This is a genomic window from Pseudomonas sp. H3_E07 (genome assembly GCF_054668895.1).
Genome location: NZ_CP162795.1, coordinates 4,366,309 through 4,423,835, shown reverse-complemented (window position 1 = coordinate 4,423,835; position 57,527 = coordinate 4,366,309). Strand labels below are relative to the sequence as shown.

The 57,527-nt window shown below is 57.3% G+C and carries 50 protein-coding genes (2 of these 50 only partly in view); 24 read left to right on the top strand and 26 right to left on the bottom strand.

Going from position 1 to position 57,527, the window contains the following annotated elements:
- From copC to AB4O08_RS20320, 4 genes are all read right to left on the bottom strand, one after another.
- Positions 1–309 carry the 5' portion of a copper homeostasis periplasmic binding protein CopC gene (copC, locus tag AB4O08_RS20335; protein ID WP_010208629.1) on the bottom strand. Its footprint begins 78 nt before the window's first position, so only the first 309 of its 387 coding nucleotides appear in the window; it begins with the start codon at positions 307–309; the stop codon falls past the left edge of the window.
- A gap of 50 nt (positions 310–359) precedes the next feature.
- The gene (locus AB4O08_RS20330) at positions 360–1,175 is read right to left on the bottom strand and encodes a copper resistance protein B (protein WP_010208628.1); all 816 of its coding nucleotides are present in this window, start codon (positions 1,173–1,175) and stop codon (positions 360–362) included.
- A gap of 10 nt (positions 1,176–1,185) precedes the next feature.
- Complete coding sequence (locus AB4O08_RS20325; protein ID WP_021490883.1) at positions 1,186–2,892, bottom strand: copper resistance system multicopper oxidase; 1,707 nt, start codon at positions 2,890–2,892, stop codon at positions 1,186–1,188.
- Positions 2,893–3,019: 127 nt separating this feature from the next.
- Complete coding sequence (locus tag AB4O08_RS20320; RefSeq protein ID WP_010208626.1) at positions 3,020–3,409, bottom strand: hypothetical protein; 390 nt, start codon at positions 3,407–3,409, stop codon at positions 3,020–3,022.
- Between the two features lie 153 nt (positions 3,410–3,562).
- Here AB4O08_RS20320 and AB4O08_RS20315 point away from each other — a divergent pair, with 153 nt between their 5' ends.
- On the top strand, positions 3,563–3,838 hold the full coding sequence (locus AB4O08_RS20315; protein WP_010208625.1) for a hypothetical protein: 276 nt from the start codon (positions 3,563–3,565) through the stop codon (positions 3,836–3,838).
- 50 nt (positions 3,839–3,888) lie between these two features.
- Here AB4O08_RS20315 and AB4O08_RS20310 read toward each other — a convergent pair whose 3' ends face one another.
- Positions 3,889–5,235: a DEAD/DEAH box helicase gene (locus AB4O08_RS20310; RefSeq protein ID WP_106120373.1), complete on the bottom strand. Its 1,347-nt coding sequence runs from the start codon at positions 5,233–5,235 to the stop codon at positions 3,889–3,891.
- Positions 5,236–5,428: 193 nt separating this feature from the next.
- Between AB4O08_RS20310 and AB4O08_RS20305 the strand changes: the two genes are divergently transcribed.
- Positions 5,429–6,727: a mechanosensitive ion channel family protein gene (locus AB4O08_RS20305; RefSeq protein WP_021490884.1), complete on the top strand. Its 1,299-nt coding sequence runs from the start codon at positions 5,429–5,431 to the stop codon at positions 6,725–6,727.
- A gap of 31 nt (positions 6,728–6,758) precedes the next feature.
- Here the strand turns inward: AB4O08_RS20305 and AB4O08_RS20300 are convergent, their stop codons facing one another.
- The 3 genes from AB4O08_RS20300 to AB4O08_RS20290 all read right to left on the bottom strand — a co-directional run bounded on the left by AB4O08_RS20300 (position 6,759) and on the right by AB4O08_RS20290 (position 8,881).
- A complete protein-coding gene (locus AB4O08_RS20300) occupies positions 6,759–7,625 on the bottom strand; it encodes a carboxylate/amino acid/amine transporter (protein ID WP_460114309.1) in 867 nt (288 codons plus the stop codon).
- A 202-nt stretch (positions 7,626–7,827) separates the two neighbouring features.
- Positions 7,828–8,427, bottom strand: a complete 600-nt coding sequence (locus AB4O08_RS20295) for an FMN-dependent NADH-azoreductase (protein WP_010208620.1) — start codon at positions 8,425–8,427, stop codon at positions 7,828–7,830.
- Between the two features lie 139 nt (positions 8,428–8,566).
- Entirely contained in the window at positions 8,567–8,881 is a 315-nt protein-coding gene (locus tag AB4O08_RS20290; RefSeq protein WP_029529072.1) for a hypothetical protein, read from the bottom strand.
- Positions 8,882–8,930: 49 nt separating this feature from the next.
- On the opposite strand from AB4O08_RS20290, the gene AB4O08_RS20285 reads away from it, so the two are divergent.
- From AB4O08_RS20285 to aqpZ, 5 genes are all read left to right on the top strand, one after another.
- Complete coding sequence (locus AB4O08_RS20285) at positions 8,931–9,854, top strand: LysR family transcriptional regulator (protein WP_010208617.1); 924 nt, start codon at positions 8,931–8,933, stop codon at positions 9,852–9,854.
- 14 nt (positions 9,855–9,868) lie between these two features.
- Positions 9,869–10,672 carry an alpha/beta fold hydrolase gene (locus AB4O08_RS20280; RefSeq protein WP_460114308.1) on the top strand — a complete coding sequence of 268 codons (804 nt, stop codon included), beginning with the start codon at positions 9,869–9,871 and terminating at the stop codon, positions 10,670–10,672.
- 3 nt (positions 10,673–10,675) lie between these two features.
- Positions 10,676–11,239 (top strand): peptidylprolyl isomerase A, encoded by a 564-nt coding sequence (locus AB4O08_RS20275; RefSeq protein ID WP_010208614.1) that lies wholly within the window; start codon positions 10,676–10,678, stop codon positions 11,237–11,239.
- 79 nt (positions 11,240–11,318) lie between these two features.
- A complete protein-coding gene (locus AB4O08_RS20270; protein ID WP_010208613.1) occupies positions 11,319–13,151 on the top strand; it encodes an ABC transporter ATP-binding protein in 1,833 nt (610 codons plus the stop codon).
- Positions 13,152–13,443: 292 nt separating this feature from the next.
- Positions 13,444–14,145 carry an aquaporin Z gene (gene aqpZ, locus AB4O08_RS20265; protein WP_460114307.1) on the top strand — a complete coding sequence of 234 codons (702 nt, stop codon included), beginning with the start codon at positions 13,444–13,446 and terminating at the stop codon, positions 14,143–14,145.
- Positions 14,146–14,264: 119 nt separating this feature from the next.
- Here aqpZ and AB4O08_RS20260 read toward each other — a convergent pair whose 3' ends face one another.
- The gene (locus AB4O08_RS20260; RefSeq protein ID WP_010208611.1) at positions 14,265–15,389 is read right to left on the bottom strand and encodes a GNAT family N-acetyltransferase; all 1,125 of its coding nucleotides are present in this window, start codon (positions 15,387–15,389) and stop codon (positions 14,265–14,267) included.
- A 283-nt stretch (positions 15,390–15,672) separates the two neighbouring features.
- Here AB4O08_RS20260 and AB4O08_RS20255 point away from each other — a divergent pair, with 283 nt between their 5' ends.
- Positions 15,673–16,995, top strand: coding sequence for a putative porin (locus AB4O08_RS20255; protein WP_256454557.1), 1,323 nt, complete (start codon positions 15,673–15,675; stop codon positions 16,993–16,995).
- A gap of 107 nt (positions 16,996–17,102) precedes the next feature.
- Here AB4O08_RS20255 and AB4O08_RS20250 read toward each other — a convergent pair whose 3' ends face one another.
- From AB4O08_RS20250 to aceK, 5 genes are all read right to left on the bottom strand, one after another.
- On the bottom strand, positions 17,103–17,348 hold the full coding sequence (locus AB4O08_RS20250) for an anti-sigma factor family protein (RefSeq protein ID WP_010208608.1): 246 nt from the start codon (positions 17,346–17,348) through the stop codon (positions 17,103–17,105).
- The gene (locus AB4O08_RS20245; protein ID WP_010208606.1) at positions 17,342–17,956 is read right to left on the bottom strand and encodes an RNA polymerase sigma factor; all 615 of its coding nucleotides are present in this window, start codon (positions 17,954–17,956) and stop codon (positions 17,342–17,344) included. Before AB4O08_RS20245 ends, AB4O08_RS20250 begins: the two co-directional genes overlap by 7 nt.
- Before the next feature lie 17 nt (positions 17,957–17,973).
- The gene (locus tag AB4O08_RS20240; RefSeq protein ID WP_010208605.1) at positions 17,974–19,095 is read right to left on the bottom strand and encodes a beta-ketoacyl-ACP synthase III; all 1,122 of its coding nucleotides are present in this window, start codon (positions 19,093–19,095) and stop codon (positions 17,974–17,976) included.
- A 351-nt stretch (positions 19,096–19,446) separates the two neighbouring features.
- Positions 19,447–23,358: an ATP-dependent RNA helicase HrpA gene (gene hrpA / locus AB4O08_RS20235; RefSeq protein WP_256454556.1), complete on the bottom strand. Its 3,912-nt coding sequence runs from the start codon at positions 23,356–23,358 to the stop codon at positions 19,447–19,449.
- A 70-nt stretch (positions 23,359–23,428) separates the two neighbouring features.
- The gene (aceK, locus tag AB4O08_RS20230; RefSeq protein ID WP_021490891.1) at positions 23,429–25,144 is read right to left on the bottom strand and encodes a bifunctional isocitrate dehydrogenase kinase/phosphatase; all 1,716 of its coding nucleotides are present in this window, start codon (positions 25,142–25,144) and stop codon (positions 23,429–23,431) included.
- A 390-nt stretch (positions 25,145–25,534) separates the two neighbouring features.
- On the opposite strand from aceK, the gene AB4O08_RS20225 reads away from it, so the two are divergent.
- The 3 genes from AB4O08_RS20225 to AB4O08_RS20215 all read left to right on the top strand — a co-directional run bounded on the left by AB4O08_RS20225 (position 25,535) and on the right by AB4O08_RS20215 (position 29,012).
- The gene (locus AB4O08_RS20225) at positions 25,535–27,160 is read left to right on the top strand and encodes a methyl-accepting chemotaxis protein (RefSeq protein ID WP_021490892.1); all 1,626 of its coding nucleotides are present in this window, start codon (positions 25,535–25,537) and stop codon (positions 27,158–27,160) included.
- Between the two features lie 52 nt (positions 27,161–27,212).
- Positions 27,213–28,109: a DMT family transporter gene (locus AB4O08_RS20220; RefSeq protein ID WP_460114306.1), complete on the top strand. Its 897-nt coding sequence runs from the start codon at positions 27,213–27,215 to the stop codon at positions 28,107–28,109.
- A 156-nt stretch (positions 28,110–28,265) separates the two neighbouring features.
- Positions 28,266–29,012 (top strand): class I SAM-dependent methyltransferase, encoded by a 747-nt coding sequence (locus tag AB4O08_RS20215; protein WP_010208599.1) that lies wholly within the window; start codon positions 28,266–28,268, stop codon positions 29,010–29,012.
- A 141-nt stretch (positions 29,013–29,153) separates the two neighbouring features.
- On the opposite strand, the gene AB4O08_RS20210 is transcribed toward AB4O08_RS20215, so the two are convergent.
- Together AB4O08_RS20210 and AB4O08_RS20205 are read right to left on the bottom strand one after the other, a co-directional pair.
- A complete protein-coding gene (locus AB4O08_RS20210; RefSeq protein ID WP_010208598.1) occupies positions 29,154–30,326 on the bottom strand; it encodes an alginate O-acetyltransferase AlgX-related protein in 1,173 nt (390 codons plus the stop codon).
- 9 nt (positions 30,327–30,335) lie between these two features.
- On the bottom strand, positions 30,336–31,826 hold the full coding sequence (locus AB4O08_RS20205) for an MBOAT family O-acyltransferase (RefSeq protein ID WP_152609430.1): 1,491 nt from the start codon (positions 31,824–31,826) through the stop codon (positions 30,336–30,338).
- 382 nt (positions 31,827–32,208) lie between these two features.
- Here AB4O08_RS20205 and AB4O08_RS20200 point away from each other — a divergent pair, with 382 nt between their 5' ends.
- The 4 genes from AB4O08_RS20200 to AB4O08_RS20185 all read left to right on the top strand — a co-directional run bounded on the left by AB4O08_RS20200 (position 32,209) and on the right by AB4O08_RS20185 (position 35,524).
- On the top strand, positions 32,209–32,961 hold the full coding sequence (locus AB4O08_RS20200; protein WP_010208595.1) for a hypothetical protein: 753 nt from the start codon (positions 32,209–32,211) through the stop codon (positions 32,959–32,961).
- A 16-nt stretch (positions 32,962–32,977) separates the two neighbouring features.
- Positions 32,978–33,760 (top strand): PIG-L deacetylase family protein, encoded by a 783-nt coding sequence (locus AB4O08_RS20195; protein WP_080923226.1) that lies wholly within the window; start codon positions 32,978–32,980, stop codon positions 33,758–33,760.
- Positions 33,761–34,190: 430 nt separating this feature from the next.
- Positions 34,191–35,189 carry a glycosyltransferase family 2 protein gene (locus AB4O08_RS20190; RefSeq protein ID WP_010208593.1) on the top strand — a complete coding sequence of 333 codons (999 nt, stop codon included), beginning with the start codon at positions 34,191–34,193 and terminating at the stop codon, positions 35,187–35,189.
- On the top strand, positions 35,186–35,524 hold the full coding sequence (locus AB4O08_RS20185) for an EamA family transporter (protein WP_010208592.1): 339 nt from the start codon (positions 35,186–35,188) through the stop codon (positions 35,522–35,524). Before AB4O08_RS20190 ends, AB4O08_RS20185 begins: the two co-directional genes overlap by 4 nt.
- 16 nt (positions 35,525–35,540) lie before the next feature.
- On the opposite strand, the gene cysC is transcribed toward AB4O08_RS20185, so the two are convergent.
- The 8 genes from cysC to AB4O08_RS20145 all read right to left on the bottom strand — a co-directional run bounded on the left by cysC (position 35,541) and on the right by AB4O08_RS20145 (position 45,945).
- Positions 35,541–36,134 carry an adenylyl-sulfate kinase gene (cysC, locus tag AB4O08_RS20180; RefSeq protein WP_010208590.1) on the bottom strand — a complete coding sequence of 198 codons (594 nt, stop codon included), beginning with the start codon at positions 36,132–36,134 and terminating at the stop codon, positions 35,541–35,543.
- Between the two features lie 35 nt (positions 36,135–36,169).
- Entirely contained in the window at positions 36,170–37,534 is a 1,365-nt protein-coding gene (locus AB4O08_RS20175) for an ABC transporter ATP-binding protein (RefSeq protein ID WP_175439675.1), read from the bottom strand.
- A complete protein-coding gene (locus AB4O08_RS20170) occupies positions 37,524–38,363 on the bottom strand; it encodes an ABC transporter permease (protein WP_038453610.1) in 840 nt (279 codons plus the stop codon). Before AB4O08_RS20170 ends, AB4O08_RS20175 begins: the two co-directional genes overlap by 11 nt.
- Positions 38,364–38,628: 265 nt before the next feature.
- Complete coding sequence (locus AB4O08_RS20165) at positions 38,629–40,080, bottom strand: hypothetical protein (RefSeq protein ID WP_069673227.1); 1,452 nt, start codon at positions 40,078–40,080, stop codon at positions 38,629–38,631.
- A 28-nt stretch (positions 40,081–40,108) separates the two neighbouring features.
- Positions 40,109–41,377 (bottom strand): glycosyl transferase, encoded by a 1,269-nt coding sequence (locus AB4O08_RS20160; protein ID WP_069673228.1) that lies wholly within the window; start codon positions 41,375–41,377, stop codon positions 40,109–40,111.
- Complete coding sequence (locus tag AB4O08_RS20155; RefSeq protein WP_187517046.1) at positions 41,374–43,023, bottom strand: glycosyltransferase; 1,650 nt, start codon at positions 43,021–43,023, stop codon at positions 41,374–41,376. Before AB4O08_RS20155 ends, AB4O08_RS20160 begins: the two co-directional genes overlap by 4 nt.
- A 61-nt stretch (positions 43,024–43,084) precedes the next feature.
- Positions 43,085–44,788, bottom strand: a complete 1,704-nt coding sequence (locus tag AB4O08_RS20150) for a sulfotransferase family protein (protein ID WP_010208578.1) — start codon at positions 44,786–44,788, stop codon at positions 43,085–43,087.
- A gap of 185 nt (positions 44,789–44,973) precedes the next feature.
- The gene (locus AB4O08_RS20145; RefSeq protein ID WP_305436397.1) at positions 44,974–45,945 is read right to left on the bottom strand and encodes a glycosyltransferase family 2 protein; all 972 of its coding nucleotides are present in this window, start codon (positions 45,943–45,945) and stop codon (positions 44,974–44,976) included.
- A 596-nt stretch (positions 45,946–46,541) separates the two neighbouring features.
- Here AB4O08_RS20145 and AB4O08_RS20140 point away from each other — a divergent pair.
- A complete protein-coding gene (locus AB4O08_RS20140) occupies positions 46,542–47,930 on the top strand; it encodes an FAD/NAD(P)-binding protein (RefSeq protein ID WP_198730073.1) in 1,389 nt (462 codons plus the stop codon).
- 53 nt (positions 47,931–47,983) lie between these two features.
- Here the strand turns inward: AB4O08_RS20140 and AB4O08_RS20135 are convergent, their stop codons facing one another.
- On the bottom strand, positions 47,984–48,835 hold the full coding sequence (locus AB4O08_RS20135) for a DMT family transporter (protein ID WP_460114305.1): 852 nt from the start codon (positions 48,833–48,835) through the stop codon (positions 47,984–47,986).
- A 406-nt stretch (positions 48,836–49,241) separates the two neighbouring features.
- Here AB4O08_RS20135 and AB4O08_RS20130 point away from each other — a divergent pair, with 406 nt between their 5' ends.
- Both AB4O08_RS20130 and AB4O08_RS20125 read left to right on the top strand, forming a co-directional pair.
- A complete protein-coding gene (locus AB4O08_RS20130) occupies positions 49,242–50,033 on the top strand; it encodes a CPBP family intramembrane glutamic endopeptidase (protein WP_154974147.1) in 792 nt (263 codons plus the stop codon).
- Between the two features lie 73 nt (positions 50,034–50,106).
- The gene (locus tag AB4O08_RS20125; protein ID WP_010208570.1) at positions 50,107–51,672 is read left to right on the top strand and encodes a methyl-accepting chemotaxis protein; all 1,566 of its coding nucleotides are present in this window, start codon (positions 50,107–50,109) and stop codon (positions 51,670–51,672) included.
- Positions 51,673–51,756: 84 nt separating this feature from the next.
- On the opposite strand, the gene AB4O08_RS20120 is transcribed toward AB4O08_RS20125, so the two are convergent.
- Positions 51,757–52,449 (bottom strand): alpha/beta fold hydrolase, encoded by a 693-nt coding sequence (locus tag AB4O08_RS20120; protein WP_460114304.1) that lies wholly within the window; start codon positions 52,447–52,449, stop codon positions 51,757–51,759.
- A 79-nt stretch (positions 52,450–52,528) separates the two neighbouring features.
- Here AB4O08_RS20120 and ccoN (AB4O08_RS20115) point away from each other — a divergent pair, with 79 nt between their 5' ends.
- The 6 genes from ccoN (AB4O08_RS20115) to ccoO (AB4O08_RS20090) all read left to right on the top strand — a co-directional run.
- Positions 52,529–53,953, top strand: a complete 1,425-nt coding sequence (gene ccoN / locus AB4O08_RS20115; protein WP_021490914.1) for a cytochrome-c oxidase, cbb3-type subunit I — start codon at positions 52,529–52,531, stop codon at positions 53,951–53,953.
- A 10-nt stretch (positions 53,954–53,963) separates the two neighbouring features.
- Entirely contained in the window at positions 53,964–54,572 is a 609-nt protein-coding gene (gene ccoO / locus AB4O08_RS20110; RefSeq protein WP_010208565.1) for a cytochrome-c oxidase, cbb3-type subunit II, read from the top strand.
- A 3-nt stretch (positions 54,573–54,575) separates the two neighbouring features.
- Positions 54,576–54,776, top strand: a complete 201-nt coding sequence (locus AB4O08_RS20105; protein ID WP_010208563.1) for a cbb3-type cytochrome oxidase subunit 3 — start codon at positions 54,576–54,578, stop codon at positions 54,774–54,776.
- Positions 54,773–55,720 (top strand): cytochrome-c oxidase, cbb3-type subunit III, encoded by a 948-nt coding sequence (gene ccoP / locus AB4O08_RS20100; RefSeq protein ID WP_252959271.1) that lies wholly within the window; start codon positions 54,773–54,775, stop codon positions 55,718–55,720. Before AB4O08_RS20105 ends, ccoP begins: the two co-directional genes overlap by 4 nt.
- A gap of 350 nt (positions 55,721–56,070) precedes the next feature.
- A complete protein-coding gene (ccoN, locus tag AB4O08_RS20095) occupies positions 56,071–57,513 on the top strand; it encodes a cytochrome-c oxidase, cbb3-type subunit I (RefSeq protein ID WP_460114303.1) in 1,443 nt (480 codons plus the stop codon).
- A protein-coding gene (ccoO, locus tag AB4O08_RS20090) for a cytochrome-c oxidase, cbb3-type subunit II (RefSeq protein WP_460114302.1) crosses the window boundary here: on the top strand, positions 57,513–57,527 show its start. 594 nt of this gene lie beyond the right edge of the window; 15 of the gene's 609 nt are visible here — the first part of the coding sequence; its start codon is at positions 57,513–57,515; its stop codon lies beyond the right edge, outside the window. Before ccoN (AB4O08_RS20095) ends, ccoO (AB4O08_RS20090) begins: the two co-directional genes overlap by 1 nt.

Genomic DNA, 57,527 nt, shown 5'->3' with positions numbered 1-57,527 from the left:
GGTCCCGGTCGTCAGTGTGGAGGCCGGTTTGATCAACATCACCTTAGGATCGCTACTGGCCGCGACACTGGCCTTTACCGGCATCGGAGAATGGGGCATGCCGGGCATATCGGTCATGATCAGCTTGGCGCCGGAGAACTGCGTCAACAGGTTTTCTGAGAAACGCAATTCAATCACTGCCGGTGCCGCGCCCTGGGCACCGGAGTCTGGCGTGGACGACAACAACTTCGGATGGGCCGAGGCCCCCAGGCTGATGATCACACCGGCCGACAGCACAACGCCCGCCAGGGCGGTTTTAAACATCGACATGCAAGGCTCCAGGCCGCTCATGGCGGCGAGTTATAGGAAAAATAAAAACGTCAGAACCACAAGCGCATACCCACGACCCAGCGCACCTGGTTCGTGTCTTCGCCGTCATCTCGGGCGTATTGCGCGGTTTGGCCGTAGCTGCGATGCCATGTCACGCCCACATACGGCGCAAATTCGCGGCGTACTTCGTAACGCAGTCTCAGGCCTAACTCACTGTCCGACAGGCCCGAACCGACGCCGCGCTGCGGATCATTGCGTCCATAGAAGTTGAGTTCGGCGGTGGGCTGCAGGATCAGCCGATTAGTCAGCAGGAAGTCGTAATCGCCCTCCAACCGCGCAGCGGTACGCCCAGACTCACCGACAAATACCGTGGCTTCGGCTTCAAAGTTGTAAAGAGCCATGCCCTGGGCGCCGAACGCCGCCCAGGTCTGGCCGTCCCCTGGTTTGAAGTCCTGGCGCACGCCGCCGACCACGTCCCACCAGGGACTGATGGCATGCCCCCACAACGCCTGGGCTTCGGCGCTTTCGGTGCGACCGGCACTGCGCTCGCCTTCACTGCGTAGCCATAGGCGATCGATATCACCACCGACCCACCCCTTAATATCCCAGTTCAGCGCGCCGTCGCCCTCGCCGCCCTGCCATTCCAACTGGTTGATCAGCAGCAGCGAGTTGATGCCATGGTCGTGGACACGGTGCCCACCGGGCGCGTTGTAGACCGCAGCACGATCAGCGTCAGTCAACACGGGAATCGGTGTGCGACTTTCGGTGAGCGCCGGTGTCGCTGGGCTCATGCCTTGGAACTCGTCGGCCTGCGCCAGCGGAGCAAACGCCAGCGCAAGCAAAACAGGTGAAATTCGACGGCTCATGCTTGCGTCCTCATTCATGCACGCGCACCTCACGGAACATGCCCATTTCCATGTGGTACAGCAGATGGCAGTGGTAGGCCCAACGCCCCAGCGCGTCGGCAGTCACTCGGTAGCTGCGCCGTGAGCCCGGGGGCATATCGATGGTGTGCTTGCGCACCTGGAACTGGCCGTTTTCATCTTCCAGATCACTCCACAGACCGTGCAAGTGAATGGGGTGACTCATCATCGTGTCGTTAACCAGCACCAGCCTGACCCGCTCTCCATAGGCCAGTTGCAACGGCTCGGCATCGGAGAACTTCACGCCATTGAAGGACCAGGCGAATTTCTCCATATGACCGGTGAGATGCAGTTCAATCGTGCGACTGGGATCGCGCCCGTCAGGGTCCTCAAAGGTGCTGCGCAGGTCGGCATAAGTCAGGACGCGCCGGCCGTTGTTGCGCAGGCCGATGCCGGGGTCGTCGAGCTTGGGCACCGGGCTCATGGCCTGCATATCCACCAGCGGGTTGTCTTGCTCGCTGGCAGGGTGGGCCTGCATCGACATGGCACTGTGATCCATGCCCGCCATATCCGGCATGTCCGCCATGGCACCGTGGTCCATGCCGCCCATGCCCATGTCGTCCATGGTGATCCAGGGTCGCGGATCCAGTGCCGGTACGGGGGCCGTCGCCCCGGTTTGTCTGGCAAGCGTGCCGCGGGCATAACCACTGCGGTCCATTGACTGGGCGAACAGCGTGTAGGCCTCGGCCGTCGGCTCGACTAATACATCGAAGGTCTCCGCCACGGCGATACGGAACTCGTCGACACCCACCGGCTGCACGGGCTGGCCATCGGCGGCTATCACGGTCATCTTCAGCCCCGGAATGCGCACATCGAAGTAGCTCATTGCCGAGCCGTTGATAAAGCGCAAACGGATTGTCTCGCCCGCCTGAAACACACCCGTCCAGTTGCGCTCCGGCGGCTGGCCGTTAAGCAGGTAGGTGTAGGTCTCGCCGCTGACATCGGCCAGGTCCGTGGGGTTCATCTTCATCTGCGCCCACATCAGGCGATCGGCAATCGTGGCCGACCAGCCTTGCTTGCCCACATCCCGCACGAAGTCGCCCATGGTGGGCTTGTGCAGGTTGTAGTAGTCGGACTGTTTCTTAAGGGTTTTCATCAAGGCGACAGGGTCTTCGTCGGTCCAGTCCGACAGCATCACCACGTAGTCGCGCTGGTAGGTGTAGGGCTCGGGCTCTCTCGGGTCGATCACCAGTGGGCCATACACGCCCTGCTGTTCCTGGAACCCGGAATGGCTGTGGTACCAGTAAGTGCCGTGCTGCTTGACCGTGAATTGGTAGACAAACACGCCCCCCGGCTCGATACCCTTGAAGCTCAAGCCCGGTACGCCGTCCATATTCGACGGCAGGAGAATGCCGTGCCAGTGGATCGACGTCGGTTCGGCCAAGCGGTTTTTCACGCGCAAGGTCACGGTGTCACCTTCGCGCCAGCGCAGCAGCGGGCCGGGCAGGCTGCCGTTGATCGTCAGCGCAGTGCGGTGGCGGCCGGTGAGGTTGACGGGGGTTTGGTCGATGAACAGATCAAACTCGGTGCCTGCCAGCACCGTGGGTTCGCCCGGACTGGTCACGGCCCAGACCGGGCTGCGCCAAAGGCCGAGCCCGCCCAGCAAGCCACCGGCAGCCAGGCCTTTGACGAAGGTACGTCGGGTAGTGTTGGAGTGCATGCCGATTCAATTCCATGAGTTGAATGGCAGCAGAGTAGGCAGGGCTGGCTGTCAGCCAGCTTAGCGACAGATTACCGATCTGACAGTTTCGCCCCGACGTTGCGACTGTGCCAGGGCGTGACGTCGATCAGGCGATCTGAGCCTTGGAAGCCACCTCGGCAAAGGTCGCCGGGTCCAGCGCATCGGGCTGCTCATCCAGCACCTGGCGCGGGTGGTCATTGCCCGGGATCGAACTGTCGATCAGCGCCAGCAACTGCGCGCCCAGCGGGGTCAGGATGAAATTCTCGCCATTGCCGCCCTCGTCTTCAGGGCGCGACTCGATAAACCCGCGCTTGAACAGCAGCGCTTCATAATCCGCAGCCGTCTTCTTGAGCGCGTCCAGATTGCCGGTGGACTCGCCCGCCGTGGCCTTCTCGGCCGCTTCCTGCTCGGCGTATTTGCGCGGAGCGAAACTGCCCTCGCCGTTCTGCACTTCGTGCAGCAGACGTTCGATCAGATCCCAGTTGTAAGTCGTCATCCTGATTCCTCCTGCGGGCGGATGGAAGGTAGCCCGTTAAAGGTGTGACCCGCCGCATCACTGGCCGTTCAGCCCAGGAGACGAGCGTCATTCCCGTGAACTTTCCGGGTATCGGCGACCTCCACTGAATATCCCTGCCAAGGAGGTCCACCCATGAAAACCCTGATGAACCTGACGCTCGCGGCCACATTGTTGGCCGCCCTGCCCGCCTGGGCCTGTACGCCGGACGAGGCCACGGCCAAGCGCGAGCAACTGGCCCAGGAAGTGGCCAAGTTGACCGAGCAGAACCCGACCAAGGCCAAGGAAATGAACGATGAACTGCAGAAGATGGACCTGGACACCGAAAGTGCGGAATTCCCCGACAAGTGCCAGTTGATCGACGCTCGTCTGAAGGAACTCAAGGAAGCAGCGGCCAAGGCCAAAAACTGAAGGCATAAAAAAACCGGACAATTGTCCGGTTTTTTCACATCACTCAAGCCTTATTCGGCAGCCGGGGCTTCCGGCTTGCGGCGCTTGAGAGGCGCCATGCCGTCCTTGCTGACGAGCGACAGGTTGTCGGTCTTCGGCCGATTGGCGATCTTGCGCTTGGTCGGCGACTTGACGCCGGTTTTCTTCTTGTCACCCTTGGCGTCGGTCTTTTTCTTCTTCACGCCCACGGCCTTGCCCGACGCCTTGACCTTCTTCGGCCCGGTGTAGGTGCCTTTGACTTCCTTGATGGTGCGGCGCTCGAACGACTGCTTGAGGTAACGCTCGATGCTCGACATCAGGTTCCAGTCGCCGTGGCAGATCAGCGAGATGGCCAGGCCATCGTTGCCGGCACGCCCGGTACGGCCGATACGGTGTACGTATTCGTCGCCGCTGCGGGGCATGTCGAAGTTGATCACCAGGTCCAGGCCGTCGACGTCCAGGCCGCGGGCGGCCACGTCGGTGGCTACCAGGATCTTCACGCCGCCAGCCTTGAGGCGGTCGATGGCCAGTTTGCGGTCCTTCTGGTCTTTCTCGCCGTGCAGCACGAATGCCTTGTATTCCTGGGCCACCAGGCGGCCGTAGATGCGATCGGCGGCGGCGCGGGTGTTGGTGAACACGATGGCTTTCTGATAGGTCTCATTGGCCAGCAGCCAGTTGAGGATCTGCTCTTTGTGCACATTGTGATCGGCGGTGACGATCTGCTGGCGCGTGGTGGCGTTCAGGTCGCTGACGTTGTTGACCTGCAGGTGCTCAGGGTTGTTCAGCACCTTGGCGACCATCTCACGCAGGGTCGAACCGCCGGTGGTGGCGGAGAACAGCATGGTCTGCTGGCGATTGACGCACTCGCTCACCAGACGCTGGACGTCGTCGGCAAAGCCCATGTCGAGCATGCGGTCGGCTTCGTCCAGCACCAGCACTTCGACTTCCTTGAGGTCGAGGTTGCCGGCGTTGAGTTGCTCGATCATGCGGCCTGGGGTGCCGATCAGGATGTCCGGCACCTTGCGCAGCATGGCGGCCTGGACCTTGAAGTCTTCACCGCCGGTAATGATGCCGGACTTGATGAAGGTGAACTGCGAGAAGCGCTCGACTTCCTTCAGGGTCTGCTGAGCCAGCTCGCGGGTCGGCAGCAGGATCAGGGTCTTGATGCTCACGCGAACCTTGGCCGGGCCGATCAGGCGGTTCAGCACAGGCAGGACGAAAGCGGCGGTCTTGCCGCTACCGGTTTGAGCTGTCACCCGCAGGTCACGCCCTTCGAGCGCGAGCGGGATGGCCGCTGCTTGCACAGGCGTAGGCTCGACAAATTTAAGCTCGGCCACGGCTTTGAGCAGGCGTTCGTGCAGGGCGAATTGGGAAAACACGGGTGCTACCTCGAAGAAATACAAAAAATCAGCTGCATAGGTTACCGGTTTCGGGCGTCCAAACCGAGTTTCTTTACGCGAACAGTGCTAATCAGCCGCTTTTTTGTCAGGGCATTTGTCCATGTCATCAACTTTGTTGCACTTAAATGCTCTAATCGCCCCGTGTTGTCTTATAGAAGAATCGGTTTCACCCATGGATATCAAACAGCTCTGGCTCAACGTCCAAGACCTCTGGGGCGCCCTCGACGAACACCCGCTGCTGCATGCCAGCCTCGGCTTGCTGGTGTTGCTGGTAGTGGCCCTGTTGCTCGGACGAGTGGCACGTTACCTCATCCTCCATGCCGTCAAACTGCTCGGCCGGCAACCGGCGCTGCACTGGCTCAACGACCTGCGGCACAACAAGGTCTTCCATCGCCTGGCACAGATGACGCCGTCCTTGGTGATCCAGTTTGGCCTGTACCTGGTGCCCGACCTGAGCAAGACCGCCATCCTGTTCATCGGCAACGTGGCCCTGGCAATCACCATCCTGTTCCTGGTGCTGGCCACCAGCGCCCTGCTCAATGCCCTGCTGGATATCTACGCTCGCACCGAACACGCGCGCACCCGCTCGATCAAGGGCTACGTGCAGTTGGCGAAGATGGTGCTGTTCGTGTTTGGCGCGATCATCATCGTTGCCACCCTGATCGATCGCTCGCCACTGTTGCTGCTCTCGGGCCTTGGCGCCATGTCGGCGGTGATCCTGTTGGTGTACAAGGACACGCTGTTGTCGTTTGTCGCCAGCGTGCAACTGACCAGCAACGACATGCTGCGGGTCGGCGACTGGATCGAAATGCCCCAGGTCGGCGCCGATGGCGACGTGGTAGACATCACCCTGCACACGGTCAAGGTGCAGAACTTCGATAAGACCATCGTCTCCATCCCCACCTGGCGCCTGATGTCCGAGTCGTTCAAGAACTGGCGCGGCATGCAGGCTTCCGGCGGACGACGGATCAAACGCAGCCTGTTCATCGATGCCAGTGGCGTGCGCTTTTTGCGCGACGACGAAGAGCTGCGCATGACCCAGGTGCACCTGCTGACTGACTACATCGGGCGCAAGCAGGCCGAGCTCAAGGCCTGGAACGAAGCCCAGGGCCACAGCGCGCAACTGTCGGCCAACCGCCGGCGCATGACCAACCTCGGCACCTTCCGCGCCTACGCCCTGGCGTACTTGAAGAGCCACCCGGACATCCAGCCGAACATGACCTGCATGGTGCGCCAGATGCAAACCACCGCCCAAGGCGTGCCGCTGGAGATCTACTGCTTTACCCGCACCACGGCGTGGGCGGATTACGAGCGTATCCAGGGGGATATTTTTGACTACCTGCTGGCGGTATTGCCGGAATTTGGCTTGAGCCTGTATCAGCAGCCGAGTGGGAATGATTTGCGTGCGGGGGTGTTGCCGGCGGTGTTGGGGGCCAGTCATTTGCCGGCCATCGAACAGCATTCAAGTTAACAGCGCTTACCGGCTTGCTCCTGCAAGGGCGTCAGCGTGGCGCTGACGCCTTGCGCACACCCAACCGACTCATCCACACCGCCGCCAAAATCACCAACCCGCCCAAGGCCAACCGCCCTAGCGGTTCGTGTTGGTTCCAGATCAGCAAGTTGAGCAGCAAGCCCACCGGTACATGTAAGTTGTTCATAACCGCCAGGGTGCCGCCCTGCACCAGGCAGGCGCCCTTGTTCCACCAGTACATGCCCAGCGCAGTACTGACCAACCCAAGGAACACCAGCACGCCCCATTGCAGCGGCGCATCGGGCAGGAAGTTGGCCTTGCCGAACAGCAGGAACGCCGGCAGTACCACCAACAAAGCACCCAGGTAGAAGTAGCCAAAGCGCCGGTAATGCGGCAGATCGCTCGGATAGCGCGCCACCAAGTGCTTGTACATCACCTGCCCGGCGGCGTAGGTGAAGTTGGCCAACTGCAGCAGCAGGAAGCCGCCGAGAAAGTGCGGGGTGATCTGGTCGAAGCGGATCACCGCTGCGCCCGCCACTGCCACCAACGCGGCGATCAGTGCCCAAGGGTTAAAGCGACGGTTGAGGGCGTCTTCGATCAGGGTCACGTGCAACGGCGTGAGGATGGTGAACAGCAGCACCTCCGGCACCGTGAGCACGCGAAAGCTCAGGTACAGGCACACGTAGGTCACCCCGAACTGCAGCGCGCCAATCACCAGCATGCCACGCATGAAGGCCGGCTCCACCGAGCGCCAGCGGGTCAGCGGGATGAAGATCAACCCAGCCAGCACCACGCGCACCAGCACGGCGAAGTAGCTGTCGACGTGACCGGCGAGGTATTCGCCGATCAAGCTGAAGGAAAATGCCTGAATCAGGGTGACAACCAGTAAGTAGCCCATGCGCGCCTCGTTTCGAATGGGCGGGACATTAAAGGTTTTCGGCGGTTGAAGAAACTCGGGGCAAAAAAACCCGACCTCGCTAAAGCGGCAGTCGGGCAGGAGCACTCAGGAGCAGAAAGTGCAAAGGGAGGTCTGTTACGCGTACTTGAAGGGTTTGCGTGGCACTAGATAACCATCGCGGGATTATCTGACGATTAACGGATCAGGCGACCTGGGCCAGCAGCGCTTTGGCGTGGTTGATGCCCTTCTCCTGGAAGTCACCACTGAGGTTCACCCCTTCGGCGTGGATGAAGGTGACGTCGTGAATCCCGATAAAGGCCATGACCTGGCGCAGGTAAGGTTCCTGGTGATCGGAGCTGGCACCGGTATGGATGCCGCCGCGCGCCGTGAGCACGATGGCACGTTTGCCGGTCAGCAGGCCCTGTGGCCCGGTGGCGGTGTATTTGAAGGTCACACCTGCGCGCAGCACGTGATCCAGCCATGCTTTAAGGGTGCTGGGGATGGCGAAGTTGTACATCGGTGCGGCCATCACCAGAACGTCGGCGGCCAGCAGTTCGCGGGTCAACTCATCGGAGCGGTCCAGGGACGCCTGCTCGCTGTCGTTGCGTTGATCCGCGGGCTTCATCCAGCCGCCGAGCAGGTTGGCGTCCAAGTGTGGGACCGGGTTGAGGGCCACGTCACGCACAGTGATCTGATCAGCCGGATGGGCGGCCTGCCATTGGCTGATGAATTGCTGGGTCAGTTGGCGGGAAATCGAATCCTGCTGGCGGGCGCTGCTTTCGATGATCAGAACATTGGACATGGCGTTGTAGGCTCCATCAGAAGTTGCTGTAAGGCGATGGAGTGAAGATTAAACATAGCCAATTCGATTAAAAAGCGCAAAAAACTGCTATAACCCATCTATAAATTTGTTTATAAGCGGAGCATGCTCCGCTGCTCGGTTACTTCTGCGCACACGACAGGGCGATCCGCATCTTGATGATGGCGCGGTTGAACTTGACCGTGGTGTTGGTGCTTTTGCCTGCCGGCACCGTGACCGTACGGCGACGCGGCGATTCCGGGCCGTTGGTGAAGATTACCGAGCAGACCGCGTCTTGCTTGCCGTAGTTATTGAGTTGAATCGAACTGATATCGCCGTCCACGTCGGAGGCGGTGTAATCGATGCTGACGCCGTCGATCTTTTTGGTCACGTCGATGGGGTAGGCAAATGCGCTCAGCGGCAGCAGTGCTAGCAACACACAACAGAATTTTCTCATTCGGCAGTCTCCAATAAGGACTGTCAGCTTAGGACAAGAGGAACCCATCTTGAAAGCGCCCCGCGTTACCCTCGATCAATGGCGTACGCTGCAAGCCGTGGTCGACCATGGCGGCTTCGCCCAGGCGGCTGAAGCGCTGCACCGTTCGCAGTCTTCGGTGAGCTACACCGTGGCCCGCATGCAAGACCAACTGGGCGTGCCGCTGCTGCGCATCGACGGGCGCAAAGCGGTACTCACCGACGCCGGTGAAGTGCTGTTGCGCCGTTCCCGGCAACTGGTGAAAAACGCCAGCCAGTTGGAAGACCTCGCGCACCATATGGAACAAGGTTGGGAGGCCGAGGTGCGGCTGGTGGTGGATGCGGCCTATCCGAACGCACGCCTGGTGCGTGCGCTCACCGCGTTCATGCCGCAGAGCCGGGGTTGCCGTGTGCGCCTGCGTGAAGAGGTGCTGTCGGGGGTCGAAGAGTTGCTGATGGAAGGCGTAGCCGACCTGGCGATTTCCGGTTTCAGCATCCCGGGTTACCTGGGCACGGAAATGAGCGATGTGGAATTTGTCGCCGTGGCACACCCCGAGCATTCCTTGCACCGTTTGAATCGCGAGCTGAGCTTTCAGGACCTGGAAAGCCAGATGCAAGTGGTGATCCGCGATTCCGGCCGTCAGCAACCCCGGGATGTGGGTTGGCTCGGCGCCGAGCAACGCTGGACCGTCGGCAGCCTGGCCACCGCCGCCGCCTTCGTGGGCAGCGGCCTGGGTTTTGCGTGGCTGCCCCGACACATGATCGAACGCGAACTCGCCGAAGGCGTGCTCAAGCAACTCCCCTTGGAACAGGGCGGCAGCCGTCACCCCACGTTCTTCCTGTACTCAAACAAGGACAAACCCCTGGGGCCCGCCACGCAGATCCTTGTGGAACTGCTGCGCACCTTTGACACCGCCCCGCTGGACGCGCCTTTCGCCGCCCCTCAGCAAGCCTGAAACGGAGTTCATGCATGGCCTGGTTCGACCACGAAGGATGCAGCCTGCACTATGAGGAATACGGCCACGGTACGCCGCTGATCCTGATCCACGGCCTGGGCTCCAGCAGCCAGGATTGGGAGCTGCAGATTCCAGTGTTGGCCAGGCATTACCGCCTGATCGTGGTGGATGTACGGGGTCACGGACGCTCGGACAAACCGCGAGAACGCTACAGCATTCAGGGCTTCACCTTGGATTTGCTGGCGCTGATCGAACACTTGGACCTGCCAGCCGCCCACGTGGTGGGCTTGTCCATGGGCGGCATGATCGCATTCCAACTGGCGGTGGATGAACCCGCACAGGTCAAGAGCCTGTGCATCGTCAACAGCGCACCGGAGGTGAAGGTGCGCAGTGCCGATGACTACTGGCAATGGGCTAAACGTTGGAGCCTGGCACGTGTATTCAGCCTGGCCACCATTGGTAAGGCGCTGGGCGACCGCTTGTTTCCCAAGCCGCAGCAGGCCGACCTGCGCCGCAAGATGGCCGAACGCTGGGCAAAAAACGACAAACGTGCTTATCTCGCCAGCTTCGATGCAATCGTGGACTGGGGCGTGCAGGAACGACTTTCCAGAATCACCTGTCCAACCCTGGTCATCAGCGCCGACCATGACTACACCCCTGTGGCGCAGAAAGAAAACTATGTAAAACTGCTACCCAATGCGCGACTGGTGGTGATCGAGGATTCCCGCCATGCCACGCCCTTGGACCAACCCGAAGTCTTTAACGCAACCTTGCTCGATTTTCTAAAGACAGTCGAAACCACTACCCAGGATCACTGACCCATGCTGAAAAAAATCGCCTTCTTTGCCGGTTCTGTTCTGTTCGCCGCCAACCTGATGGCCGCCGAGCCAGCCAAGGCGCCCCACGTATTGATCACCACCACCAATGGCGACATCGAGATCGAACTGGACCCGGTCAAAGCGCCGATCAGCACCAAGAACTTCCTGGCCTATGTCGACAGCGGCTTCTACACCAACACGATCTTCCACCGCGTAATCCCAGGTTTCATGGTCCAGGGCGGTGGTTTCACCCAGGCAATGACCCAAAAGCCAACCAAGGACCCGATCAAGAACGAAGCCAGCAACGGCCTGCATAACGTACGTGGCACCCTGTCCATGGCGCGCACCAATGACCCGAACTCGGCCACCAGCCAATTCTTCATCAACGTCGCCGACAATGCCTTCCTCGACCCGGGTCGTGATGCCGGTTACGCCGTATTCGCCAAGGTGGTCAAGGGCATGGACGTGGTTGATGTGATCGTCAATTCGCAGACCACTACCAAGCAGGGCATGCAGAACGTGCCAATCGATCCTGTGTACATCAAGTCGGCCAAGCGCATCGACTGAGGTAGCAGGTAGTTCCGCGCGCAGCCCACAAGGCCGCGCGCGCATTTGAAAGGAGAGCCCGCCACGCGGGTCATACCTAATGCTCTATCGTCGTTTTGAACAACTGATCGATATTTTCCGCGACGCCCCCAGCGCCGCCCCGCCCGACAAAGTCCTGCCTTTCTACCTCTACTACCTGCGCCAGGTGTGGCCGCACTTCGCCGCCTTGCTGGTGGTGGGCCTGATCGGTGCACTGATCGAAGTCGCGCTGTTCAGCTACCTGAGTCGCATCATCGACCTGGCCCAGGGCACGCCGCCCGCAGACTTCTTCCAGGTTCACAGCACCGAGCTGATCTGGATGGCCGTGGTCGCCTTGCTGCTGCGCCCGATCTTCGGCGCCCTGCATGACCTGCTGGTGCACCAGACCATCAGCCCCGGCATGACCAGCCTGATCCGCTGGCAGAACCACAGTTACGTGCTCAAGCAGAGCCTGAATTTCTTCCAGAACGATTTCGCCGGGCGTATTGCCCAGCGCATCATGCAAACCGGCAACTCCCTGCGCGACTCTGCGGTGGCGGCGGTGGATGCGATCTGGCACGTAGCGATCTACGCCATCAGTTCCCTGGTGCTGTTTGCCGAAGCCGACTGGCGTCTGATGATCCCGCTGGTGACCTGGATCATTTGCTACGGCCTGGCGCTGCGCTACTTCGTGCCACGGGTGAAGGAACGCTCGGTGATTTCTTCCGAAGCGCGCTCCAAATTGATGGGCCGCATCGTCGACGGCTACACCAACATCACCACCTTGAAGTTGTTCGCCCATACCCGTTATGAGCAGGAATACGCCAAGGAAGCGATCATCGAGCAGACCGAAAAAACCCAGCTGGCCAGCCGCGTGGTGACCAGCATGGACATCGTGATCACCACCATGAACGGCCTGCTGATCGTCACTACCACCGGCCTGGCGCTGTGGTTGTGGACGCAGTCGCTGATCTCGGTGGGCGCGATTGCACTGGCCACCGGTTTGGTGATCCGTATCGTCAACATGTCCGGCTGGATCATGTGGGTGGTCAACGGCATTTTCGAAAACATCGGCCAGGTGCAGGACGGCCTGAAGACCATCGCCCAACCACTGGCCGTGATCGACCGCGACAATGCCCCGCGCCTGAGCGTGCCCCATGGCGAAGTGCGCTTCGAGCAGGTGGATTTCCACTATGGCAAGAAGAGCGGGATCATTGGCGGCCTCAACCTTGAGATCAAGGCCGGTGAAAAGATCGGGTTGATCGGCCCGTCCGGTGCGGGCAAGTCGACCCTGGTCAACCTGCTGCTGCGCCTCTACGACCTGCAAGGTGGGCGCATCCTGATCGACGGCCAGAACATCGCCGACGTCGCCCAGGAAAGTTTGCGCGAACAGATCGGCATGATCACCCAGGACACGTCGCTGCTGCACCGCTCGATCCGCGACAACTTGCTGTACGGCAAACCGGACGCCACCGATGAAGAACTCTGGGCCGCCGTGCACAAGGCGCGCGCCGATGAGTTCATCCCGCTGCTGTCGGACTCCGAGGGCCGCACCGGACTGGACGCGCATGTCGGTGAGCGCGGGGTAAAACTCTCCGGCGGCCAACGCCAACGTATCGCCATTGCCCGCGTGCTGCTCAAGGACGCGCCCATCCTGATCATGGACGAAGCCACCTCCGCGCTGGACTCGGAAGTGGAAGCCGCCATTCAGGAGAGTCTGGAAACCCTGATGCAGGGCAAGACGGTGATCGCAATCGCACACCGGTTGTCGACCATTGCGCGAATGGATCGCCTGGTGGTGCTGGAGAAAGGCCAGATTGCCGAGAGCGGCAGCCACGCCGAATTGCTCGCCCATGGCGGGCTGTATGCGCGGTTGTGGCAGCATCAGACGGGTGGGTTTGTCGGTATCGACTGACAATTCCGAGCTTATACACAATCAAAAATGTGGGAGCGGGCTTGCTCGCGAATGCGTTGAATCAGTCAAGACATCCAGTGACTGACACTCCGCATTCGCGAGCAAGCCCGCTCCCACATTCGCTCAGCGCCAGGCTTGCGAACTCATCGGACCCTGGCGCTTTTTCATGCCCTGGATTTGTGCCGCAACCGTGCTGTAATCAGTGCAGTGCCCAGACGGGCGCTGAAGTAAATCTGCAGGGAGCATCACTGATTTACAGATCCGGTAGAGCGATCTATCAAGGACGGGTTGCATGTCTTTGTTCAAGCGTTCACTCACAGAGGGGTTAGGTACGTTTTGGTTGGTGTTGGGCGGTTGCGGGAGTGCGGTGTTGGCCGCAGCGTTTCCTGCAGTCGGGATCGGGTTGTTGGGTGTGTCCCTGGCATTCGGGCTCACGGTGCTGACCATGGCGTTCGCCATCGGGCATATCAGCGGTTGTCACCTCAACCCGGCGGTGTCGGTAGGGCTGATCGTGGGCGGACGGTTTCCGGCCAGGGAACTGCCGGCGTACATCGTGGCGCAGGTGGTCGGCGGTACGATCGCCGCTGCGCTGCTGTATTTCATTGCCAGTGGTAAACCGGGGTTCGAACTGGCGTCGGGCCTGGCGTCCAACGGCTATGGCGAGCACTCGCCCGGCGGTTATTCGATGGTGGCGGGGTTTGTCTGTGAGCTGGTAATGACCGCCATGTTCGTGGTGATCATCCTCGGCGCCACCGACCGCCGTGCCCCGCCGGGCCTTGCGCCCATCGCCATCGGCCTGGCGCTGACACTCATCCACTTGATCTCCATTCCCGTGACCAACACCTCGGTCAACCCGGCCCGCAGTACCGGTCCGGCCCTGATCGTCGGCGGGTGGGCGATCCAGCAATTGTGGATGTTCTGGCTCGCGCCGATCCTGGGCGCGGTAATCGGTGGTGTCACCTACCGCTGGCTGGGCAAGGAGGAACCGACCTAGCCCACTCTGCAGGAGCGAGCGTGCTCACGAAAAACGTCAAGGATAACGCGGGCGGTCTGGTTTTACGTGGGGTCTTGGTTCTTCGCGAGCAAGCACGCTCCTACAGCGGGCCCCGAGCGTTACACCTGCCGATAAGGCAGGGCCGTCCTCGCCTCCTCGGCATACGCCACGATCCCCACCCGCTCGCGCTCGAGGAAATCCTCCACGGCATTCTTCAAACCCGGATGGCGCAGGTAGTGCCATGACCGTGTAATCACCGGCTCAAACCCGCGAATCAACTTGTGCTCACCCTGGGCCCCCGCGTCGAAGCGTTGCAGGCCGTGGGCAATGGCGTAGTCCATACCTTGATAGAAACAGGTTTCGAAATGCAGGCGGTCGAACTCCGCCAGGCAGCCCCAGTAGCGACCGTAGAAACTGTCGCCGCCGATCAGGCTGAAGGCCATGGCCACCGGGCGTGCGCCTTGTTTGGCCAGTACCACGCGGATCGCTTCGGGCATGCGCTCGGCCAGCAGGCTGAAGAACGCGCGAGTCAGGTAGGGCGATTGACGGCGGATAGCGTAGGTGTTGGCGTAGCAGGCGTAGACAAAATCCCACTGCGCCTCGCTCAGTTCGTGGCCGCGCAGCCACTCGAAGTCGATGCCCTGCCCCGCCACTTGTTCGCGCTCTTTGCGCATCTGTTTGCGCTTGCGCGAACTCAGCGCATCGAGAAAGTCCTGGAAGTCGCGGTAACCCCGGTTCTGCCAGTGAAACTGACAGCCCAGGCGCTGCAGCCAGCCCGGATGTTGGGCCAGCGCGGCGTCGGCCAGCTCGTCAGTGAAGTTGATGTGAGCACTGGAGAGGCCTTCAATTTCCAGGTAACCCGGCAGGCTTTTCAGCAGTTCGAAACCCTCGTCTGCACTCGCCGCCAGCAGGCGTGGCCCACTGACCGGACTGAAAGGCACGGCAGTCAGCAACTTAGGGTAGTACTCAATGCCAGCCCGCTCGCAGGCATCCGCCCAACCGTGATCAAACACATATTCGCCGTAGGAATGCCACTTGCGGTAACTGGGCAGCGCCGCCACCAGCCGATCGCCCTCCCAATGCAACAAATGCTCCGGCTGCCAACCCGATTGCGGGCCCAGGCTGGCGCTGTCTTCCAATGCGCTCAGGAACGCGTGCCGCACGAACGGCTGGGCCTGTGGCACCAGTGCATCCCAGGTTTGCGGGGCGATTTCGGACAGGCTGTCCAGGCGTTGCAACGGCATCGGCATCCTCACTGGTTTGGGGCGTGAAAGCCTGGCGAGTATCGCTGATTGCCGGCCTTGGCACACCCCCGTTTCGCGCGACAAGGCACTAAACCAATAGTTCCGAACATGAAAAATTTGTCATCTAGATGACATCACTTCGCCACTGCTCCGTCATAAACGATCGTGATACTGACGCCTGTTTTTAGAGCGCCTGGTTCTACCCGGCGGCTATTTTTCCGTCCGTCATCGGTCGGTTGTGTCCTGGATGGTTAGCCATCCCTCCTCACTTTCGGAGATTGATATGCGTCTTGCTTCCACTAAAACTGCGGCGGTTCTGTGCGGCGGCCTGTTACTGGCCCTGAGCGTTCCAGCCAGCGCTGCAGTCGACGCTAAATTGCTCGACATGCTCAAGGCCAACGGCCAGATCACCGCAGCGCAGTACACCGAACTGCAAAGCGAACTGGCCAAAGACCAGAAAGAACAGCAGATCGCACGGCAAGCTCAACAAGAGACCAACGAACAGATCGCGGCCACCGCGAAGAAAACCAACGAGCTGAGCAGCTTCGACCAGAAGCTGGCCTGGGCGGCCAAGACTCAGTTCAAGGGTGACGTACGTTTCCGCCAGGAAAACGTGAAGATCCAGGGCGAATCCAACAATGGCGGCCGCGACAAGGACCGTCAACGCATCCGTGCCCGCCTGGGCGCCTACACCGAGATCAACTCGCAAGTCGACACGGGCATCCGCATTGCCACCGGCAGCAGCGACGATGCTCGTTCGACCAACCAGGACCAGGACAACTACTTCGACAAGAAGTCGATCTGGCTGGACCTCGGCTACATCGACTATCACCCGGACCAGATCAAGAACCTGCACGTGATCGGCGGCAAAATGCTGCAACCGTGGGTGAGCATGGGCGACGTCATCTGGGATAGCGACATCAACCCTGAAGGCCTGGCCCTGACTTACAAATACCCACTGGGCAGCAGTGCCGAGCTGTTCGGCAGCCTCGGTAACTACAACCTCAAGGACAACGTCGACGGCGACGGCGTGCAATTCCGCCACGACCTGCGCCTGACCTCAGGCCAGTTGGGGACGCGCTTTTCGGTCACCGACAACCTGAAAATGACCCTGGGCGGCAGCGTCTACGCCTACCAGAACGACAAGGACAGCCGTTGCACAACCACCACCACGCCTTGCGCACTGGCGGTCAACGGTAACTCGGCCGACAACCAGTTCCGTTTGTATGAAGGTTTTGCCCAAGCCGACATCGGCGGCCTGGCAGTACCGCTGGCGTTCTACGGCCAGTACGTGAAAAACAACGATGCCGTGACCGACCAGGACACCGCCTGGCTGATCGGCGCCAAGTCCAAGGTGTTCGGTTTCAACCTGGACTACAACTACCGCGACATTCAACGTAATGCCGTGGTGGGTGCCTTCACCGACTCGGACTTCGCCAACGGCACCACCGGTTCGCGCGGGCATAAGATGAAGGTCAGCTACGACATCGACAAGAACTTCGCTCTCGGTGCCACCTACTTCCTGACCAAGGCCGACTACGCCAGCCGCACCCAGCGTGATGCGAACACCAACACCCTGCAGCTCGATGCAGAAGCCAAGTTCTAACGCTCAGTGTTGAAAACCTTGGGCCAGGACGGCCCGAGGTGGCAGAACCCGTCTTGCGTGGGTGGATCGCTCCCCATCATCCGTTCGCTCTACCCACGCGAGCCTGCTTATTCCCCGTCTTTGTGATGCTTGAGCCGCTCGTCAGCCAGACGCTGCGCCAAGGCCTCCACACCCTCTACCGGCTCATCCGGCATGATCTTCAGCGTCGCCTGCATCAGGCGCATCTGGCGGATAAACCGGCGACAGTTCGGGCAGAACATCAAGTGATGACGCACCAGCAGACGCTCGCGAAAGGTCAATTGCCCATCGAGATAGTCACTGGAACGTGCCACTTGTTCTTTACAGGTCAACATTCGCCCGTTTCCTCAAAATGCTCCACCGTGGCGAAGACTTTAAGCCGCGCTCGATGCAACAGCACACGGACATTGGAGAGCGACAGCGTCAGAAGATTACAAATCTCTTCCAACTCCAGCCCCTGGCGCTCACGCAACACCAGCACGCTGCTTTGCAACTCAGACAAGCTCAGCAACGTATGCTCCAGGCATTTGCGCAGTTCATCCTCGGTCAGCAGGGCTTCCGGGGTGTCCTGGTGCCAGGCGTAGGGGGCAACGGCCCAGTGACCATCATCGGGGGAGAAACGGTCATCACCAAGCGTACCGTGGGGCGAAGGCAGGTCGTCGAGCAACACTTCGCGACGATTCTGCTTGTAGCGTCCTTTGGCGGCGTTGGCGGTGATGGTCAGCAGCCAGGTCTTGAGGCTGGAACGCCCTTCGAACTTGGCCAGGTTGCGCACCACCGACAGCCAGGCGTCCTGCACGACTTCGTCGGCGTGACGCTGGCCGACGATGGCGTAGGCCACCGCCCGCATGGCGCTTTGGTAGGTGGTGACCAGTTCCTTGTAGGCCCGCTGCTCACCCTTGAGCAGCCGTTCAAGCAGGTGCGCGTCGTCCGCTGCTGCCATTCAAGACCTCGATTGTCTTAGCGTTTGCGCAGGATCACGCTACCGATTGAATAGCCCGCGCCAAACGAGCTGAGCACCGCCACGGAGCCCTTGGGCAAATCATCCTGATAGGTGTGGAAGGCGATCACCGAGCCCGCCGAACTGGTATTGGCGTAAGTATCGAGGATCACCGGCGCTTCTTCCACCGAGGCTTCGCGGCCCAGCAGTTTCTTCACGATCAGGTGGTTCATGCTCAGGTTGGCCTGGTGCAGCCAGAAGCGCTTCACATCGGCCACGTTCAGCTGGTTTTCTTCCAAATGCACACCGATCAGCTCGGCCACCATCGGGCACACGTCGCGGAACACCTTGCGGCCTTCCTGCACGAACAGCTTGTCCGGCGCGCCGATGCCTTCTTCCGCGGCGCGGTTGAGGAAGCCGAAGTTGTTGCGGATGTTATTGGAGAACTTGGTCAGCAGCTTGGTGCTCACCACGTCGAACTGATGCTCGGAAGTCGCCAGGTCGGCGCGCTCCAGCACCACGGCCGTTGCCGCGTCACCAAAGATGAAGTGGCTGTCGCGGTCGCGGAAATTCAGGTGGCCGGTGCAGACTTCCGGGTTGACCATCAAGATCGCCCGCGCCTGGCCCAGCTGGATGCTGTTGGCCGCGTTCTGGATGCCGAAGGTGGCCGAGGAACACGCCACGTTCATGTCAAAACCAAAACCTTCGATACCCAGGGCCTCCTGGACTTCAATGGCGATGGCCGGGTAGGCACGTTGCAAGTTGGAGCAGGCGACGATCACCCCGTCGATGTCGGCGGCGGTCTTGCCCGCGCGTTGCAGTGCTTGTTCGGCGGCGCCGACGGCCATCTGGCAGAGCACCGACCATTCGTCGTTGCTGCGCTCGGGAAGGCGTGGGGCCATGCGCTGCGGGTCGAGAATGCCGTCCTTGTCCATCACAAAGCGGCTCTTGATGCCCGAGGCTTTTTCGATGAAGGCTGCGCTGGATTCAGTCAGCGGCTGCACGTCACCGCGCTCGATGGCGGCGGCGTTGTCGCTGTTGAACTGATGCACGTAGGCATTGAAAGACTGCACCAGCTCTTCGTTGGAGATGCTGTTGGCCGGGGTGTACAGGCCAGTGCCGCTGATGACGACGTTATGCACGGTCGTTCCTCTAAATCTGTCAGGCAGAAGATATTGGTACCGTCGTACCAAACTATAAGTAGTTCGATCCCGCCCAGCGGACATCAAACTGGCATCGCTTTATTCCATCGCGTCGCAGCCCTTCACGACGATCCCGGCATTTATAACCGCGAAGTTTGCCACAAACCCAGGGTTTTGGCGCCATATCCCCAATAAACACTGCATTCACCGAAGCACCCTAAATCGAGTGTGGGGGCGGGCTTGCTCGCGAAGGCGGTGAGTCAGTCGCTACATGTATGGCTGACACACCGCCTTCGCGAGCAAGCCCGCTCCCACATTGGACCTGCGTCGTCCTTGAGACCGGGAACGATCTCAGGCCTCCACCAAACTCCACTGTTTACTCAGGCGCTTATCGGAAATCGGCACTTTGGTGCCCAATTGCTGAGCAAACAACGACACCCGGTATTCCTCCAACCACCAGCGATAGAGCTCCAGCTGAGGATCGCGCTTGCCTTCCTGGGCATGCTTTTTCAGACGGTTTTCGTAGTGCGTCCACAAGCCGGCCAGTTCGCCGCTCCACACCCGGTCCTTTTGCACCTGGCTCGGCAGTTTCTCCAGGCGCAACTCGATGGCCTTGAGGTAACGCGGCAACTCCTTGAACCAGTGCGCCGGGGTTTCCCGCACGAAACCTGGGTACACCAGGTGGCTCAGTTGCTGCTTGATGTCGTTCAGCGCCACGGCTTGGGCGAGGTCGATCTTGCCTTTGAAGCGTTTTTGCAGGCCGTGCCACAGTTTCAGCACATCCAGGGTCAAGCGCGCCAGGCGCTCGGCGTGTTCGGTCCAACTGCCGCGCTTGCGCTCGGCCAAGGCAGCCAGACCGGCACCATCACGCGGCAGGTTGGTTTCGCCTTCGAGTACGCAGGTGTCGAGGCTGGCCAGCAGGATGTCTTCTACCAACGCATCGATGCGGCCCAGCTCGCGGTACATCAGGCCCAGCTCAGTCAAGCCCGGCAATTTGCCGCGCAGGAATTTTGCCGGTTCTGCCAACTGCTGCATCAGCAGGCGTTGCAAGGCGCGGCGATGTTGGAATTCAGCTTCGGCAGCGGTGGAGAAGCGCCCCTCTTTGACCGTGCCGCCTTCTTCCACCAACGCCGGATACACCGTCATCGACAGCCCGGCGATCTTCTGCTGGGTCTTTTCCGCCACCGCCGCAAACACTTTGGCTTCAACCGGCTGTTGGCTTTTCGCGGTTTGCGGCACCGCCAACGCTGCCTGGCTGGCCTCGGCAAAACGCGCGGTCAGTTCGGCCAGGTCGCGGCCTTCACCCAGGAACGTGCCCTGGCCGTCGACCACTTCCAGGTTCATCTTCAGGTGGCTTTCCACCTGCTGCGCGGCTTCGGCCCAGGCTTCATCGCTGACCCGCGCACCCGTCATGCGCAGCAACTCGCGCCCCAGCGCCTGGGGCAACGAACCCTGGCCGAACTCGATGCGTTGCAGCGCGGCCTTGACGAAGTCCGGCACCGGCACGAAGTTTTTGCGCAGCGCCTTGGGCAGGTTGCGCACCAGGGCAATGCACTTGGCTTCGATCACCCCCGGCACCAGCCACTCCAGACGCTCGGGTGGCAAGGCCGGCAGCAACGGTGCCGGCACGCGCAAGGTCACGCCATCACGCGGGTGGTTGGGCTCGAAGTGGTAACTCAACGCCAGTTCGAGGTCACCCAGGTGCAGGGTGTCCGGATAATGCGCGGCGGTGACTTCACTGGCTTCGCGGGCCAGCACGTCCTCTTCGCGCATGATCAGCAGTTGGGGGTCTTTCTGGCTGTTGATTTTGTACCAGCTGTCGAAGGTCGCAGTCTGGTGGATCTCCGCCGGCAACCGCGCGTCGTAGAAGGCATACAGGGTTTCTTCATCCGCCAGAATGTCACGACGGCGCGCCTTGGCTTCCAACTCGTCGAGCTGTTCCAGCAGTTGCTGGTTGGCCGTGAGGCACTTGGCCCGCGACTGGATCTCGCCACGCACCAGGCCCTCGCGGATAAACAGCTCGCGGGACACCACCGGGTCAATCGGACCGTAATGCACCGGGCGACGCCCGACCACAATCAGCCCGAACAGCGTGATCTGCTCAAAGGCCACGACCTGCCCACGCTTCTTCTCCCAGTGGGGTTCGAAGTGGTTTTTCTTGATCAGGTGACCAGCCAGCGGCTCGATCCAGTCGGCGTCGATCTTGGCGACCATGCGCGCATACAGCTTGGTGGTTTCCACCAGTTCGGCGGTCATCAGCCATTGCGGGCGCTTTTTGCCGATGCCCGACGACGGGTGAATCCAGAAGCGGCGCTGACGCGCGCCGAGGTAATCGCCGTCTTCGGTTTTCTGGCCGATCTGGCTGAGCAGCCCGGACAACACCGCCTTGTGCAGTTTCGGGAAGTCCGCCGGCTCTTTGTTGACCGTCAGCTGCATGTCGCGGCAGATCAGGCTCAACTGACGATGGGAATCGCGCCACTCGCGCAAGCGCAGGTAGTTGAGGAAGTTCTTGCGGCACCAGTTGCGCAGCGGGCTGGCGGTGAGTTCCTGGCGCTGCTCTTCAAAGCCGCGCCATAGATTGACCAGCCCGGCAAAGTCCGAATCCGGATCTTTCCACTGTGCGTGAGCCTGATCCGCGGCTTGCTGGCGTTCCGGCGGACGCTCGCGCGGGTCCTGGATCGACATGGCGCTGGCGACGATCAGTACTTCCTGCAAGCTGCCGAGCTTGGCGGCTTCCAGCAGCATGCGGCCCATGCGCGGGTCCACCGGCAGGCGTGCCAATTGGCGACCCAGTGGCGTGAGCTGGCTGTTGCGGTCCACCGCCGACAGCTCTTGCAGCAGGTTGAAGCCGTCGCTGATGGCCTTGCCGTCCGGCGGTTCGATAAACGGGAAATCGGTGATCTCGCCGAGGCGCAGGTGCAGCATCTGCAGGATCACTGCGGCGAGGTTGGTGCGCAGGATTTCGGGATCGGTAAACTCCGGACGCCCGATAAAATCCTCTTCGCTGTACAAGCGCACACAAATGCCCGGCTCGACCCGGCCGCAACGGCCTTTACGCTGGTTGGCGCTGGCCTGGGAGATCGCCTCGATCGGCAGACGCTGCACCTTGGCGCGGTAGCTGTAACGGCTGATGCGCGCGGTGCCGCTGTCGATCACATAACGAATGCCCGGCACGGTCAGCGAGGTTTCCGCAACGTTGGTCGCCAGCACCACGCGACGCCCCGGGTGGGATTGGAAGATGCGCTGCTGTTCGGCTGGCGACAGGCGCGCATACAACGGCAGGATTTCGGTGTGCTTGAGCTGGGCCTTGCGCAGCATCTCGGCAGCGTCACGAATCTCACGCTCTCCCGGCAGGAACACCAGCACATCGCCGGGGCTGCGCCGTTCGCTGCGCTCATAGGCGGCGATTTCATCCAGGGTGGCGAGGATCGCCTGGTCAACGGTCAAGTCGTCCTCGACGCGGTTGCCTTCTTCATCCTGTTCCAAGGTCAGCGGGCGATACCAGGTGTCTACCGGGAAAGTACGGCCCGACACCTCGACAATCGGCGCATCGTCGAAATGCTTGGAGAAGCGCTCCAGGTCGATGGTCGCCGAGGTGATGATGACCTTCAGGTCCGGGCGACGCGGCAGCAGGGTTTTCAGGTAGCCCAGCAAGAAGTCGATGTTCAGGCTGCGTTCGTGGGCTTCGTCGACAATGATCGTGTCGTAGCGTTCCAGGTAGCGATCGTTCTGGGTTTCCGCCAGCAGGATGCCGTCGGTCATCAGCTTGATCAGGGTATTGGAGTCACTCTGGTCTTCGAAGCGCACCTGATAGCCGACCAGCGCGCCCAAGGGCGTGGCCAGCTCTTCGGCGACGCGGCTGGCCACGCTACGCGCGGCAATCCGGCGTGGCTGGGTGTGACCGATCAGGCCGAACTGGCCACGCCCGATTTCCAGGCAGATCTTCGGTAACTGGGTGGTTTTACCCGAACCGGTCTCGCCAGCAATGATCAGCACCTGGTGCTTGTTCAGCGCCTCTTTGATTTCATCGCGCTTGGCCGCGATCGGCAAGCTGTCGTCATAACGGATCACCGGCAGGCTGGCACGCCGCGCCGTGACCTGGGCGCAGGACGCCTGCATGCGCGCAACCCATTGCGCCAACTTTTCCTCGTCGGGCTTCTTGCGCAACTCAAGCAGCTGCCGCCGCAAGCGGTGGCGGTCGGCGAGCATGGCGTGGTCGAGGTTGTTCAGCAATTGGTCGATAGCGGGCGCTTGATCAGTCATCAGGTACGTATAGGTCGTCTATTTATGCAGGGGGCGGATTGTCGCAGAAAACCGCCAAAGCGCGCGCCCCTCATTCGTTATCGCGGTCTTTGCGCCTGTACGGGAACACGTCGATGACCTTACCGGCACGAATCGCCTCCTGCAGCCCTTTCCAGTAATCGGCGTTGTACAGCTCGCCATGCAGCTCATCAAACAGCTTGCGCTGGCCAGCATCGGCGAACAGGAACGGCGGGAACTCCTCGGGGAATACATCCAGCGGGCCAATGGAATACCAGGGTTCCGAAGCCATTTCATCCTCGGGGGTGCGCGGCGCGGGGATGTGGCGGAAGTTGGCCTCGGTGAGAAAGCAGATTTCGTCGTAGTCGTAGAACACCACACGGCCGTGGCGGGTGACACCGAAGTTCTTCAAAAGCATGTCGCCGGGGAAGATATTCGCCGCCGCCAGTTGCTTGATCGCCAGGCCGTAGTCTTCCAGGGCTTCACGCACCTGGGCGGGGTTGGCGTTGTCGAGATAGAGGTTGAGCGGGGTCATGCGTCGTTCAGTCCAGCAGTGGCGGATCAACACGGTGTCGCCTTCCACTTCGACGGTACCGGCGGCGACTTCCAGCAGTTCGGCCAGGCATTCGGGCTCGAATTTACTCAAGGGGAAACGGAAGTCGGCGAACTCCTGGGTATCGGCCATGCGCCCGACCCGGTCGACGCTTTTAACCAGGCGGTACTTCTCGATCACCGTGGCGCGGTTAACGTTTTTCGACGGCGAAAAGCGGTCCTTGATGATCTTGAACACCGTGTTGAAGCCCGGCAGGGTAAACACGCTCATGACCATGCCACGCACGCCGGGGGCCATGATGAATTGATCATCGGTGGTCGCCAGGTGGTTGATCAGCGCGCGGTAAAACTCCGACTTGCCGTGCTTGTAGAAGCCGATGGAAGTGTACAGCTCGGCGATGTGCTTGCCCGGCAGGATACGCTTGAGAAAGCCGACGAATTCCGCCGGCACCGGTACATCCACCATGAAGTAGGAGCGGGTGAACGAAAAGATGATCGACACCTCAGCTTCGTCGGTGATCAACGCGTCGATCTGGATGCCCTGCCCTTCACGGTGCAACAGGGGAATCACCAGCGGCCATTGTTCGTCGCGGGTATAGATGCGTCCTACAAGGTAGGCGCCCTTGTTGCGGTAGAGCACCGAGGAAAACAGCTCGACCTTGAGGTCCGGGTCCTTGCACACCCAGTCCGGCAGGTTTTCCCGCAGTTGGGTTTCGAGGCGGTGCAGGTCGCTTGCCAGGTCCGCGTAGGGTTCACTAAAACGGTAGTCGGCAAAGATCTGCGCGAGCATTTGCGGGATGTTCCCGGCGGGCGTGTACGTGCGCGTCTGCGCGGCCCGTGCCCGGCGCAGGCTGGGCCGGGTGGTGTGGATGAACATGCAGCCGTCACTGATCAGGTCATGACTGAACAGCCCGCAGAAGATCGAGTTGTACCAGGTCTCGGACAGTTCATCGTCGAAACGCAGGTCGATCAGCCCGATGTAGGCGCTTTTCACCACGGGCCACGTGTCGATATCAAGCAGTGTGCCGTCATCGAAGTGTTCGCGCAGGCGCGCAGTCACTTCACTGACCTTTTCCTCATAGAGGTTGATCCGTGCCGCCGATGCCGCCTGCCCCTGCTGCCACTGAGCCCTCTCAAAACGCTCACGAGCGCCATCGGTGATCTGGCGGAAGTGCTCACGGTAATCGTCGAAGCCATCGAGGATCATCTGGGCGACAGCGAGGGCGGATTGCGACATGCGGGAAACCTCGAACGGGCATCTGGATGCCCTGAGCTTAGCCAGTGTACGAGAACAGGAGAAGAGTCATTTCTTGCACTGTCTTGTACAACTTCGTTCATTTCGTACATTTATTTGCAATTTTCTAAATCCGACCATTCGGTCAATAAACGCACCCCGAAGTCTCTTCGCGTTTTACTCACACCCCTGCAATGGCGGGACCTGGCAGGTTGATGCTGGAAAACCGCGCGCAACGCCGGGCGCGATTACCGCGCAGTGCTGTGGATCCAACTAAGGGAAACCCTGATTACCACGGTGATAGCACTTTGATATATAGCGCGCCCTCTCCCACCCTAACAAGGTCCGAAGACCGATCCGGGAACAGGTTCTAATCGCCCAAGGAGCATTGAGATGTCATTGAGGAACATGAGGATCGGTCTGCGTGCCAGTCTGAGTTTTGGGGTTTTGGCCAGCTTGCTGGTGATTGTAGGAATGTTTGGCCTTGGTCAGATGGCCAAGTTGCGGCAAAGCGCGCTGGTCATTGAAGCATCGTGGATGCCCAGCATCGAGAACATCCACGACAGCGCGGCCATTGTCGCCAGCATCCGCCTGGAGGCATTGCGCCTGGCGACCACCGACGAATCGCGGATCCGCGACAACAGCAAAGCCCTGATCACCCGCCAGCACACCGAGCTGCAAACCCTGCTCGACCATCACAAAACCCTGCTCAGCGGCGATGAAGAGCGCGAAATGCTCACGCAGCTCGAAGGTAATGCGAACGCTTACCTGAGCCTTGTCAGACAAATCGTTGCCCTGGTAGACAAGGACCAGCAACAAGACGCCATCGACCTGCTCAACAGCCGCCTCGCGCCACAGGGTGTGATCCTCAACAAAAGCCTGACGGACATGATTACCTTCAACCAGAGCGGTGTGCAAACCGCTGTGGATTCAGCCGCACAGACCTATTCCAGCGCGCAGTGGATCGTCGGCTCAATCATTGTGCTCGCGCTGACCGCCACCTTACTGCTGGCGTGGCTGCTGACCCGCAGCATCACCGCCCCCCTCGACCAGGCGCTGATTGTGGCACGCACCATTGCCAGCGGCGACTTGAGCCAGCCGATCGCCGTCAGTGGCAAGGACGAACCCGCCCAATTGCTCACAGCCTTGGCCACCATGCAGGCGCAGTTGCAAGGCACCCTCCGCGGCATCAGTGAGTCGGCGCAGCAACTGGGTTGCGCTGCCGAAGAGATGAGTTCGGTGATGGAACAAAGCACCCGTGACCTGCAAGCGCAGAACGACGAGATCGAACAGGCTGCCACCGCCGTGACCGAGATGAGCGCAGCGGTGGACGAAGTGGCCGGCAATGCGGTGTCCAGCGCCGAGGCATCCCAGGCCTCCGACGAGGACAGCAAGCACGGCCACTATCAGATCAGCGAAACCATCAGGTCGATCCAGAACCTGGTGGACGAAGTACTCGGCGCTTCGAATAAGGCCGAAAGCCTCGCCGTGCAGGCCCAAGACATCAGCAAAGTGCTGGAAGTGATCCGTGGCATCGCCGGGCAGACCAACCTGCTGGCGCTGAACGCCGCCATCGAAGCCGCCCGCGCCGGCGAGGCCGGGCGTGGCTTTGCGGTGGTGGCCGATGAAGTGCGCTCCCTGGCGCAGCGCACCCAGGACTCCACCGAAGAAATCGAGCAGATGATTACCGGTATCCAGCAGGGCACCCAAGGCACCGTCGAAGCCCTGAACAGCAGCGCCGAACAGGCCGGCCACACCCTGCAACGCGCCAACAGCGCAGGCAGCGCCCTGGAGAAAATTACCGCGGCCATCTCGCAGATCAGCCAGCGCAACCTGGTAATCGCCAGCGCCGCCGAGCAGCAGGCGCTGGTGGCACGCGATGTGGACCGCAGCCTGGTTAACATCCGCGACCTGTCCACCCAGACCGCTGCCGGCGCCACCCAGACGTCAGCGGCCAGCCAGGAACTGTCGCGCCTGGCAGTGGACCTGAATGGGCTGGTGGCGCGGTTTGTCCTGTAATCAGTAAAGGGGGCGTGTAACACTCGCCGCCTTATTGATGTAGGAGCATTCCGTGAGACCTGTCGACACCTTGTACTTGCTGGGGCTCGCCGCCATCTGGGGCGCGAGTTTCCTGTTTATGCGCATCATTGCGCCCGAGATCGGCACGGTGCCGACGGCGTTTTTCCGCGTATCGATCGCCGCCGCCGGGTTGCTAGTGATTTTGGCGATGATGCGGGTAAGCTGGGATTTTCAAGGCAAGTTCAGGACTGTGTTGCTATTGGGAGTGATCAACTCCGGCATCCCGGCGACCATGTATTCGGTGGCGGCCCAGGTGCTGCCGGCGGGTTACTCGGCGATCTTCAACGCCACCACACCGTTGATGGGCGTGTTGATTGGCGGGCTGTTCTTCAGCGAACGTCTCACACCGTCGAAAATCGCAGGAGTATGTCTGGGACTGTTCGGTGTGGGCGTGCTGACCCGCGCCGGGCCGGTGGCGTTTGACCTGGAATTGCTGACGGGTGCACTGGCCTGTTTGCTCGCGACCACCTGTTACGGCTTTGCCGGGTTCCTGGCGCGGCGCTGGCTGGATCAGCGCGGTGGGCTGGACAGCCGCCTATCAGCCCTGGGCAGCATGCTTGGCGCCACCCTGTTCCTGCTGCCGTTCTTTGCCTACAGCGCCATCAGCCAACCGCCGGCGAGCTGGGGTGGATGGCAGGTGTGGGGGTCGTTGCTGGGGCTGGGGCTGGTGTGTACGGCGTTTGCCTACATCCTGTACTTCAGGCTGCTGACCTCGATTGGACCGGTTAAGTCGATGACGGTGACGTTTATGATTCCGCCGTTTGGGGTGTTGTGGGGGGCGTTGTTGCTGGGGGAGCCGTTGTCGTTGGCGCATGTGTATGGGGGGGTGTTGATTGGGGGGGCGTTGTGGTTGGTGTTGAGGCCGAAAAATCGTGAGCGAGCTGTTTGAGTGTTTTGACTCTCGGTGATAAAGGCCGCACATCCGGACATCTGCTTAAGACGAATAAATCCGACTACGGTCTCCCGCCAACAGGTACGTCGTGTATTATCGGAACCTTATTCATTTCAACGTCAACTCTCACCGAGTTGCGTGTATGGGAGCCATATGGGTTTTTTTGATAATTTCCCAAGGTTTTATAAAACCAGCCAAACCAGCCCTTTTCCAGACCGCCTGAATTCGCGGCACACCGCGATAATGGAAAGAAATATAGAGTTTATAAAGGGTAAGCGTGTCCTTGATATAGCAAGCCATGATGGACGTTGGTCATTTGCAGCGCTGCAGGCAGGTGCAGCTCATGTAACGGGTATTGAGCCCAGGCAAGAGCTAATAAACAACGCCATAGAGACATTTAACGAGTACAGCATCGACCCTTCGCGTTTTGAGTTTTTATGCGGTGATGTCTTCGACCACCTCAGCAATAAAGAATTTGACGTTGTTTTCTGCCTTGGGTTTTATTACCACACTATTCGACATGCCGAGTTATTTGACTTGATCGAACGTACAGGGGCTAAACTGGTAGTGATCGACACCGAGGTCACTCCGACTGTGGATGAGTTTCCGGAAGGTGAAACCAGTGACCCTCGTGTAGTGTTTGGCAACCCCTACGGTGTCCAGCTCTTGCTTGACCCGGTAGATGACCAACAGATGGCCTATTCCGATTCACTGACTCGGCATGGACAGACCCTTGTAGGGCGCCCATCAAGAAGCGCTGTACGCTTCATCGCCAAACACTTCGGGTACACCACAAAGACCTTCGACTGGGATGAATACATTTCAGAAAAGCCTGAAGTCAAAGGTGCACTGGTCGATTACAGCGAAGGCTGGAGAGATACGTTTTACTGCTCAAAATAAGCCTCCCCCCTAAACCCCACCAGCTTCACGGTGGGGCGCATCTTCAGCCAGATAAGAACCCGACGGCTTTGACGACTACGTCGGTCACCGTCTTCGGCATGACGCTAAATATTCAGAAACACGCAGTTATAAACCAGCTATTCATTGAGACTCTAGGGCGGGCATCATTCCCATTGTATGCCGCGCTCCGGTCTCGATAATGACAACCGCAACGGCGTCTGGCTTGAACTGTTCAATGAGATCCGTTCGAAAAAAACCGTCTTGAACATGCGCTGTAACAATCTTATCAAAATGCTCCTTGAGGAATGGGAGCAGTTCAGTTGAAAAAGAATCCCTCAACAGAAGCAGTGTTTTTCCCGTTTTGGCATCGGTATGAAGAACTTGTGGCCCAACCCAACTATGGTTATCACTCAAAAATGTCGTCTTTTCGAGGGGATGGGTCAACATCTCGGCAAACGAAACTCGATCGTGCGGAACAGAACCTGCAATCCCAAGCATTAAGGACAAATCTCTAGCGGTCCCCACCATTGGTAGTACTACCGGTGTAAAGGCGGCCAGAGGCAATGGCTGCATATCGGTAAAGTCTACAGACATTCTGGTCATTAGCTGGTTGTAGGCAATGTAAGCACCCAACCCTGTCCAGTGTGTATCGTACTCATCATAAAGCTTTTGATTATGGCGCTCCTGGAAGATCGCTACACGCGGATCCACGATCTGATCGATCCCCGCTTCTTTGGAAGCCTTAATGATCTCATCGACCTCTGTATTGACTCTTTGTTCAGGCATCCAATAAGGTCGATTTTCGGGGTAGATATCTTCCTTTACAGGCGCCACCATGAAATAAAACTTTGCGTCCCTCTTGCTCAGGTATTCCACACGCTGGCGAAAGCCGCTGACCCAGGCATCAATATTAGGTTTATCCAGGATTAACGCGCCTGACATCTGCACCAAGTGACTGCCATCATCATAAAACAGCCAACCATTCTGACCCACAATAATCCGCTTCGAACCTGAATATCCGAGTGTGTACCGAATCAAATTCAACGTCGAAATCATGTGTGTGCGCAGTGGAAACTGGTCGATCGCAAACGCGTCCAACTTTGCTGGCAATACTGCCCAGTCAGACAGGCTTTTTGGCACTGAAGGAGCACTTGCAAGCACCCTATTTTCAGCCAGCCCAGGCTCAGGAATGTTGAACAGGGGAAACAGATGAACGACGACAACTACTGCCACTACCCCTCCTATCAACGACCACCAGTGATAGGTGCGCTTAGTCGCAGTAGACCGCTCACTACTTTCAGAAGCATAGCTCATTTACGCGCCTCAGAATCGAAAATATAAAAAGGGATTAAGCGAACTGCTGGCCAGCAAAACCACACTACAGACCAGACCGCCTACCAACAGAAACGCAGGCAGCGCATGAACATCCGCTGCATCACGACCATGCCTGCCCGGCTCAGTAGATCCATTGACGCTTGTGAACTTTAGCCGCGCACATACCCATGGAATAACCGGAAATGAAAGAACTACTCCGGCAATCAAGGCAACCACTGTTTCAGGCGTCATCCACACCATCATGGGCTGCCATTCCTGCAGCGCACTATCAAACCCAGCCATCGCTTTTAGAATAACCCACGCCTGATCAAAGCTATCGGCTCTGAAATAGACCCATCCCACCATGACGACAAGCAATGTGTAGAGGCGTGCCAAAAGATCAGGGGCCGCTTCAAGCGCACGTTTTAAAAACACACGTTCCAATACAACGAATACGCCGTGAAACAGGCCCCAGAAAATGAAGGTCCATGCCGCACCGTGCCAGAGGCCCGTCACAAAAAATACAATCAACAGATTTCGAATGGTCGAAATCTCTCCTCCGTGGCTCCCGCCTAACGGTATATACACATAGTCCCTAAACCAGAACGAGAGAGACATATGCCAGCGCCGCCAGAACTCAGTGATCGACTTGGATGAGTATGGATAGTCAAAGTTCTTGGGGAACCTGAACCCCAACATAAAGGCAAGACCAATAGCCATATTGGAGTAACCACAAAAATCAAAATAGATCTGCACTGTATAAGCTGTTGCACCGATCCAAGCGACGGCGGATGTGACGCCTGTCGGATCAAGACTAAACAAGTGATCAGCCGCCGGCGCGACCGAGTTGGCAATCATCACTTTCTGACACAGGCCTACGATAAAATACTGAACACCCAACCCAAACTTCTCAATACCGACTGTCCGATGATGCAGCTCGTCGTTGATATCGGTATAACGAACAATCGGACCCGCCACCAGATGTGGAAACATCATTACGTATGTAGACAGCCGTATAATGCTGTTCTCTGGCTTGATCGTTTGACGGTAAACCTCTACCAGATAAGATACCAACTGAAAAATAAAAAAGGAAATCCCCAAAGGTAAGTGCATATTGAGGTGGGGAGGCTCGCTCCCCATAAGACCCGATATAATATCTACAAAAAACTGGCTATACTTAAAGACCCCCAACACCATAAGGTTTATAAAAATAAATACACCCAACGTCCACTTGCGTTGCTGCCCAGCTGCTGCGCCTATTATTTTTCCTGCACTGTAGTTAAGGGCCAACAATGCTATTAGCAATAGTAAATAAAGCCCCTCCCCCCACACATAAAATACTGCGCTCGCCGTCAGCAGCACGGCGTTCCTAACGCCTGTCAAATAATAAATCAATAAAAAAACGGGTAAAAAGTAAAAAATAAATACGACCGAGCTGAAAACCATTTCTTTTCCGTCCATAGTAAATTTTTGCGGAAATCTACCATAAAACAGCGACAACTGAACAAAATCCGCACTGCCAGACCAAGATTTATCATCACGTAGCCAAGTGGGTGGCCATCCGTTTTCTCACAATCATCAAGCAGGCCGTTTCATCGCCGTACTCAGGCGGTTTGCGCTGTGCTTAGCGCTTCACTTGGTACCGAGTCGGCTCAGGTTAAAATGCTGCTGAATTTTGCGACAGAACAGCATGCAGATCTCCCTACCGCGATGACCGACTGACCCGATCAAACGGTTTGTAGGTTTTCTTCCAACCCTTTACAATTTCCCGTTCGTGACTCGCCTACTGGCTATGCTGCTGACAAAGCAAAAAGGCAATGCACCATTCAATCAATTGTGCGCTATTAATATTTAAAGTTTTCACAAGGAGAGGGACTTATTCATGAGCAGCTTATTGGATGACGGCATTCACATAGCCGGACGCAGTGATTTCAACGACGCCTTCACTTCCCAATGGACTCGCCTCTTCCAGAGATGTTTCGGCGGCTCCGAAAGCAACGCAACGCTCGTGTTCCAAAAGTACTTGCTAAATGAGTCAAGAATTTGTTACTCCATCAAGGATGGCACCATGGTGGCCGCGTACTGCGGTCTGAAACTCAGCCATGAAGGTTCTGCTGTTTTCCTCTCTACAGATACTATGTCCGATGGAACCCAAAAAGGGTCGTCGATTATCCTTGGTAAGCGTTTATATAAATCGTTTGCAGACGATGATATTGACGTCGTTTGTGGTTACCCCAATAAGAATATTCGGAGAATTCGCGAAAAAGGCTTGGGCTGGACGCTTGATGGAAACTTGTTTTTGTATGTCGGCATACCGTTTTTCTGGCGGTTTTTTAGACAGTCAATCAAAGAAGATGGTTTATGGAAAGCCGTCAGGCCCACAGGGGGATGGTTCACGAGGAAAAAGCCTCTGCTTATCAACCTGCTCGGTCCAGATGGGTTGTACTCTTCTAATATTGGGCTGGTGATTACCCTATCCGCATATAGACCCGGCCCGTTTTTCATTAAGATTCCTGGCTTTCTTTTCGAACCGAGAAGTTTTGGATACAAATGCCTCACCGAAGACGTAGAAAGGAACACCCTGTTTCTTAAAAAAATAAAACGCCTAAATCTCGACACCATTGATATACCCTAATTTCGGGAGGCCCTGCATGAAGCCCACGTCTGTATTTTTTATGCCTCACCAAGATGATGAGTTTGGTTTATTCCATCAAATCGAACACGAGTTAGCGGCCGGCCGAAGTGTGCGTTGCATCTACGTAACCGACGGCTCCGCAACTGCTGACCCAGATCTCCGAGACCGTGAGTCTCGAGCAGTGCTGCAAAAACTGGGGGTTGCAGTGGATGATATCTTTTTTATAGGCCGGCAGCTGTCAATTACGGATGGTCAACTGCATCAGCATGTCGACGTATTTGTCGACTGGCTCGATGCGTTCCTTAATGATCACCCAACGCTTCAGGCCTGTTTCGTACCCGCCTGGGAAGGCGGACACCCTGACCACGACGTACTACATGCTATTGTCGTTGAGTTGATGAGCGCACGCGCGCAGCCAGCCACAGTCTGGCAATACCCACTCTACAATGCTCGAAATTGTCGAGGTCCGTTTTTTCGTGTGATGTCGCCGCTGCCAGAAAATGGCCCCGCTGAGCGACATCCCATTGCCTGGCGAGCGCGCTTTCGCTACATCAGACTTTGCCTCTCCTATCCGTCTCAATGGCGCAGCTGGTTAGGTTTATTTCCCTTTGTGGGAGGGCACTATTTTTATTACGGCGTTCAGTCTTTACAAGGGGTGGACCGGCATCGCTTACAACAGCCACCACATCAACAGCCTCTGTATTATGAACAACGGGGCTTTTTAGACTGGCCTACTATGTGCCTTGCAGTCGCGCAACTTCATAAAAAGTTGTCGCACCTGAATCAAGTTCATCATTAATTGCCTCTAACAGACCTAAGCTAGAGCATTTCGAGGCTCCTGTTTATCAGGTTGCTTACCCGTCCCGGATTGGCAACCTCGATAAAAATGCAGCCCCTGCACCGTCGTCCAAGCCTGCAAAATTCACTGCTCCTTCATGAACCAGCGACTCGATTATCCCTTACGAGAGATCTCCTCGTAAAATCCCCTCCAACGCCTGCAAGGTGTCAATTTTCAACAGACCAGCGCTCCGTCACAGCCACACCTTCCTCTCGACCAAATGATCAAGCACTCTGACGCCCGCTGCCATTTACAAATGAGTAGACCCTATTCTCGTTCAATCAAGCGTTGTATCAGACGACAACCAATTTAATCACACCCAACGGTTCTTCATCACAAGTGAGTATGCTAGTCTCACTTTTATTTTTTACATGAGAGATGGAGCACTCGCGTGTCAGATCAAACGACGAAAATAGCGGTTCTGATTCCCAGCTATAAAGTAAAGAGCCACATCTTAGAAGTTATTCGGTTGATCGGGCCGGAAGTTTGTAAGATCTACGTCGTTGACGACTGCTGCCCGGATGGATCAGGCGACTTCGTCATTCAACACTGCACAGACGAACGGGTAATCGTGTTGCGTAACCCTGTCAACTTGGGCGTTGGCGGTGCAGTCATGACGGGCTACCGGACCGCTATCGCAGATGGAATTGATATCATCGTCAAAATTGACGGTGATGGCCAAATGGACCCAAGCCTGATCAGTGACTTTGTATCCCCTATCATCGCAGGCAACGCCGACTACACCAAAGGCAATCGTTTTTTCAATTTGGAAAAAATATCCGAAATGCCGAAAATTCGGCTTTTCGGAAACGCTGTACTGTCATTTATGACAAAACTGTCCTCCGGCTATTGGGAACTGTTTGACCCGACAAATGGTTACACGGCTATACATAGCGAAGTAGCCAAACACCTTCCGCTTGACAAGATTAGCCAGCGCTACTTCTTTGAAACCGACATGCTATTCCGTCTTAACACATTGGGCGCTGTGGTGATCGACATCCCTATGGACGCAAAGTATGAAGATGAAGTCAGCAACCTTAAAGTGTCTAAGGTGATTGGAGAGTTTTTAATTAAGCATATTCGAAACTTTGGAAAACGTATCTTCTACAACTACTATCTCCGCGGCATGTCGCTGGCATCGATAGAGTTGCCTTTCGGTCTTATCTTGCTGACCGCCGGCTCAACGTTTGGAATTAGCCACTGGATAGAGTCGTTGCAGCAAAATGTCCCGACCCCTGCCGGCACGGTCATGCTGTCTGCACTGCCTGTTATAATCGGCTTCCAGCTTCTACTGGCCTTCATAGGCCATGATATTTCTTCTTCGCCACGGCGAGCCTTCCACGTGTTACGCAAGAAACACATACTGCCTAAAAGGGACCAACGCTCATGATTTACCTGATAGCGTTTGCCTGTGTCATCGGCATTGCGACCGGACAAATCCTATTTAAACTTAGTGCCCTTTCCGTTCATCAAAGTGGCAGTTGGTTTGATACCAAAACATTGATCACCTTGTTTTCAGCTTTTGCACTGTACGGAATCACTACAATAGCCTGGATATGGGTATTGCAAAAAATTGATTTAGGCAAGGCATACCCGCTGATGGCGCTGGCATTCGTCTTAGTCCCCATAGGCAGTCACTTTGTATTTGGAGAACGCTTTCAACCACAGTATTTCGTCGGCGTAGCAATTATTATGCTAGGCATTACTGTAATCGTGAAGTCCTGAGCCCGCGCCACATTATCTACGCCAACGCGCGCTCATCCAGATAAGTCATCACCGTAGAAACCACCGTTGCTACATCATCGTTCAACGTGTTGAGGTGTATATCTGGCGCAAGAGGCGCTTCGTAGATAGAGTCGATACCGGTAAATTTCTTGATCAATCCCTTACGGGCTTTTACATAAAGCCCCTTCGGGTCACGGCGTTCGCACTCGGAAAGCGGCGCATCAATGAATATTTCCATAAATGCATCCGCACCGATAACTTCGCGCGCAAGCGCTCTATCCCGCTCGAATGGCGAGATAAACGAGGTAATCACAATCAGTCCTGCATCGACGAACAACCGTGACACTTCCGCAACACGCCGGATATTTTCTTCACGATCAGCGTCGCTGAAGCCTAGATCCCGACATAACCCTAGGCGAACATTGTCGCCGTCGATCAAGAAAGTGTGTCGACCTCGTTCAACCAAAGCAATTTCAATTGCGTTGGCAACGGTAGTTTTCCCCGCGCCACTCAGGCCGGTTAACCACAATACTAAGGGCTTCTGCCCTTTCATCGTGGCTCTGGCGTCGGCACTGACGCTAGACGCTTGAAACACCAAATTATTAACCATTAAAAAGGACTCATTAAAAGTTGATTATTCATGTGCTAAACGCTTTCACTGCTGGAGATTAGTACATCAGAAACACATTTAAAATCTATGACGCCTGTTGCTAACTGCTCAGTCACTGGCAGCACTCGGAACAAGCATGCATCCAGTAGCCGATGGAGGTATGTTTCCTCCCCGTTGACTGATCCCAACACGCCTGCATTCACAAAATACGTCCCTGGGTTCAGATTACACTCAAAGGCAAACTCAACCTGAATGATGGTTCCGGGCGATACATAGCTGACCGCGTCTTGAGGACTGGTCGCGGTGGCCGCGCCCCCCAACTCGACGCCAGCCAGTGTTTTAATCATCATGCCAAAACGCACACCGGTTGCCGCAACGGAAAAATCAGTTTTATAGGTATAGCGATAGGTTCTCCCTCGCGCCAGGCAATTAACCGGCTCGCCTGCCAGATTAACAATCTGCGGCAAATTAATGACTGCACCATGGGATTCATAGGCGAGTTCACTTTGGGATTTCAAATGGGGGTCGTAAAATTCCTCAACGTCATCCGTAGTATTCTTCGAGGAGGCGTGTGCATTCGCCCCTGCGATTGAATTCAACGTCGACAGCGATACATCCCCTTCAGCGCTCACCGCTGCACGAATACCCTCAACCTTCTCGGCAGGAGCATAAAGCAACTTTTGATATTTCCCGATTACATTCTTGGGAGCACCTTCCGTAAGCTTGTCACCATTGTCCAAAAGAATAGCGCGATCACACAGCTCAACAACGGCACTGCCGGAATGCGATACAAAGAGGATTGTCGCACCGTTGGCTTTAATCGCTTCAATTCGAGCAAAACACTTACGTTGAAACAGCTCATCGCCCACTGACAATGCTTCGTCAACGATGAGAATTTGCGGATCAACATTAATCGCCACCGCAAAAGCAAGGCGCACCATCATGCCGCTGGAATAGCTCTTGACCGGCTGATCAATAAAATTGCCTATTTCTGCGAATGCCTCGATTTGGGAAAATCGAGCGTCTGTTTCCTCCCGCGACAAGCCAAGCACTGCGGCATTCATATAGACATTTTCGCGCCCACTGAAGTCTGGATTGAACCCTGAACCTAACTCAAGTAATGCAGCTACTCGCCCAGAAGTCTGAACATCTCCAGCGGTCGGCGTTAGCGTTCCGCAAATAATTTGCAGCAAGGTAGACTTACCACTGCCATTGCGACCAATGATGCCAACGGTCTCACCTTTTCTTACAACAAAAGAAATATCACGCAGCGCCCAGAACTCTCTGAAATATTGTTTTCGTCGACCATTAAACATTTGCAGAAAGCGATCACGCGGATTGTCATAAATGTGAAAGCACTTACTAACAGCATTTACCTTTATCGCAATATCAGAGCACATCAGAAAATCCTTTTCGCATTTTCTGGAACCAGATATACCCTGCCCAGAACATCACCAGCGCGACAATAAAGTAATTAAGCAACCCCATGAAATCCGGCATTTTCCCCCAGATTAAAACATCGCGAGATTGTTCAATTATAAATGTCAGGGGGTTCGCCATGATAAGCGGTTGAAATTCCGGCGGGAGGTTTTTGACGGGAAAGAACACCGGCGCCAAAAACATCATCATGGTGGTAATAATGGCCACTGTTTGCCCGACATCCCGCAAGAAAACGCCAAGGGCTGCAAGAAACCATGCAAGTCCTAACGCAAGGACCAATAACGGAAATAGCACAAGAGGAAGAAACAGCACGTGCCAGTGAGGCACACCAATAAGTAATGTGTATGCCATTAGCCAGACCGTCAGGCTAACCAGTGCATGAAAAAGCGCTGCACAGGCGGCAACGACGGGCAAGATCTCAAGAGGAAAAACTACTTTTTTCACATAATTGACATTACCGACAATCAAGCTGGGTGCGCGATTAAGTATCTCAGCAAACAAGCCATACACGATCATACCGACAAATAGCACAACGGCGAACATCGCCTTGCTTTCCTCGCCGCCACTCTCCGCTATCCCCCAGCGTGAACGAAATACAACAGAAAAGACAAAGGTGTACACCGCGAGCATTAGTAAGGGATTGAGAAACGACCACCCCAAACCAAGGAATGATCCCTTATAGCGACCGATCACCTCTCGCCTTGTCATTTGAGCAATAAGCTGGCGATTCACCCACAAACTACGTAGCAGTGATCCAATCGTAATCGGTTGGGGGGCATGAGGATTCATGGCCTACCTCTCACGTCGCCCTGCAGATCGTATTCCATATAGGTATTGATAATGGCTCTCCTCAAACCTGACGTTTAACCTTTCCGAGCGGAGCTTGGATAGGCCGTCTTGGGGTCACACGTATAAGACAGCCTATGGCCGAGATTAAAAGACCCAGTGATTTGACGAAACCGCTGGGCGGGCTGCTCAGCAATGAGAAACCGAATTGATATTCATCTTAGGCAGACTTGGACGTTTGAATGCACAGTGCGTTGCCATCGGTTTGTCATTCACCCTCCGCGACTCTCTTTTCACCGGCACCGAACAACAGGATCAAGCCCAACATCATGACTAACGGTATCGTCGCAAATAAATACCTGAAATCCGAAGCAATGCTCGTCGGTAGAAAGGACCCGTACATCAAGACTGTGGCCAGTGCAATCACGCCACCAATCGCTTTAACTGGCCCCGGAGAAATCTTGAGCGCGCCCACAGCCACAATCACTATAAGCGACAACATCCAGAAAGCGTGACGGTAAATCGGCCAACTGAAAAAAGACACGGCCATGTCATAAACTACTTGAGCTCTTGACGTGGTTCCTGGCCTCACATGGACTGCAGTCAGGTACTCAGGATTGCCTTCAACTCCGACAAAGACCGGCAGAGTGCCATTTAGTCCTCGTAGCCCCAGCAAAGTCGCGTAGGTCGTTACACGGTGCTCCAAATAGGCGCCCGGATTTTGCTTCACCATCACCCACCATTCATGCCGGAGCGTTTCGCTGGGTATGGAAGCGAACCAAGCACGAACAACCGGATTCAGATCAAGAAAGTCAATCCTGGCCGGGTCGTAGGCGGACTTGATTGCAGAAAGCTGCTCTTGCGTCACAGGGAGTGCCATCTCGGCAGGGGGAAGCTTTGAGTTACTGACAATGCCGGCAAGATCAAACTGTATGATGCTGCGAAAGCCCACAGAACTGGCGCGATCACCGGCGCCTTTCACCGACGATGCGACCTGGTGCTGAATGCCCAGAACAACACTCACGAATAAAACAATGATCACTGACGAAGCCAGAACTTTCTTAGTCGGCCTGAAGGAATAAACGGCGACCATAAGTGACAGTAAGAGGATCGGTGCCATGAAAACCCCTTGCTGACGAGCCTGGTATCCGGCAGCTAGCAAGACTATCGACAAGCCGATACAGCAATAACGACGCAGAGGCGAACCTACGGTTGCCGCGATCGCAAATGCACACGCCGCTGTTAACAATGACGCGAAAAGCACATCTTTCCAGACAATTCCCACATAAATGAAAACAATCGGATTTATGATCAGCAAGAACGCAATAACGACCCGCCATGTAGGGATAGTATTAAGGCCTTGAGCAGCGCGCACTTGCAGCATTGTTAAGGTGACAACGGCAAAGGCCCCATAAAGAAGAACCGAATTGATCATCACAAACAACGCAGCCGAAAGCTCCCCACCCCCCATCCACCTGAGCAGGGCCGACATGAACGGCGGCCCCCAACTTACGGACTGCCCTAGGCTGGCTTCGTAAAGTTGGATGCTCGTGTCCATCGACATCTGCCCCGGGGCATGTATCGCAATGGCAGCGCATGCAAGAACGAAGGTGAGCAAAACAACGAGGCGGCTCACAGGGCTCGAATTGACAGTCACCAGCGCAGACAACTTGCTTTGACTTGTCACGGCGCGCCGTTGGTTAACATCTATAATTGACATTGCGTCCAGTCCTGTTCAGCGGGCAGAATCATCGGGAAATACGCTTCATGAATCCTGGAACACCTTCCGTGCGAAGCACTTCCCACGCACGCTTGGCCAACAACACTCCGTGACGAGGGTCGTCCAGTACTTGGCCCAAATGCTCACGCACACGGCTGGAACTGAAGACAACCGGTACCCCACCTGCTTGATAACCCGGCGTCAACGCAGACGTCACCCGAAGCATCTCCGCTGCAGAAGTGGCTGGATCAAAAAGTGCCGGGAACTCCACACGCCCCTGGGATTCCCACCACGCGAGGTAACCGCCGCCTTCGGTTGCAAAAGGATCAGGAAAGGTTTGCTGCAGGTCCAGTCGCTCTCGATAAATGAGGCGTGCAGCCTTGGGAATAGCAGTACCGTCTGCAAAACGAGAGAACGCCCACGGCACTTGGCTTAAAGGATCCTTGCCCAGGTCAGCAATAGTCTCCGTATACCATTTGATCAACGCATGCGCCGTTGGCTGGTTAGCTGCGTTTTTCCACGCCATGGTCCGATGCGCACCACTGTCAAACCCTGTGAAGTGATAGAAGCCGAGAGGCTGTCCATCCACCATGACGTTATCCGGTAATTCACCTGTAATTTGTCGAGTTGTAATGTTCCACGGGGCGACGTTCAGACGCGAAGTTCGCAGGATGCATACACCCTCGAAAAAAGCCGGTACCAGATCGATCCAACGCTGATCAGTAAACAAGCCGTTGTGAATTTCAGCGCGGCAGAAATAATAAAGACGGTCTGACCACCATCTCGCGAACTGTTTACCTATTTCCGTTGGCGCAACGGCAAGGAAGCCCAGGTTATAAATGCCGTGTTTCAGGCTGGAGATCTCGTTATCCATGATGGCGGCTAACGTTGGCTCTGGAGTGACCTGGTGAGGCGTCAGAGCGATATTTGAATGCTGGATAGCTTCCAGCACATCATGCAGAGGTGAAAAAAGTACAGTATCTGGATCAAGGTAGATGACCCCGGCACAATCTGGACGATCAAGCAGTCGTGCCAGGAGGAACGGCTTGATGGCTGTCGACAACTCTACGATCGTGTGACAAAACGCCCAGCCATTTGCATTCGGAATATCCAGGCTGCTGATCGGGTGAATTTCATCAAACGGCTCTGCGGAAAGATCCAGACCGGCGGGCACTTCATCCGACAGAGCCAAATGCACGACCCAATCAGGATGGAATTTTTTGATCGACTCTACCAATGCTCGAACTTTCGGAATGTAGTTACAGGCGGCACTGGTGTAAACGTGTATTTTTTTCAAGAAATGACCTTAATACTTAAAGGGTGAAGAGAACGCTCAAAAGCCAGGATATCCTCAAGCAAGCTTGGGCCATCCTGCCGCGTCGCGATATAGCCGGTTTCAAGACTGCGAACCAGGTCAGCTTGAGCCCCCAGGTCCAGGCAGATCAGCGGTAGCTTCATCGACAGTATTTCATGCGCGACAAATGAGAATGTTTCAGGGCAAATTGAAGGCAGAAAAGCCATGCTGATGCCATGCTTTTCAACGATTTTGGGTAAATCGTCTTGTGCATAGGGGCCTGTTTCTTTCACCACTTCCGGGTGGCATGGCGCGTCGACACTTCCCACGACGACGATTCGCACCGGCGCGCCCACTTGATGAATCGCCGCCGCCAGATCTTGCAGGATGCCTGCGCCCTTGTGGTGGGAGATCGAACCTATTACTCCAATCGTCAGATACTTTCGCGGCGGCGCGGGGACGCTAACTTCGCGAAGGGGCTCCACATAATGAGGAAAGAGCTTCGCGCGTCCCCCGATCCCCGGGTAGGCACGCTCAAGTAACGTACAAGAAGATTGTGAAAAGCAGCGAATTTCGTCGGCCGCATCCAGCAGCTCTCCCCACATTTCACGCCAACGTACGATCGAGCGCTCCCCCGTTAGGGAGACGAATCCGTCCGGATGATTGCTCAAACAGGCATTGCAGCGCGACACAGACGGTATGCCGCAATATTGCCCACCATCGTCGAGCAGGAAATGCGAAGGGCAAACAAGGAAGTACTCATGTATGGCCACGATCAGGCTGGCATTGGTCCGTTGCTTCAACGCCAGCATGAACGTTCTAAGGCTTTGCGGATGCGGAAAAGATACGGCGCAGTTGAAAAACACTTGCTTAAGATCCATGCGCACCAGCAACTCGACAAAGCTGTCCAAGCTGGGCAATTGGCATGAATAGGTTCCGCTGCGGTCTCGTACTTCCACAAAAGTCTGCATGGAAGAAACGCGAAAACTAAGCAATATCACGGTATCGCCCGAGGATCGCCAATCAGTAACCACGCGCTCGCGAAACAGATTGGCTCCGCCTCCCATCGAATGATCGATCACCAGGCGGCATGGGCGGTTTTTCAGACGTGCCGCGAGAGCAGTCTCGTCAGAGTTCACCAGCGTAGGGTTTCGCCCACGATATCGAAGGCACTTTCTGACCAGCGTCTTGATACTTCCTCGACGCAGATAGGCCCAGGCTCGCTTAGCGAGATACAGACTCTGCGACACTTCAGTACTTTGCACTGCGTCGTGTGCTGGCAAAGCAAGCTCATGACGAGCTATCACGCCAGCGCGCATTTCAAAAACGAGTTCACACCTTTCGGGCGCTTCAGCTCCCCACCCGGCGATTACCATATAACCAGAGTTGGCCGCCTGGGCATTACCAGGGAACGCTGCGGCAACGTCTTCCCGCGACCGGCCCAAAGATACTGCAACGCGCTCAAGCCGCCCACCCGCAAAATGCATATGAAGGTAGGCCTGAACAATTACATGTTCATGATCCAGAGCCCATCCGAATCCGAACAGGCCATTGGGATGGCGTACGAGATGGTCTGTCTGACAGATTAACGTTGTCGATAGTACTTCTTGGGTGCTGCCATACTGCAGGCTGGGATCAACTACATCCATGTATATCGGTTCCACTATCAACTCACTACCACAACGGTTCTTTGACATAAGCCAAAGCCACCTACTTAATTTGAGGGTCCAGCGTCGCGTTTTGCAATGACTCCGCCACACCTACTGGCGTCATCTCTCTACGCGATACCAGTAAATATGCGCGTTCCAACGCGTCCTGTTGCTCCTGTACGATTCGTTCAGCGTGAGCCAGAGCATCCGAGGTTTGAATAAGCTGAGCATTGAGTTTCTGCATCTCTGCCAGACGCTCAAAAGCAAGTCTCTCTGCTTCCAGTAAGCCTGCTTGCATCGCATCTCTTTGCTGGAATGCCTGCTGTTGCTCAACGACGATGCCTTCGGCGCGGGAAAGCGCGGCACTCATTTCGATCAACTGAGCATCGAGCTTTTGTATATGTTCCAAACGTTCAATCGCGATCAACTCAGCCCCACGGAACAGAGTATAGGCGTCGTTTTGACGCTCGAGCGCAGCCTGTTGATCCGACACGATGTGCTCAGCACGGTCAAGCGCGGCACTGGTTTGACTCAATTGGGCATCAAGCCTATTTATGTGCTCCAAACGCTCAACCGCAAGTGTTTCGGCGTCGCGAAGACGGCAATCAAGCGCTTCTATTTGCGCTGATGCTTCTCGCTGAAATTGAGATTCAGCCAACGGCGAGTGCGCGCCCGTGGCCTGGTCGACAGGCTCGCTACCGAGCTGCTCGTTTGCACACTCAAGCGTCGACCGCTGTTCCAACACAATCAGTTCAGCGCGGGCCAGAGCATCACTGGTCTGAATAAGCTGAGTATCGAGTCTCTGCATCTCATCCAGACGTTCGACTGCCAATTTTTCAGCCATTGCCAATCCCTCACTCAAAGCAACAATTCGGGACTCTAAGGTCGAAAGCTGCCGATCATCCTTGTAAAACGCTTGTACTGACAAAAGTTTCGGGATGATATCACGCTGAAATTCAGATGTTATACGAATCCACTGAGCACTCTCTCGAAAGGCCCTGGGGGTCATGCCCTCCTCGATAGCACCATGCACAGCCTCATAAGCTCTCAGAACTAGCCCCGGGAGGCTCAGATGTCGGGCGTCCGAGCCATGGGATAATGTTGGTGCAATGAAGTCGCCGGCGAAGCGCTCAACGGTGTCTTGGGCGGGTGTCAACTTAAGCCAGCTCGCGACGTCTGAAAGAAAGTCGGCCGGTTGCAAAAGCAAATGATCGAATGCGAAAAATCGCATGTCTTCAGCGTTATCTAAGTATTCCAAGGCCCCAAGCAAATGTGTCATCCACAGCCAGGCCCCACGCTCAACGGAAATGCCATCACGTCGAGCCAGCGAATGCACTACCTCGGCTGGATGACGCACCACTAACATCAGCTGCGGCTTGACCTCCAACTGCGAGAACACTCTCCCCCAAAAAGGGGCCAACTGACACATCCGTGGGTCTTTGAATCCCCAGGCAGGCGCGTCGCCAAACAAACCTCGGACCAGCTCGACAGCTTCACCGACATATGCCTCCCATTGCCCTCCACTCCCCAACACTGGAGGCAAGGGGGAGTCCCAGCGGCAGTTCTGCAAGGCAAGCAGCCTGTTATTGAACTCGACAACCTGGCGCTCTTCGAAATACCCCTTGGGATTCCATTCGTCGCCTTGATACAAAGAACTTCCCATGCTCAGGCCGAGCTGTTCAAGCCCCGCAGCGATAGCGCTGGTGCCACTGCGATGCATCCCCAGAACGATCACTACATTTTTATTCGCGTCAACTGGATGCATTATCGAACACTCTAATATTGGCTAACTTGAAAACAGGGACCGGGACAGTTCTAGCACTCAAGTGCCTATCTATGATCGCAAAAGCAGAGCGTAGGGCCCTCGAAAATCACCGAAAATTGGCCGTCGCCAACGACGTGCTGACCAAAGCTCATCCGCTGAATGTGCGGATTTACGCTCGAGAGAATTCAGAGCTTCTTCATTATAGTTGCCAGCAGAAGCCCCAAATTCCCCAGCAGGGTTTGCCGGTAAAGTCCCGCCAACCAGACGCCAGAGATTCTGCGAAAGACGGTCTGCGTCCGTGCTTGCTTGAAGCACTCAAGCGTCCCTTGATTTTGCTTGCACAAACGGTGTTGCATGGCATCGAGGGCCCGGATGTTCTGGTCATTCCATTCATGGAAACGCCCTTGAAAAACCATCCGCAATCGAACTAATCGTGCCGCCCAACCAGCATTACTACCAATCACATTCTCAGCATGCTGACGATATTTCATCTTAGGCTGCGGATCATAGTGAACACGTCCGCCTGCCCCCGAGATCAACTGATAAAGCCACCAGTCGTGAGCAGGCACACTCAGGTCGTAGCCCGCCTCGCACAACAGCGCACGAGCGGCTTTGTTGAAAACCATCGTGTTCCCCCCCGCAATACTCTGAACCAGTGCATTGCCAAAACCGGGAGCGAGTCGAAAACGCGGCGAATAGCCGAGATGCACGCCCGTTTCGCTGATCAACTGAGTACGACCGCAATAAAGCGCAGGCACATGGGTTGGCACGGTTCGCAACCACGCCAGCGCCACCTCCAGCTTGTCCTCGCTCCAGATGTCGTCTTGATCGGACCAGGCAAAGAAATCTGCATCATCCACTCGATAGGTCAACGAGAGGAAATTGGCAGCGTATCCTCTCTTAGGCCCCATCATTATTCCCAGGCGAGCATGACCCCAGCGGCGACCGTAGTCTTCCAACAGCGAAAGGGTTCCATCCTGAGAACCGTCGTCCGACACCATCAACGTCCAGTTGGAATAGGTCTGCCGTTCAAACGAGTCAAGCTGCTCTGCAAGGAATGCCTGGCCGTTGTACGTACACATCAATACGACAACTTTTGCTTCGCAAACATCGCTTGGTTGAAGACGAGAAGGACTATGCAATGTAGTAATAGACACAAATATCCCGCTGCAACGCACTTACTCGCCTGTAGGAATCTGCGGTATGTGCCCTAAGAAAGCTGGAATTATTGCAGTTATATTCAGAACGTACAATCTTGTATCACAACCAATGGTCGGGCGTAATAGTCAGGCCTGGCACGGCCCGGAAGGCTGCATGGCACACACCTTGAAGCTAGAGCGCCTGAAAGGTGAAAATCGCCGGCTTAACCCACCCAGAAATATCCATCGGGTTATTACTAAGACGTTACTCGTGAAAGAATTTTTGTGCTATGGGCTATATGACTAACTTGGCGCCAAGGAACAGTGACAGCATGGCCTGTAAGAAAGTTCACTAATTATAGCCAAGCACGTACTTAACTTTTGATCGATATGGCTCATTAACATCATTCGAGCTTCTGAGTTTTAATTCCCTATATAGCCGCACGCCCATTGACCCCTATCAATAAACGCTCGAGCCTACCCGTTGAGCACTGGAATGGTGCCGCCATCCGCGTCACTATGCGCTCATCGCTTGCAGGACCACCCGCTCTCAAAAAAAATTGGACGTCTCACGTTGTCAGGTGAGCACCCCCCCCATCCACACTGGAGCAAGGATGAAGACCCAGACCATCGCAATTATTGGTGCAGGCTTTTGCGGCTCGACGCTAGCAGTGCGTTTACTGCGTAATCCAACCGGCGCGCGACAGAAAATCCTGTTGATTAGCCGGCCTGGCGCAATTGCGCGTGGCATTGCCTATGGAACCCGCTCTTACGCGCATCTACTCAACGTCCCCGCGGGCAGAATGAACGCCCTGAGTGACGATGAAGACAGTTTCTATGCGTTCGCCAAGAACCATGATTCCAACATCACGTCCGGATCCTTTGTGCAAAGACGCCTTTACGGTGACTATTTGGAGTCATTGTTGAGCAACGCCTCGCAAAACGCAGCTAAAGGTTGCGAACTGCACAATGTCATCGGCGAGGTTGTTGAGCTGATACCCAACGCAGAGCGTGATGGGGCGCGCTTAATCATGAACAACGGCGATCATCTGGAGGTCGACAAGGTCGTCTTGAGTATCGGCAGCTGCGCCCGCCAAAAACCGTCCAGCGCAGCAGGGCACCAACTGTTTTACGCAAACCCGCGCTACATACATGACCCCTGGAAAGCCGACGCACTCAGCAATGTCGGCTCGGACGCCCCCATTTTTCTCATCGGTAGCGGACTGACGATGCTGGACGTCGTGCTTGACCTGCGTGACCGTGGGCATCAGGGAATGATTTATGCCGTATCTCGTCGAGGCCTCGCCCCACAACCTCATCGGGTGCTGAACGCACGCCCTTCTTATGATGAACACCTGTCCCGACGAATGTTAGACAACTGCACGATCCGTCACTATCTGCGCACAGTCCGTGACGCAATCATGCACCAAGCGCGTACCGGGGGGGACTGGAGGGACGTCATCGGCGGGCTCAGGTCAACCACGGCTCAACTATGGCATGCACTGCCCATTATCGAGCGACAGCGCTTTTTGCGTCATGTGCGCCCGTACTGGGATACTCATCGCCACCGTTGCGCCCCACAGCCAGGAGCACGCCTGCAGGCCGAGATCGCCAGAGGCAAACTCAAACTTTTTGCGGGACGGGTAACCGGCTACACCCCCAATGAAGATCATGTCAGTGTAAGTTTTCAACGCCGGGGCACCTGCATCCAGGAAAGCATTGAAGTCGGCGCAGTGATCAACTGTACGACACCGGCATTTGACCTGCGAGAATTGGACGACCCCTTACTGGAATCACTGCGAATCGGCGGCCTGCTGATTCCGGACGCACTTGGAACAAGCATGGCCATCGCCCCTTCCGGCGCTCTGGTAGGGTGTGACGGGACAGAATCAAGCTGGCTGTATTATGTCGGCCCCTTCCTCCAGGCACGTGACTGGGAAGCGACGGCCGTACCGGAATTACGCGAATACGTGAAATCCCTGTCCGAGACACTGAGCCAGTAGCCCCTCCGGCCCGGCCCTCCTGCGCCCACAACGACACAGGAGGGCACGCGTCCCTAACCTTTGCGAAACACAAACACCAACCCAACAATGATCAACCCCATCCCCAACACGCTCAGCATCGCGAGCCTGTTGCCAAAGATCAGGTAGTCCATCACCGCCGTCACCAGGTAAAACAGACTGGTGACGTTCACCAGGTTGCCTCGGGCGATCAGGCGGTACAGCAGTAGCGTTGCCAGCAACGATACCACCAGCCCCATCCACAGCACCGGCAGGTAAAAGCTGCTGCTGTATTCAAAGTGGAACGGCTGAAAGGGCACAAATACCGAACACAGCAGGAGCCCCGCCAGGTACTGCACCGGCAGCGTGCCCAAGGGGTTGTCGGTGATGCGCTTCTGCATGATCGAGCCGAAGGTCATGCTGGCCAGGGCCAACAGCCCGAACAGCATGCCTGCCAGGGACATGCCGGACAGACCGATGCCTTGATACACCACCATGATCAGCCCCGCCAACCCGAGGCCCAGCCCGAACACGCGGCGCAGCGAACGCTGGCGTTCCATCAGCACCACGGTGAGGATCGGCTGTACGCCCATGATGGTTGCCATCACGCCGGGGGTGACGCTCAGGTCCAGGGCCAACAGATAGAAAATCTGGTAGGCCCCCAATAACACCAACCCCGTCGCCGCTGCGTACAACAGCGGCTTGCCGGGGCGCGGCAGTTTCAGCTTGAGGATCGGTATCAGCACCACCAGGCCCGCGAGAGCGATGGCAAAGCGGATGAGCAGAAACGCGAAGGGGGACGCGTGGGCCAGGCCCCATTTGGAGAAGATCGCCCCGCTGCTCCACAGCAGGACAAACAGGCTCGTCGAGGCCGCCGCGGCCACGGATTGTTTCGAAAGAACAGACATGGTTACCACCTGTAATCAGGCAAAAAAGCCGACTCAGCAAAAGCTGAAGTTCAAGGTTTTTTCAGGCGGGCAGACGGGAACAGCAATCAGCTGATCAGCCCGAAATACCAACACCCGGCGGTGATACGACTGCGTACACCGGCGTGCTGCTGACAGGTGGGGGATAGTGACTGATCTGCACAGGCTGCTTTTCTCCGCACGGCTCGACCGCAGCGTTGACCGCTGAATCGACTACTGCTGTGCGCTGGAGAGCTGGCATGGGCTGATCATGTGTGAAGGGATAAGAGGCTAGGACTATAACCAGCCGGCGATAGGTTTTGCAATCTTCATGAATGGAGGAGTTTTAACGTGGGCCCAGTAGGACTGGGTCGCTATAATACCGCCCAGATTTTTCCAAGGATTTCCCATGATCGCATTGCCCTGGCTGTACCTGGTGCTTCTTTCCATCGGCTATCTGCTGGCCTTGATCTACGGGCAGCTGGGGGCGCTGGCGGGCGTGTCCGTCGCCCTGCTGCTGATCGCCGCCTACGCCGTACGCCAGCAACGCACGCCGTGGGCGCGCTACCTGGGTCACGGGCTGTTTATCGTATTGGCCCTGGGCCTGGCGATGCACTGGTTGCCGGGTTTCTACAACGGACGTGGTATTGCTCCGCAACGCCTTACCGACGATGCCGTGCCCTTCTCGATGTACCTGAACCAGGACAAACCGCTGATTGGCTTCTGGCTGCTGCTGGCCTGCCCGTGGATTGTGGCGCGGCGTTCGCTGCGCTTATCGATCTGCGTGGCCGCCCTCGCCTTGACGCTCACCGCCATCGCGGCCTTGGGCGGCGCCGCCTTGCTGGGGATGATCACCTGGGCGCCGAAATGGCCGGAACAGGCCTGGTTATGGGTGCTGAATAATTTGCTGCTGGTGACTCTTGTCGAAGAAGCGCTGTTTCGTGGTTATGTCCAGGGCGGCTTGAGCAGGCGCTTCAAGCACCTGCCCTATGGAGAAAACCTCGCGTTGCTGCTGGCATCCCTGCTATTTGGCCTGGTGCACCTTGGGGCAGGCTGGCATTGGGTACTGCTGGCGAGCATTGCAGGCGTCGGTTATGGCCTCGCTTATCGCTTTGGCGGACTGGGTGCAGCCATTGCCACGCACTTTGGCCTGAATCTGCTTCACTTCGGGTTGTTTACCTACCCGATGCTGGCCAGCTGATTATTACAAAATTAAGCTAAATAAAAGCCCGCTGCGGCCGACAACCCTTGAAAGCCTTGCGGATTGAACAATCATGCGTAATAACCAACCCGTTACCCAGCGCGAACGTACCTTCCCCGCTCAGCAACGGTTGATCTCCACCACAGATGCCAAAGGCGTGATCACCTACTGCAACGACGCTTTCGTCGAGATCAGTGGGTTCTCCCGCGACGAACTGGTGCGTGCCCCGCACAACCTGGTGCGTCACCCGGATGTGCCGCCGGCGGTGTTCGCGCACATGTGGTCCACGCTCAAACAAGGCTTGCCATGGATGGGCATCGTCAAGAACCGCTGCAAGACCGGTGATCATTACTGGGTTAACGCCTACGTGACGCCCGTTTTCGAAGGCAATCAGGTGGTCGGCTACGAATCGGTGCGCATCAAGCCCACCGCCGAGCAGATCCGCCGTGCCGAAGCGCTCTACCACCGCATCAACCAGGGCAAGTCGGCGATCCCCCAACGGGACAAGTGGCTGCCGGTGTTGCAGGACTGGCTGCCGTTTATCCTGGTGAGCCAATTGAGCTTCATGATTGGTGCGTCGCTGAACTCCCACTGGGGCTTTGCCCTGGCGGCGGGGTTGTCGGTGCCGTTGGGCCTGCTGGGCCTGAGTTGGCAACAGCGCGGCCTCAAACGCTTGCTGCGCCTGGCTGAGCAGACCACGTCCGACCCGTTGATCGCGCAGATGTACACCGACAGCCGTGGCGCCCAGGCGCGTCTGGAAATGTCGATCCTCAGCCAGGAGGCACGTCTGAAGACTTGCCTGACGCGCTTGCAGGACACCGCCGAACACCTCAACGACCAAGCCGCGCAGTCCAACACCCTGGCGCATAACAGCTCCAGTGGCCTGGAACGCCAGCGCGTCGAGACCGAACAGGTGGCGACCGCAGTCAATCAGATGGCAGCCACCACGCAGGAAGTCGCCAGCCACGTGCAGCGCACCGCCGATGCGACCCAGGAGGCTAACCGCCTGACCGGTCGCGGCCGCGATATCGCCGGGGAAACCCGCGAGGCGATCCAGCGTCTGTCAGTGGCCGTGGGCGAGACCGGTGTGACCGTCACCCAACTGGCCAAGGACAGCGATGAAATCGGCGGCGTGGTCGATGTGATCAAAGGCATTGCCGATCAGACCAACCTGCTGGCACTCAACGCCGCCATCGAAGCGGCCCGTGCCGGCGAGATGGGCCGTGGTTTTGCGGTCGTCGCCGACGAAGTCCGTCAACTGGCACAGCGCACCGCTGAATCAACCGGGCAGATCCATGCCTTGATCGCCAAGCTGCAGCAGACCGCTGCCGCCGCCGTGCAAACCATGGACGCCGGGCATCGCCAGGCCGAAGAAGGCGTGGCGCGGGTGATGGAGGCCGATCAGGCGTTGGTGGGCATCAGTGAAGCGGTGGCGCATATCACCGACATGACTACCCAGATCGCGGCAGCGACCGAAGAACAAAGCTCGGTGGCAGAAGAGATCAGCCGTAATATCAGCACAATTGCGCTGTTGGCGGACCAGACGTCGGAACAGGCGATGAACTCGGCGCAGTTGAGTGAAGAGCTGACCCATACGGCGAATACCCAGTATTCGCTGGTGGAGCGGTTTAACCGGTAGACCGCTTTCGCGAGCAAGCCCGCTCCCACATGTTGATGTGTGAATGCATTCAAATGTGGGAGCGGGCTTGCTCGCGAAGGGTCCCTAACAGGCGCCGAGAAACTCAGCGACCTTCACCGCTGCAGCCGCCAAATGCTGCTGATGCGTAAACCCCGACGCCTTCAACGGCTTCAAATCATGATCCCCCGCCACCAACCACATCACCTCGATGCTCGGCGATAACACATACCCCTCCACCGTCGCCCGATTCCCCAGGGCATCGCGCTCGCCCTGCACAATCAAGGTCGGCGTCTTCAACCCAGCCAGATGCTCAGTGCGTGGCTTCTCCGGTTTACCCGGCGCATAGAACGGATACCCCAGGCACACCAACCCATCGGCGCCCACTTCATCAGCCAATAAACTGGCCATGCGCCCGCCCATGGACTTGCCGCCAATGGCCAGTGTCCCAGCGACATGACGTCGCACCTCGGCAATCACCTCGCGCCAGGCCTCCAGCAGTTTCGGTGCCGGGTTCGGCGGGCGCTTGCCGCCGTCGACACGGCGTTGAGCCATGTAGGGAAACTCGAAGCGCAACACGCTGACCCCATGCCCGGCAAGGCGTGCAGCCATGTCATTCATGAAGGATGAGTCCATCGGTGCACCAGCGCCGTGGGCCAGGATCAGCGTCACAGGTTCACGTCCCGCAACCGTCGACGCGACATCCCACAACCAGCCGTGTTCCCGCACACACTGCGCCCATTGATCCCCGTCAATACTGGCCTTGTGCTCTTTGCCCATGCTTGCCTCGCTATTCAGTCTGCCTATAACTCCAGCCCAAGTGCCGCACTTGCTTGGGTTGAACCGTGGATGGGGAACCATGAACACTACTTTAAGTACCGCCTATAACTACAAGGTGGTCCGCCAATTCGCCATTATGACGGTGGTGTGGGGCATCGTCGGCATGGGGCTCGGGGTTTTTCTCGCCGCCCAATTGGTCTGGCCTGCACTCAACTTCGACTTGCCTTGGACCAGCTTCGGCCGCCTGCGCCCGTTGCACACCAACGCGGTGATCTTCGCCTTCGGCGGCTGCGCGCTATTCGCCAGCTCTTTCTACTCGGTACAACGCACCTGCCAAACCCGGCTGTTCGCGCCGAAGATCGCCGCGTTCTGCTTCTGGGGCTGGCAGTTGGTCATCCTGTTGGCCGCGATCAGCTTGCCGCTGGGCTACACCAGTTCCAAGGAATACGCCGAGCTGGAATGGCCGATCGACATCCTCATCACCATCGTCTGGGTGGCCTACGCCATCGTGTTCTTCGGCACGGTGATGAAGCGCAACACCAAGCACATCTACGTCGGCAACTGGTTCTTCGGTGCGTTCATCATCACCGTGGCGATCCTGCATATCGTCAACAACCTGGAAATCCCGGTCAGCCTGACCAAGTCCTACTCCCTCTACGGCGGTGCGACGGATGCCATGGTGCAGTGGTGGTATGGGCATAATGCGGTAGGCTTTTTCCTCACCGCCGGTTTCCTCGGCATGATGTATTACTTCGTGCCCAAGCAGGCCGAGCGTCCGGTGTATTCCTATCGCTTGTCCATTGTGCACTTCTGGGCGCTGATCACCCTGTACATCTGGGCCGGCCCACACCACTTGCACTACACCGCGTTGCCTGACTGGGCACAGTCCCTGGGCATGGTGATGTCGCTGGTGCTGCTGGCACCGAGCTGGGGCGGCATGATCAACGGCATGATGACCTTGTCGGGTGCCTGGCATAAATTGCGCAGTGACCCGATTCTGCGCTTCCTCGTCGTCTCCCTGGCCTTCTACGGCATGTCGACGTTCGAAGGCCCGATGATGGCGATCAAGACCGTCAACGCCCTCTCCCACTACACCGACTGGACCATCGGCCACGTACACGCTGGCGCCCTCGGTTGGGTGGCGATGATCTCCATCGGCGCGCTGTACCACATGATCCCGAAAGTCTTCGGCCGCGAGCAGATGTACAGCCTAGGCCTGATCAACGCGCACTTCTGGCTGGCCACCATCGGCACCGTGCTCTACATCGCCTCGATGTGGGTCAACGGCATCGCCCAGGGCCTGATGTGGCGTGCAATCAACGAAGACGGCACCTTGACCTACTCCTTCGTCGAAACCCTGGTGGCCAGCCACCCTGGTTTCATCGTGCGGCTGGTGGGCGGTGCGGTGTTCCTCTGCGGCATGTTCCTGATGGCTTACAACACCTGGCGCACCGTGCGTTCGGCGCAGCCCGTCGAAGCCACCACCACTGCGCAGCTGGCCTGAGGAGTCTGTGATGAAACACGAAACGATTGAAAAGAACGTCGGCCTGCTGATGCTGCTCATGGTGCTGGCCGTGAGCATCGGCGGCCTGACCCAGATCGTCCCGCTGTTCTTCCAGGACGTCACCAATAAACCGGTGGAAGGCATGAAGCCCTACACCGCGCTGCAATTGGAAGGCCGTGACATCTACATCCGCGAAGGCTGCGTACAGTGCCACTCGCAGATGATCCGCCCGTTCCGCGCCGAGACCGAACGCTATGGCCACTACTCGGTGGCGGGCGAAAGCGTGTGGGACCACCCGTTCCTGTGGGGCTCCAAGCGCACCGGCCCGGACCTGGCACGCGTCGGCGCCCGCTACTCGGACGACTGGCACCGCGCGCACTTGTACAACCCGCGCAACGTGGTGCCCGAGTCGAAAATGCCGGCCTACCCGTGGCTGGTCACCGCCGCCGTCGACAGCAGCCACACCGAGACCAAGTTGAACGTGATGCGCACCCTCGGCGTGCCGTACACCGACGACGACATCAATGGTGCCGTGGCCAGCCTCAAGGGCAAGACCGAGATGGACGCACTGGTCTCGTACCTGCAAGTGCTCGGCACTGCCATCAAGAGCAAGAGGTGAGCCATGGGATTTGAATTCGATGCGGGCACCATCCGCGGCCTCGGCACGCTGGTGGTTGCTATCGCCTTTATCGGCCTGTCGTTGTGGGTGTTCAACAACCGGCGCAATGCGGAATTCGAGCAGGCGCGCCTGCTGCCCTTCGCCGATGAACCTTCTCCATCCGACGCTCAAGAAGAGCCTGCAATAAGGAGCACTCGGCCATGACCCTATTCTGGAGTACATGGATCTGCGTATTGACCCTCGGCAGCCTGATCGGCCTGACCTGGCTTTTGGTCGGCACCCGCAAGGGCGAGACCAAGGGCAGCGTCGACCAGACCATGGGCCACGCCTTCGACGGCATCGAGGAATATGACAACCCGCTGCCCCAGTGGTGGTTCATGCTGTTCGCCGGCACCCTGGTGTTTGCGGTCGGCTACCTGATCCTCTACCCGGGCCTGGGCAACTGGAAAGGCGTGTTGCCAGGCTATCAAGACGGCTGGACCCAGACCAAGGAATGGGACAAGGAAATGGCCAAGGCCGACGCCAAGTTCGGGCCGATCTTCGCCAAGTTCTCGGCCATGCCCGTGGAAGAAGTCGCCAAAGACCCGCAAGCGCTGAAAATGGGCGGTCGCCTGTTTGCCTCCAACTGCGCGGTGTGCCACGGCTCGGACGCCAAGGGCGCGTTTGGTTTCCCGAACCTGGCGGACAACATCTGGCGCTGGGGCGGTTCGGCCGAGGCGATCAAGACCACCATCCTGAACGGCCGTCATGCGGCGATGCCGGCCTGGGGTGACATGCTCGGCGATGAAGGTGTGAAAAACGTCGCCGCCTATGTGCGTCACGACGTGGCCAAGCTGCCCCTGCCGGCTGACAGCAGTGCCGACCTGGCGGCTGGCCAAACGGCGTTCAACACCACCTGTGTTGCCTGCCACGGTCCGGAAGGCCACGGCATGGAAGCCATGGGTGCGCCCGACCTGACCAAACCGGCCGGCTACATCTATGGCACCAGCCTCGCGCAGTTGCAGCAGACCATCCGTCACGGCCGCCAAGGCCAGATGCCGGCGCAGGAAGTGCTGCAAGGCAATGACAAGGTGCACCTGTTGGCCGCCTACGTTTACAGCCTGTCCCACAACGCTGATGGCGCAACGCCAGAAAGCCAGCCCGAGTAACCCCTGAACTGCCGCCCCACCATGGGGCGGCAGCTCGACTTCGCACGCGACCAAGTGTCACACCCTTCCAAAGCCCACCTTTCCCCCCCTCACTTTCGGGTCTACGCTTGTTCCCAAAGCGGACCAATCCTGGCGTACGCGACGGCATTCGTTGCGACCCCAAAATTTTCCTGTCCACTCGATCAGCTTTTGATTTCGAATTTTGTCCTTACGCCAAACATGGAAAGGGCGCAGAATCTGGCGTGGAACGCATTGATACAGGTCAGCCATTGCGTTGCAATGGCCCCTCGCTTTCTACATACTTGCGGCCGATTTTACCTATAAAAAAACCTAAACCGTGGAACCTTAGAATGAGCACAGCAATCAGTCCGACTGCTTATAACTATAAGGTAGTCCGCCAGTTCGCCATCATGACGGTGGTCTGGGGGATCCTTGGCATGGGGCTCGGGGTGTTCATCGCCTCGCAACTGGTTTGGCCGGAATTGAATTTCGGTTTGCCATGGACAACCTTTGGCCGCCTGCGCCCGCTGCACACCAACCTGGTGATCTTCGCCTTCGGCGGATGTGCATTGTTTGCCACCTCCTACTATGTCGTGCAGCGAACCTGCCAGACGCGACTGATCTCCGACAGCCTCGCGGCCTTCACCTTCTGGGGTTGGCAAGCGGTCATCGTCGGCGCCATCGTCACCCTGCCGATGGGGTACACCACCACCAAGGAATACGCCGAGCTGGAATGGCCCATCGCCATTTTGCTCGCCATCGTGTGGGTGACCTATGCCGTGGTGTTCTTCGGCACCATCGTCAAGCGCAAGACCAAGCACATTTATGTGGGCAACTGGTTCTACGGCGCGTTCATCCTGGTGACGGCGATGCTGCACATCGTCAACCACGCGTCGTTGCCGGTCAGCCTGTTCAAGTCCTACTCGGCCTACGCCGGGGCCACGGATGCGATGATCCAGTGGTGGTACGGCCACAACGCCGTAGGTTTCTTCCTCACCACCGGTTTCCTGGGGATGATGTACTACTTCGTGCCGAAACAGGCCGAACGTCCTATTTACTCGTATCGCTTGTCCATCGTGCACTTCTGGGCGCTGATCACCCTGTACATCTGGGCCGGTCCGCACCACTTGCACTACACCGCGCTGCCGGATTGGGCGCAGTCGCTGGGCATGGCGATGTCGATCATCCTGCTGGCGCCGAGCTGGGGCGGCATGATCAACGGCATGATGACCCTGTCGGGCGCGTGGCATAAATTGCGCACCGATCCGATCCTGCGCTTCCTCGTGGTATCGCTGGCCTTCTACGGCATGTCGACCTTCGAAGGGCCGATGATGGCGATCAAGACCGTCAACTCACTGTCCCACTACACCGACTGGACCATCGGCCACGTACACGCCGGCGCTCTCGGCTGGGTGGCGATGATCTCCATCGGTGCGATCTACCACATGATCCCCAGACTGTTCGGCCGCGTGCAGATGCACAGCGTCGCGCTGATCAACACCCACTTCTGGCTGGCCACTATTGGCACCGTGCTCTATATCGCCTCGATGTGGGTCAACGGCATCACCCAAGGCCTGATGTGGCGTGCGATCAACGATGACGGCACCCTCACCTACTCCTTCGTCGAAGCGCTGCAAGCCAGCCACCCGGGCTACATTGTCCGCGCCCTGGGCGGTGCGTTCTTTGCCGCCGGCATGCTGTTCATGGCCTACAACGTCTGGCGCACCGTGCGTGCCTCCGACCCGGCAGAAGCCGAAGCCGCCGCCAAGATCGCCGTTGTGGGAGCTCACTGATGAAGCATGAAGTA

What these genes read in the sequence shown, in the direction of transcription:
- aceK (WP_021490891.1), bottom strand. Translation starts at nt 25,144, where the DNA reads ATGTCGCAATCCGCCCTCGCTGTCGCCCAGATGATCCTCGATGGCTTC.
- AB4O08_RS20195 (WP_080923226.1), top strand. Translation starts at nt 32,978, where the DNA reads ATGAAGCCCACGTCTGTATTTTTTATGCCTCACCAAGATGATGAGTTT.
- AB4O08_RS20140 (WP_198730073.1), top strand. Translation starts at nt 46,542, where the DNA reads ATGAAGACCCAGACCATCGCAATTATTGGTGCAGGCTTTTGCGGCTCG.
- AB4O08_RS20165 (WP_069673227.1), bottom strand. Translation starts at nt 40,080, where the DNA reads ATGTCAATTATAGATGTTAACCAACGGCGCGCCGTGACAAGTCAAAGC.
- AB4O08_RS20125 (WP_010208570.1), top strand. Translation starts at nt 50,107, where the DNA reads ATGCGTAATAACCAACCCGTTACCCAGCGCGAACGTACCTTCCCCGCT.
- AB4O08_RS20320 (WP_010208626.1), bottom strand. Translation starts at nt 3,409, where the DNA reads ATGACGACTTACAACTGGGATCTGATCGAACGTCTGCTGCACGAAGTG.
- AB4O08_RS20305 (WP_021490884.1), top strand. Translation starts at nt 5,429, where the DNA reads ATGGATATCAAACAGCTCTGGCTCAACGTCCAAGACCTCTGGGGCGCC.
- AB4O08_RS20170 (WP_038453610.1), bottom strand. Translation starts at nt 38,363, where the DNA reads ATGAATCCTCATGCCCCCCAACCGATTACGATTGGATCACTGCTACGT.
- AB4O08_RS20130 (WP_154974147.1), top strand. Translation starts at nt 49,242, where the DNA reads ATGATCGCATTGCCCTGGCTGTACCTGGTGCTTCTTTCCATCGGCTAT.
- AB4O08_RS20270 (WP_010208613.1), top strand. Translation starts at nt 11,319, where the DNA reads ATGCTCTATCGTCGTTTTGAACAACTGATCGATATTTTCCGCGACGCC.
- AB4O08_RS20330 (WP_010208628.1), bottom strand. Translation starts at nt 1,175, where the DNA reads ATGAGCCGTCGAATTTCACCTGTTTTGCTTGCGCTGGCGTTTGCTCCG.
- ccoN (WP_021490914.1), top strand. Translation starts at nt 52,529, where the DNA reads ATGAACACTACTTTAAGTACCGCCTATAACTACAAGGTGGTCCGCCAA.
- ccoN (WP_460114303.1), top strand. Translation starts at nt 56,071, where the DNA reads ATGAGCACAGCAATCAGTCCGACTGCTTATAACTATAAGGTAGTCCGC.
- AB4O08_RS20300 (WP_460114309.1), bottom strand. Translation starts at nt 7,625, where the DNA reads ATGGGCTACTTACTGGTTGTCACCCTGATTCAGGCATTTTCCTTCAGC.
- AB4O08_RS20295 (WP_010208620.1), bottom strand. Translation starts at nt 8,427, where the DNA reads ATGTCCAATGTTCTGATCATCGAAAGCAGCGCCCGCCAGCAGGATTCG.
- AB4O08_RS20215 (WP_010208599.1), top strand. Translation starts at nt 28,266, where the DNA reads ATGGGTTTTTTTGATAATTTCCCAAGGTTTTATAAAACCAGCCAAACC.
- aqpZ (WP_460114307.1), top strand. Translation starts at nt 13,444, where the DNA reads ATGTCTTTGTTCAAGCGTTCACTCACAGAGGGGTTAGGTACGTTTTGG.
- cysC (WP_010208590.1), bottom strand. Translation starts at nt 36,134, where the DNA reads ATGGTTAATAATTTGGTGTTTCAAGCGTCTAGCGTCAGTGCCGACGCC.
- AB4O08_RS20135 (WP_460114305.1), bottom strand. Translation starts at nt 48,835, where the DNA reads ATGTCTGTTCTTTCGAAACAATCCGTGGCCGCGGCGGCCTCGACGAGC.
- ccoO (WP_010208565.1), top strand. Translation starts at nt 53,964, where the DNA reads ATGAAACACGAAACGATTGAAAAGAACGTCGGCCTGCTGATGCTGCTC.
- AB4O08_RS20185 (WP_010208592.1), top strand. Translation starts at nt 35,186, where the DNA reads ATGATTTACCTGATAGCGTTTGCCTGTGTCATCGGCATTGCGACCGGA.
- AB4O08_RS20250 (WP_010208608.1), bottom strand. Translation starts at nt 17,348, where the DNA reads ATGTTGACCTGTAAAGAACAAGTGGCACGTTCCAGTGACTATCTCGAT.
- AB4O08_RS20290 (WP_029529072.1), bottom strand. Translation starts at nt 8,881, where the DNA reads ATGAGAAAATTCTGTTGTGTGTTGCTAGCACTGCTGCCGCTGAGCGCA.
- ccoP (WP_252959271.1), top strand. Translation starts at nt 54,773, where the DNA reads ATGACCCTATTCTGGAGTACATGGATCTGCGTATTGACCCTCGGCAGC.
- AB4O08_RS20105 (WP_010208563.1), top strand. Translation starts at nt 54,576, where the DNA reads ATGGGATTTGAATTCGATGCGGGCACCATCCGCGGCCTCGGCACGCTG.
- AB4O08_RS20260 (WP_010208611.1), bottom strand. Translation starts at nt 15,389, where the DNA reads ATGCCGTTGCAACGCCTGGACAGCCTGTCCGAAATCGCCCCGCAAACC.
- AB4O08_RS20225 (WP_021490892.1), top strand. Translation starts at nt 25,535, where the DNA reads ATGTCATTGAGGAACATGAGGATCGGTCTGCGTGCCAGTCTGAGTTTT.
- AB4O08_RS20175 (WP_175439675.1), bottom strand. Translation starts at nt 37,534, where the DNA reads ATGTGCTCTGATATTGCGATAAAGGTAAATGCTGTTAGTAAGTGCTTT.
- AB4O08_RS20210 (WP_010208598.1), bottom strand. Translation starts at nt 30,326, where the DNA reads ATGAGCTATGCTTCTGAAAGTAGTGAGCGGTCTACTGCGACTAAGCGC.
- AB4O08_RS20315 (WP_010208625.1), top strand. Translation starts at nt 3,563, where the DNA reads ATGAAAACCCTGATGAACCTGACGCTCGCGGCCACATTGTTGGCCGCC.
- AB4O08_RS20245 (WP_010208606.1), bottom strand. Translation starts at nt 17,956, where the DNA reads ATGGCAGCAGCGGACGACGCGCACCTGCTTGAACGGCTGCTCAAGGGT.
- AB4O08_RS20200 (WP_010208595.1), top strand. Translation starts at nt 32,209, where the DNA reads ATGAGCAGCTTATTGGATGACGGCATTCACATAGCCGGACGCAGTGAT.
- AB4O08_RS20275 (WP_010208614.1), top strand. Translation starts at nt 10,676, where the DNA reads ATGCTGAAAAAAATCGCCTTCTTTGCCGGTTCTGTTCTGTTCGCCGCC.
- AB4O08_RS20120 (WP_460114304.1), bottom strand. Translation starts at nt 52,449, where the DNA reads ATGGGCAAAGAGCACAAGGCCAGTATTGACGGGGATCAATGGGCGCAG.
- AB4O08_RS20325 (WP_021490883.1), bottom strand. Translation starts at nt 2,892, where the DNA reads ATGCACTCCAACACTACCCGACGTACCTTCGTCAAAGGCCTGGCTGCC.
- AB4O08_RS20280 (WP_460114308.1), top strand. Translation starts at nt 9,869, where the DNA reads ATGGCCTGGTTCGACCACGAAGGATGCAGCCTGCACTATGAGGAATAC.
- hrpA (WP_256454556.1), bottom strand. Translation starts at nt 23,358, where the DNA reads ATGACTGATCAAGCGCCCGCTATCGACCAATTGCTGAACAACCTCGAC.
- AB4O08_RS20150 (WP_010208578.1), bottom strand. Translation starts at nt 44,788, where the DNA reads ATGCATCCAGTTGACGCGAATAAAAATGTAGTGATCGTTCTGGGGATG.
- AB4O08_RS20255 (WP_256454557.1), top strand. Translation starts at nt 15,673, where the DNA reads ATGCGTCTTGCTTCCACTAAAACTGCGGCGGTTCTGTGCGGCGGCCTG.
- AB4O08_RS20155 (WP_187517046.1), bottom strand. Translation starts at nt 43,023, where the DNA reads ATGGATGTAGTTGATCCCAGCCTGCAGTATGGCAGCACCCAAGAAGTA.